This is a genomic window from Bacillus sp. 5B6, assembly GCF_000259405.1.
GTDB lineage: Bacteria > Bacillota > Bacilli > Bacillales > Bacillaceae > Bacillus > Bacillus velezensis.
On record NZ_AJST01000001.1, the window covers coordinates 3,543,420 to 3,601,090 of the forward strand.

The 57,671-nt window shown below is 45.6% G+C and carries 51 protein-coding genes and 2 pseudogenes (2 of these 53 cut by a window edge); 19 read left to right on the forward strand and 34 right to left on the reverse strand.

Annotated elements, in window-relative coordinates:
* The 8 genes and pseudogenes from MY7_RS17030 to MY7_RS17060 all read right to left on the reverse strand — a co-directional run.
* Positions 1-3,668 carry the 5' portion of a DNRLRE domain-containing protein gene (locus MY7_RS17030; protein WP_007614785.1) on the reverse strand. The gene continues 3,373 nt to the left of window position 1, outside the view, so the window shows 3,668 of its 7,041 coding nt (coding positions 1-3,668); the start codon lies at positions 3,666-3,668; the stop codon falls past the left edge of the window.
* A gap of 161 nt (positions 3,669-3,829) precedes the next feature.
* Positions 3,830-4,894: a polysaccharide lyase family 1 protein gene (locus MY7_RS17035; protein ID WP_007614786.1), complete on the reverse strand. Its 1,065-nt coding sequence runs from the start codon at positions 4,892-4,894 to the stop codon at positions 3,830-3,832.
* A gap of 141 nt (positions 4,895-5,035) precedes the next feature.
* Positions 5,036-5,947, reverse strand: coding sequence for a DMT family transporter (locus MY7_RS17040; protein ID WP_007614787.1), 912 nt, complete (start codon positions 5,945-5,947; stop codon positions 5,036-5,038).
* 147 nt (positions 5,948-6,094) lie between these two features.
* Positions 6,095-6,541 carry a universal stress protein gene (locus MY7_RS17045; protein ID WP_007614788.1) on the reverse strand — a complete coding sequence of 149 codons (447 nt, stop codon included), beginning with the start codon at positions 6,539-6,541 and terminating at the stop codon, positions 6,095-6,097.
* Positions 6,542-6,622: 81 nt separating this feature from the next.
* Positions 6,623-6,991, reverse strand: a pseudogene (locus MY7_RS17050) (family 1 glycosylhydrolase); the annotation flags it as partial.
* Positions 6,987-7,121, reverse strand: a pseudogene (locus tag MY7_RS19420) (PTS transporter subunit EIIB); the annotation flags it as partial. The pseudogenes MY7_RS17050 and MY7_RS19420, both read right to left, overlap by 5 nt.
* 401 nt (positions 7,122-7,522) lie before the next feature.
* A complete protein-coding gene (locus tag MY7_RS17055; RefSeq protein ID WP_007614792.1) occupies positions 7,523-7,840 on the reverse strand; it encodes a hypothetical protein in 318 nt (105 codons plus the stop codon).
* Between the two features lie 290 nt (positions 7,841-8,130).
* On the reverse strand, positions 8,131-9,537 hold the full coding sequence (locus tag MY7_RS17060) for a glycoside hydrolase family 43 protein (RefSeq protein ID WP_007614793.1): 1,407 nt from the start codon (positions 9,535-9,537) through the stop codon (positions 8,131-8,133).
* 241 nt (positions 9,538-9,778) lie between these two features.
* On the opposite strand from MY7_RS17060, the gene hutP reads away from it, so the two are divergent.
* The 6 genes from hutP to MY7_RS17090 all read left to right on the forward strand — a co-directional run bounded on the left by hutP (position 9,779) and on the right by MY7_RS17090 (position 17,236).
* Entirely contained in the window at positions 9,779-10,225 is a 447-nt protein-coding gene (gene hutP / locus MY7_RS17065; protein ID WP_004393292.1) for a hut operon transcriptional regulator HutP, read from the forward strand.
* 112 nt (positions 10,226-10,337) lie between these two features.
* Complete coding sequence (gene hutH, locus MY7_RS17070) at positions 10,338-11,876, forward strand: histidine ammonia-lyase (protein ID WP_029325764.1); 1,539 nt, start codon at positions 10,338-10,340, stop codon at positions 11,874-11,876.
* Complete coding sequence (gene hutU / locus MY7_RS17075; protein WP_007614803.1) at positions 11,873-13,537, forward strand: urocanate hydratase; 1,665 nt, start codon at positions 11,873-11,875, stop codon at positions 13,535-13,537. Before hutH ends, hutU begins: the two co-directional genes overlap by 4 nt.
* Position 13,538: 1 nt before the next feature.
* A complete protein-coding gene (gene hutI, locus MY7_RS17080; RefSeq protein ID WP_007614805.1) occupies positions 13,539-14,804 on the forward strand; it encodes an imidazolonepropionase in 1,266 nt (421 codons plus the stop codon).
* Positions 14,797-15,747 carry a formimidoylglutamase gene (hutG, locus tag MY7_RS17085; protein WP_007614807.1) on the forward strand — a complete coding sequence of 317 codons (951 nt, stop codon included), beginning with the start codon at positions 14,797-14,799 and terminating at the stop codon, positions 15,745-15,747. Before hutI ends, hutG begins: the two co-directional genes overlap by 8 nt.
* Positions 15,748-15,817: 70 nt before the next feature.
* Complete coding sequence (locus tag MY7_RS17090) at positions 15,818-17,236, forward strand: amino acid permease (protein ID WP_029325765.1); 1,419 nt, start codon at positions 15,818-15,820, stop codon at positions 17,234-17,236.
* Positions 17,237-17,275: 39 nt separating this feature from the next.
* Here the strand turns inward: MY7_RS17090 and MY7_RS17095 are convergent, their stop codons facing one another.
* The 7 genes from MY7_RS17095 to MY7_RS17125 all read right to left on the reverse strand — a co-directional run bounded on the left by MY7_RS17095 (position 17,276) and on the right by MY7_RS17125 (position 23,464).
* Positions 17,276-18,577, reverse strand: a complete 1,302-nt coding sequence (locus MY7_RS17095) for a pyrimidine-nucleoside phosphorylase (protein WP_007614811.1) — start codon at positions 18,575-18,577, stop codon at positions 17,276-17,278.
* Positions 18,578-18,604: 27 nt separating this feature from the next.
* Positions 18,605-19,786, reverse strand: coding sequence for a NupC/NupG family nucleoside CNT transporter (locus MY7_RS17100; protein WP_004393280.1), 1,182 nt, complete (start codon positions 19,784-19,786; stop codon positions 18,605-18,607).
* 92 nt (positions 19,787-19,878) lie between these two features.
* Positions 19,879-20,547, reverse strand: coding sequence for a deoxyribose-phosphate aldolase (gene deoC / locus MY7_RS17105; RefSeq protein WP_004393277.1), 669 nt, complete (start codon positions 20,545-20,547; stop codon positions 19,879-19,881).
* Between the two features lie 90 nt (positions 20,548-20,637).
* Positions 20,638-21,579, reverse strand: a complete 942-nt coding sequence (locus tag MY7_RS17110; RefSeq protein WP_007614813.1) for a sugar-binding transcriptional regulator — start codon at positions 21,577-21,579, stop codon at positions 20,638-20,640.
* Positions 21,580-21,649: 70 nt separating this feature from the next.
* On the reverse strand, positions 21,650-22,462 hold the full coding sequence (gene yidA / locus MY7_RS17115) for a sugar-phosphatase (protein ID WP_007614814.1): 813 nt from the start codon (positions 22,460-22,462) through the stop codon (positions 21,650-21,652).
* 68 nt (positions 22,463-22,530) lie between these two features.
* Positions 22,531-23,055, reverse strand: coding sequence for a hypothetical protein (locus MY7_RS17120; RefSeq protein WP_007614815.1), 525 nt, complete (start codon positions 23,053-23,055; stop codon positions 22,531-22,533).
* Entirely contained in the window at positions 23,045-23,464 is a 420-nt protein-coding gene (locus tag MY7_RS17125; RefSeq protein WP_007614816.1) for a DUF3255 family protein, read from the reverse strand. The genes MY7_RS17120 and MY7_RS17125 overlap by 11 nt, the downstream gene beginning before the upstream one ends.
* Before the next feature lie 111 nt (positions 23,465-23,575).
* Between MY7_RS17125 and MY7_RS17130 the strand changes: the two genes are divergently transcribed.
* Positions 23,576-23,962, forward strand: coding sequence for a hypothetical protein (locus MY7_RS17130; RefSeq protein ID WP_007614817.1), 387 nt, complete (start codon positions 23,576-23,578; stop codon positions 23,960-23,962).
* 160 nt (positions 23,963-24,122) lie between these two features.
* Entirely contained in the window at positions 24,123-24,485 is a 363-nt protein-coding gene (locus MY7_RS17135; RefSeq protein ID WP_029325766.1) for a hypothetical protein, read from the forward strand.
* A 50-nt stretch (positions 24,486-24,535) separates the two neighbouring features.
* Here MY7_RS17135 and MY7_RS17140 read toward each other — a convergent pair whose 3' ends face one another.
* Entirely contained in the window at positions 24,536-24,928 is a 393-nt protein-coding gene (locus tag MY7_RS17140) for a hypothetical protein (RefSeq protein ID WP_007614819.1), read from the reverse strand.
* A 126-nt stretch (positions 24,929-25,054) separates the two neighbouring features.
* Between MY7_RS17140 and MY7_RS17145 the strand changes: the two genes are divergently transcribed.
* Entirely contained in the window at positions 25,055-26,017 is a 963-nt protein-coding gene (locus MY7_RS17145) for an iron-hydroxamate ABC transporter substrate-binding protein (protein WP_007614820.1), read from the forward strand.
* Positions 26,018-26,057: 40 nt separating this feature from the next.
* Here the strand turns inward: MY7_RS17145 and MY7_RS17150 are convergent, their stop codons facing one another.
* The 7 genes from MY7_RS17150 to MY7_RS17180 all read right to left on the reverse strand — a co-directional run bounded on the left by MY7_RS17150 (position 26,058) and on the right by MY7_RS17180 (position 33,151).
* Entirely contained in the window at positions 26,058-26,405 is a 348-nt protein-coding gene (locus tag MY7_RS17150) for a YxeA family protein (RefSeq protein WP_007614821.1), read from the reverse strand.
* A 13-nt stretch (positions 26,406-26,418) separates the two neighbouring features.
* On the reverse strand, positions 26,419-28,287 hold the full coding sequence (yxdM, locus tag MY7_RS17155; RefSeq protein ID WP_007614822.1) for an ABC transporter permease YxdM: 1,869 nt from the start codon (positions 28,285-28,287) through the stop codon (positions 26,419-26,421).
* The gene (yxdL, locus tag MY7_RS17160) at positions 28,262-29,035 is read right to left on the reverse strand and encodes an ABC transporter ATP-binding protein YxdL (RefSeq protein ID WP_007614823.1); all 774 of its coding nucleotides are present in this window, start codon (positions 29,033-29,035) and stop codon (positions 28,262-28,264) included. The genes yxdM and yxdL overlap by 26 nt, the downstream gene beginning before the upstream one ends.
* Positions 29,036-29,179: 144 nt before the next feature.
* On the reverse strand, positions 29,180-30,157 hold the full coding sequence (yxdK, locus tag MY7_RS17165; protein ID WP_007614824.1) for a two-component system sensor histidine kinase YxdK: 978 nt from the start codon (positions 30,155-30,157) through the stop codon (positions 29,180-29,182).
* Positions 30,154-30,843 (reverse strand): two-component system response regulator YxdJ, encoded by a 690-nt coding sequence (yxdJ, locus tag MY7_RS17170; protein ID WP_004393241.1) that lies wholly within the window; start codon positions 30,841-30,843, stop codon positions 30,154-30,156. Before yxdJ ends, yxdK begins: the two co-directional genes overlap by 4 nt.
* 149 nt (positions 30,844-30,992) lie before the next feature.
* A complete protein-coding gene (locus MY7_RS17175; RefSeq protein WP_029325767.1) occupies positions 30,993-32,432 on the reverse strand; it encodes a sensor histidine kinase in 1,440 nt (479 codons plus the stop codon).
* Positions 32,429-33,151 (reverse strand): response regulator transcription factor, encoded by a 723-nt coding sequence (locus MY7_RS17180; RefSeq protein WP_007614840.1) that lies wholly within the window; start codon positions 33,149-33,151, stop codon positions 32,429-32,431. Before MY7_RS17180 ends, MY7_RS17175 begins: the two co-directional genes overlap by 4 nt.
* 242 nt (positions 33,152-33,393) lie before the next feature.
* Between MY7_RS17180 and MY7_RS17185 the strand changes: the two genes are divergently transcribed.
* The 5 genes from MY7_RS17185 to MY7_RS17205 all read left to right on the forward strand — a co-directional run bounded on the left by MY7_RS17185 (position 33,394) and on the right by MY7_RS17205 (position 37,039).
* Positions 33,394-34,305 carry an ABC transporter ATP-binding protein gene (locus MY7_RS17185; protein WP_007614842.1) on the forward strand — a complete coding sequence of 304 codons (912 nt, stop codon included), beginning with the start codon at positions 33,394-33,396 and terminating at the stop codon, positions 34,303-34,305.
* Complete coding sequence (locus MY7_RS17190; protein ID WP_007614844.1) at positions 34,302-35,060, forward strand: ABC transporter permease; 759 nt, start codon at positions 34,302-34,304, stop codon at positions 35,058-35,060. The genes MY7_RS17185 and MY7_RS17190 overlap by 4 nt, the downstream gene beginning before the upstream one ends.
* Positions 35,061-35,076: 16 nt before the next feature.
* Positions 35,077-35,811, forward strand: coding sequence for an ABC transporter permease (locus MY7_RS17195; RefSeq protein WP_029325768.1), 735 nt, complete (start codon positions 35,077-35,079; stop codon positions 35,809-35,811).
* Positions 35,812-36,095: 284 nt separating this feature from the next.
* A complete protein-coding gene (locus MY7_RS17200) occupies positions 36,096-36,302 on the forward strand; it encodes a plantaricin C family lantibiotic (protein WP_029325769.1) in 207 nt (68 codons plus the stop codon).
* 95 nt (positions 36,303-36,397) lie between these two features.
* Positions 36,398-37,039, forward strand: coding sequence for a response regulator transcription factor (locus tag MY7_RS17205; protein ID WP_007614849.1), 642 nt, complete (start codon positions 36,398-36,400; stop codon positions 37,037-37,039).
* A 48-nt stretch (positions 37,040-37,087) separates the two neighbouring features.
* Here the strand turns inward: MY7_RS17205 and MY7_RS17210 are convergent, their stop codons facing one another.
* On the reverse strand, positions 37,088-37,672 hold the full coding sequence (locus tag MY7_RS17210; protein ID WP_007614850.1) for a flavoprotein: 585 nt from the start codon (positions 37,670-37,672) through the stop codon (positions 37,088-37,090).
* A gap of 209 nt (positions 37,673-37,881) precedes the next feature.
* Between MY7_RS17210 and MY7_RS17215 the strand changes: the two genes are divergently transcribed.
* Together MY7_RS17215 and MY7_RS17220 are read left to right on the forward strand one after the other, a co-directional pair.
* Complete coding sequence (locus MY7_RS17215; protein ID WP_029325770.1) at positions 37,882-41,070, forward strand: type 2 lanthipeptide synthetase LanM family protein; 3,189 nt, start codon at positions 37,882-37,884, stop codon at positions 41,068-41,070.
* Positions 41,071-41,121: 51 nt separating this feature from the next.
* Positions 41,122-43,314 carry a peptidase domain-containing ABC transporter gene (locus MY7_RS17220; RefSeq protein WP_007614860.1) on the forward strand — a complete coding sequence of 731 codons (2,193 nt, stop codon included), beginning with the start codon at positions 41,122-41,124 and terminating at the stop codon, positions 43,312-43,314.
* Between the two features lie 291 nt (positions 43,315-43,605).
* Here MY7_RS17220 and fba read toward each other — a convergent pair whose 3' ends face one another.
* From fba to iolA, 10 genes are all read right to left on the reverse strand, one after another.
* Complete coding sequence (gene fba, locus MY7_RS17225) at positions 43,606-44,478, reverse strand: class II fructose-1,6-bisphosphate aldolase (protein ID WP_007614864.1); 873 nt, start codon at positions 44,476-44,478, stop codon at positions 43,606-43,608.
* A 2-nt stretch (positions 44,479-44,480) separates the two neighbouring features.
* Positions 44,481-45,323, reverse strand: coding sequence for a 2-keto-myo-inositol isomerase (gene iolI, locus MY7_RS17230; RefSeq protein WP_007614866.1), 843 nt, complete (start codon positions 45,321-45,323; stop codon positions 44,481-44,483).
* An 87-nt stretch (positions 45,324-45,410) separates the two neighbouring features.
* Positions 45,411-46,280 (reverse strand): sugar phosphate isomerase/epimerase family protein, encoded by an 870-nt coding sequence (locus tag MY7_RS17235; RefSeq protein WP_007407833.1) that lies wholly within the window; start codon positions 46,278-46,280, stop codon positions 45,411-45,413.
* A 19-nt stretch (positions 46,281-46,299) separates the two neighbouring features.
* Positions 46,300-47,334 carry a Gfo/Idh/MocA family protein gene (locus MY7_RS17240; RefSeq protein WP_007614868.1) on the reverse strand — a complete coding sequence of 345 codons (1,035 nt, stop codon included), beginning with the start codon at positions 47,332-47,334 and terminating at the stop codon, positions 46,300-46,302.
* A 22-nt stretch (positions 47,335-47,356) separates the two neighbouring features.
* Complete coding sequence (locus MY7_RS17245; protein ID WP_007614870.1) at positions 47,357-48,652, reverse strand: MFS transporter; 1,296 nt, start codon at positions 48,650-48,652, stop codon at positions 47,357-47,359.
* Positions 48,653-48,664: 12 nt separating this feature from the next.
* Positions 48,665-49,561, reverse strand: coding sequence for a myo-inosose-2 dehydratase (iolE, locus tag MY7_RS17250; protein WP_007614872.1), 897 nt, complete (start codon positions 49,559-49,561; stop codon positions 48,665-48,667).
* A gap of 15 nt (positions 49,562-49,576) precedes the next feature.
* The gene (gene iolD, locus MY7_RS17255; protein ID WP_007614874.1) at positions 49,577-51,490 is read right to left on the reverse strand and encodes a 3D-(3,5/4)-trihydroxycyclohexane-1,2-dione acylhydrolase (decyclizing); all 1,914 of its coding nucleotides are present in this window, start codon (positions 51,488-51,490) and stop codon (positions 49,577-49,579) included.
* 24 nt (positions 51,491-51,514) lie between these two features.
* The gene (gene iolC, locus MY7_RS17260; protein WP_007614875.1) at positions 51,515-52,507 is read right to left on the reverse strand and encodes a 5-dehydro-2-deoxygluconokinase; all 993 of its coding nucleotides are present in this window, start codon (positions 52,505-52,507) and stop codon (positions 51,515-51,517) included.
* A gap of 23 nt (positions 52,508-52,530) precedes the next feature.
* On the reverse strand, positions 52,531-53,346 hold the full coding sequence (iolB, locus tag MY7_RS17265) for a 5-deoxy-glucuronate isomerase (RefSeq protein ID WP_007614876.1): 816 nt from the start codon (positions 53,344-53,346) through the stop codon (positions 52,531-52,533).
* Between the two features lie 74 nt (positions 53,347-53,420).
* On the reverse strand, positions 53,421-54,884 hold the full coding sequence (gene iolA / locus MY7_RS17270) for a methylmalonate-semialdehyde dehydrogenase (protein WP_007614877.1): 1,464 nt from the start codon (positions 54,882-54,884) through the stop codon (positions 53,421-53,423).
* A 445-nt stretch (positions 54,885-55,329) separates the two neighbouring features.
* On the opposite strand from iolA, the gene MY7_RS17275 reads away from it, so the two are divergent.
* From MY7_RS17275 to MY7_RS17285, 3 genes are all read left to right on the forward strand, one after another.
* Positions 55,330-56,085 (forward strand): DeoR/GlpR family DNA-binding transcription regulator, encoded by a 756-nt coding sequence (locus MY7_RS17275; RefSeq protein WP_007614879.1) that lies wholly within the window; start codon positions 55,330-55,332, stop codon positions 56,083-56,085.
* Positions 56,086-56,162: 77 nt separating this feature from the next.
* Positions 56,163-57,095: an aldo/keto reductase gene (locus MY7_RS17280; RefSeq protein ID WP_007407843.1), complete on the forward strand. Its 933-nt coding sequence runs from the start codon at positions 56,163-56,165 to the stop codon at positions 57,093-57,095.
* A gap of 123 nt (positions 57,096-57,218) precedes the next feature.
* Positions 57,219-57,671: the beginning of a sugar porter family MFS transporter gene (locus MY7_RS17285; RefSeq protein ID WP_007614880.1), read on the forward strand. 936 nt of this gene lie beyond the right edge of the window; the window shows 453 of its 1,389 coding nt (coding positions 1-453); it begins with the start codon at positions 57,219-57,221; its stop codon lies off the right edge, out of view.

A 57,671-nucleotide genomic window follows, 5' to 3' on the forward strand; every position in this document is an offset into this window, starting at 1 on the left:
TTTACGGCTGTGACGTTTCCGTCTTTATCATATTGATAGCTTTCTGTCGCTTTGCCCGCATCCGCGTCGTTCGGATCGGTGTCCTGAATGACGTTGTTGCCTTCGTATACAGTGTTGGTGGTGATTTTCAGCCCTTCGGCATCATCGATCATCTGAATCGGGTTGCCCGCCTCATTATAGCCGTACTGCACTTTGCGGCCGTTCGGCTGCGTCATGAGCAGCGTTTTTTTGCCCGCGTCGTAGCTGTAGTCGTACGTTTCTTTTTTCGCATTGACGGCTTTGGTCAGACGGTGGCCGCTGTATTGGTATTCAGTGAACAGCGGTTTGTCATCCGTGCTGTTTGCGGAATACTGCTTGACGAGGCGCCCTTCGGCATCATAGCCGTAGCTTGTGACGCTGCCGTCAGTATCCGTCACCTTTTTGAGAAGGTCTTTGTCATATGAATATGAAATCTTTTTGTTTTTCGGCCCTGTAAGAGATGTGACATGGCCGTTTTCATCATAGGTAAATGTCAGCTTGCGCCCTGATGCGTCTGTTATGGCGGTCAGCTGATTGCTGTCGTTATATTCGTATACGGTTGTGTTGTTGTGTCCGTCAACGATTTTTTGGAGCTTTCCGCCTTTTTTGCTGAAATAAGCGTTCGTCTGATCTTTTGTTTTTAATACAAATTGATCGCTTGTTTCCGTCAGTTCGAGATAAACGCCCGTCGGCGGCTGATACGTGCCGTCAGATTTTTTCGTGAAGACATGTGTTGTCGCGTCCTCATCAATATAAACGGCTCTGCCGTCTTCAGAAAGAATCGACGTGTCCGCATCGGCATACCAGCCTTGGCCGAACATATGGTCAGAGCTGTCAAGGCTGTTGAAGGTCCGGGAGAGTCCGAGCCCCGGTCCGCGTCCGTCGATTGACATATCTTCTTCATTGACGATGACATTTCCCGTTGCGCCATTCAGCTGTCCGTCCGGAATGTCAATAATGGACCAGAATTCTTCCGTTCCGAGGAATTCCGCCCCTTCATGGAAAACAGGGTTAAAAGGTGCCGTCGGTATGCTGTCACCGTTTGCGTCATAGGCGGTCAGCGTGAAGGAATAGTTCTTCTTTCCTTTGTAATTGCCGTTTGCGTTTTCGTAAACAGGTGATGGGTCAAGCGCCAGTTCGCCGCCCTTTCCGTCCGTGTGAAGCTGGAATCTTCCCGCTTTCACTTCATCGACCGAAGGCCAGATGTGTTTGTTTTGAGTCGTCCAATGATCGGTATCACCGACATCGAATGATTGATAGTCTTTTCCGTTGTAGATGTTGATTTTGTAGCCTTTGGCGTTTTTGACTTTATCCCATATGAGATTGACATAACCCGTTTGGCTCGATTTCGTGTTCGTATAGACATAGCCTGTCAGGTTTTTCGGCTTTGCGATATCAGGCAGCGCCGGACTCGCTTCCGGTGAGGCGATCGCTTCTCCGTCTTTGTTATAGGCAATGACTTTAAATCCGTAGGTTTTCCGGTTCGCATCTCCGCTGGCGTTTTTATAAACGGGGCCCGGGTTGATCGGCAATTCCGCACCTTTTTTGTCTTTCAGGTGAAGCGCATATTTTCCGGCGCTGATTTCCGCCTTTGTCGGCCAGATGTTTTGATTTTTTGTGGACCAGGATGTTTTATTTCCGAGGTCAAGCGTTTCAAAGCTTTTGCCGTTAAAGACTTGCATTTTATACCCGGCTGCGCCTGATACGGCTTTCCAGGAAAGATCAAACCAGCCTGTGGCGTTGTTGTTATTAAAGCCTTTCATGCTTGGTTTCTGAACTCTTCCAATATTCGGAATGACGGGCTTGGCGGCCGCAGACATGGCGCCTTCTCCCTGGTCAAACACCGCGCTGACCGCGACCCAGTAATTTTTACTTGCCGGATAGCTGCCGCCGGAGTTTTTATAGACCGGCGAAGGATTAAGCGCTAATTCACTTCCGCCTTTTCCGTCTGTATGCAGCTTATATTTGCCGGAGTCGATTTCCGCTTTTGTCGGCCAAATCTTTTTCCCTCTTGTGCTCCAAGAGGTTGCATTGCCGACCGGAATGGCCTGATATTCTTTCCCGTTATAAAGCCAGACTTTATAGCTTTTGGCGCCTTCAGCTTTTTTCCAGCTGATATTGAAAAATCCTGTCGAATCTCCGTTATGATACGCTTTGACAGACGGCGTGTCCGCCTTCGGAATCGTGTATGTCACTTCAATGTATGGTTTTTTAGCAGAGTTTGCTGATGACATCAGCTTCTTCCAATATTCTTTTCCGTTGCCGTTTGCGTGAAGCTTAAAGCCGTAATTGGCGCCGCCGCTGTTCCACGACTTGACTGCGGAGGTGACATCGAAGCTTGCCCATTGGCCTTTATAGACCTCGGCTTTGCCGATGTTTTTGGAGCCCGGCTTGTTCTTCCACGTAATCTTGGCATTGTCGTAATTGCTGTTAACGGTGTCGAGCCAAAGCCCCGTCGCTTTTGATCCGTAATAGGAGTGGGCTGTGTACGCTTTGAGCGTCGCTTTCGTCACCGTCATGTTTTTGATCGGCTTTAGATTATCAAACTTCATAAAAGCGTAGTTCGTTCCGGTTGTGCCGTCATAATATCCAGTTTTCAGCACGTACGCTTTCAATCCGGCATCCCATTTCTGCGACGCGGCAGAGTAGTTTGTCGTCGGGTACGCGCTCATGACAAAGGTATCGGATGACACAGATACTGATGTTGACGGGTCAATAGATACCGGATAAACCCGCTTGGGATCTTTCAGCCATTTTTCATCGGCCGTTACATGGAGCAAGTAGCCTTCGCTGTTTTTTTCAAGCTTGAAGCTGACATCTTCTGACCTGCTGACTTCACCTGACTTTTCATCGAGATCTGAGTCGGTCATAAAAGGCTTCGGCACGGTGTAGACGACATTGTCTTTATCATCAGAAAACGCGATAGAGCCGTCTTCCTGTTCTTTAGCCTGAAGGTCGGTTTTGATTTGAAAGGTGAAGGAATTGTAGCCTTCATATTTGTGAAGCACAAGGTCTTCTTTTATGTTTTCGTTAAATGTGTAGGTTTGTAAATCAATAGCAGGAAACACTTGCTGATACGTAAGCTCGTTGCTGTCTTCCTTGACTTTTGCTGAGGCATCTGTCGGAGTGATTGCAGCCTGATCGGGGCCTTTTGCGCCGGTTAATGAGTATGTGAGCTTATGATCATCATGTTCAAATGTGGCGTATAATCCGTTTTTCATTTGCTTCAGAAAATCGGAATTCAGCACTGTATTTTCCGTTCCGACTTCCTTTGAGCCGGTTTTCAATTCAGGGGAAACGTCTTCCCAGTCCGCATTGGCGGTTTCTTTCGTATGAATGGGGTCTGTGTAGATTTCCTGTTTGTACACACCCTCGCCTTCATAGTAAAGCTTTGAATTCTCAGTTCTTTCAGACGTGATCTCACCGTCTTGATTGATATCTTTTTGATCAAACGGCATCTGCTCAGATGCTTTTTCCGCCGGAAGATCTTTTTCCGAGTCTGCGGCCGGAATGGCGGCGGTTTTCGCTTGATCTTGTTTTTCACCCGTTTCTGCCGCAAACACATCGGCAGGCGCAATGGAAATCATCAGCGTGGCCGCAAGAGTGCCGGCCAGCCACTTTTTCCACTTGTTCTTTTTTCCTATTTTCATAGGTTCTCCTCCTTCTTTTGTAATATAGGCTTAACAATAGTAATATTATTGAAATTGTTTATCAATATTTTCCTAGGTATTTAAGGTTATTTTAAGGATTATAGGTATTTTGAACCTTTTATTCATATAAAAAAACCGCCGGCAGCCGGCGGTTTTTCGTATTATGGATAGCGGAGATTTGTATTTTGCGCTCCCGCGTAGGATTGGGCGAAGTTTTTAGCATCCTGGGCTGAAAGCGTGCCGTAGCTGTAATTTGATCTCGGATTCCAGCCGGTGCGCGGTGATTTCGGGGCTTTGAGCGACGGGAATGAACCGATGTCGGTGAATTGGGCCGTCCCGTAGTCGTCTATCATTCCGCCTTTTTCATTTCCGTTACCGAAATAGTTGGCTTCTGAGAAGACAGTCGCGTTTGTATGAATGGTGAATCCTAAATTGAAATTGGTCACATAGTTGTTTTTCGCGTGAAAATAGCCGTATCTCATCAGGCCCGGTGAACGCACATAGACGTTATTAAAATAGTTGTTGGTGATCGTCATATGCGGATAGCCGATATAATTGCGTCCTTCGTTATCATCATTCGGATAACCGAGAATCAGGCCGTACAGATGGTCTGTGAATTTAGAGTTAGACAGCGTCACAAAATCCGCTTTAGCGCCGACATACAGAAGCTTTCCCAAATCGCTGTGGCTGTTCGGATTGTAGCTGTGTCCTTCAAACCACACGTGGTCAATCCAGTAATTCTGTCCGTTCGCTATGTACATCGGAATGTCGTTGTTGCCTGTAATGGCGGCACTATGGCTGATAATGAGATTTTTGAAAATCACATTGTTTGAGCCGGAGCCGGTGGTCAGATAGATGTTGGTCAGCCTGTGGCTGGTATAAGAGCCGACGATGGTTTTATTGGCGCCGACTGTCACAACGGCTTTACCCGGGGAAGAAATATCACTTGTGATGACGATGGTTTTGCGGTCCGTTCCGCCCGCATTGTTTTTCAGATCATTAAGATTGCTGACGTAGACGACGGGGCCGCCCTGGCCTCCCGTTACGGCGGATTTTGCTTTTCCGTTATGATCCTTCGCATTTCCCGCGAATCCGGTAAGTCCCTGCATCACATCCGGATAAGCCGCTGCCGCTTCTGCCTGTTTTGATACGGAACATACGATGGCCAGACAAAGCGCAAAGCCGAGTGCAGCCAAGAAAGCGAGATGACGCGTCTTCTTTATCATGCCCTTCACTCCTTTAATCTATTAAATTGTAAGCACAAGAAGTATTATACAATTACCATCCTCTTTTTCCATGATCTGTTTGTCTGCTTTTTCGTTATGGCTGAAAAGCCCCAAAACAAAAAAAGCAGCCGATACGGCCGCCTATATACGGGTGCTGTCTGCCTGAGTTTCCGCCGGCACGGCTTTTTGCTTTCGAATCAGGGACAGCGCCATTCCCGCAAAAATCAATACAATCCCCAAAGATTGATAAAGGTCGGGGCGAAATCCCGTAAATACGGTGTCAAGCACAATCGCCACCGCCGGATCAAGAAATACGATGATTGAAATAAACCGGGTGGATAAAAACCGCAAGCTGTCAAAAAAGAGCAAATACACAATTCCCGTATGAATGATACCGGTTGACACAATCATGATCCAGTTCACATGCGACAAATCAGAAAAAGCGCCGAAACGGACGAACGGAAGAAGAATGATAACGCCCAATCCGGTCTGCAAACAGGTGACCGCATATGGACTGAGACTGTTGATGCCTTTCCCGGCCAGTGTCGTAAAGGCGTAAAAAAGGGCGGCCAGCACGGCCCAAATAATACCCGATCCCATCAGCTGAGAAAAAGATGTATTTCCGTTGATGCCGGAAATCAGGGCGGTGCCCAGAAAACAAATCACGATGGAAGTGACGGACACAATATGCAGTTTCTCCCGGTATATTAGGCTCCCTAGAAGAAGGACGAGAACGGGAGCCAGATGATAAACGGAAATCGCTATCGTCACTGATGTCTCCTCAAATGATTTAAATAAAAACACCCAGTTCAGCACGAGAAAAAATCCGCAGGCCAGTGTCTGCAGCACCTCACGCCGGTTCCATTGTTCGGTGCGGTACCGTCCGGAACCAAACCAGCAAACGCCCAGAAACAATGAGGCGCACAGACATCTCACAAAGACCAGTTCAATTGAAGGCACATTCGTATGTTCCGAGAAAAAGCCGATTGATCCGAAAATGACCATGGAAATGACCATTTTGATGACGGCATTTGATGTTTGTTCAGCTTGCATTGATTTGCTTCCTCCATATCATTGACTGTTTATTCAGACAAATACTAACAGCCATTTTACTTGATTCAGAGGAAGATTTCACCCTATTTTTCGAAAGCCGGCGGTCTTTTCTCATTAAAAAAACCCCGCATCAGCAGGGTCTTCCGTTTAATGAACGATCAGTACAGGACAAGGAGACAATTGCGAGACCTTATGGCTCACGCTTCCGAGCATCATTTCTTTAAATCCGCTGATTCCGCGGCTTCCGACGACAATCAGATTGAAATGCTGTTCTTTCGCTATGTTTAAAATTTGATGCGCAGGTTCGCCTTGGACGTACAGGCTTTCCGCGTTTACCCCGCTTTCAGCCGCTTTCTGCTTGGCCTCTTCCAGAATGGCCGCTCCTTTTTGCTCGACTTCATGTTTAATGTCTTCAATGAAGTTTTCCGGAACATAGACAATCCCTGTTAAGGCTGATGTGGAGACAACGGCTTCACGTCCCGCATAGAGAATGGTGAGTTCAGCCTCCTGTTCTTTCGCCAAATGGATCGCTGCGTCCAAAGCTTTGCCGCTCATGTCTGAACCGTCTACTGCTGCAAGAATTTTTTTAAACATATGAATCCCGCCTTTCTGCTTTTATTGTCCTCCTCTCTTTGCTGAATGTCAATTTTGCCGGCTTGCTCCGGAACATTGCGCTTACAGACTTTCTCCGTTTGTGGCGATGACGTCTTTATACCAATAAAAACTTTTCTTTTTCTTTCTTTCAAACGTGCCTTTTCCGTCATTGCCGCGATCGACATAGATATAGCCGTAGCGTTTTTTCATTTCTGCCGTTGAGGCGCTGACGAGGTCAATCGGCCCCCACGATGTGCAGCCGATCAGGTCGACGCCGTCTTCAATCGCCTCTCTTGCCTCTATTAAATGATCACGCAGATAATTGATGCGGCAGTCATCCTGAATGGTTCCGGCCTCCTCCGGCTGATCAACCGCGCCGAGCCCGTTTTCGACGATGAAGAGCGGTTTCTGATAACGGTCGTACAGCGTGTTTAAGGTGATGCGCAAGCCCGTCCCGATCTGCTTTCGCATTGTCATATAGATTAAAACGAAGCCACGTCATGCAATGGATGACACTCTGCACATTCTCCTCCCCGCCGACAAGTTGTAAAATCTCTTTTGATATTTTATGATCGTCCATGAGTCTGCCACCTTAAAAATGGGGGAACTGCCGGACGAAAGGCGGCCGCCTTTCTCCGGCTTTTTTTGTTATGAAATCAGCATCACCTCCGAAAAAAGGGTATAAAAAAAACCCAAACTGCACAGCACACGGGGGTCTTCCCCTGTCTGACGCAATTTAGGTTTTGCCTGCAGTTTGCAGTAACAATCCTGGGTGAATGATATTGGGTTGATATGTATACTTAGCACTGGATTTATGGGGTGTTAACGCTTACATTGGGATTATTACTTAGTTTAAGCAATTCATATTGTGTTCTGTATGGTGATAATTGCATAACTTAAAACAGAAACTTGATCGATCAGTGTTTTCACTAATCAAGCATCTAACGGTAATCTGCTTATATACTTTTAAAAATTTCTTGTTCACAGCAAAAATATACCGAATTGCTCTTCGAAAGCTATCTTTATCTTTTCTTCATCCTTAATACAAATGATCATATTATTATTTACTTTCTTCAATTGTGTAACATTGTTCAGCTTCGAATGAAAAACGATGAATTCATCATAAGTCAGACTTACATCGCATTCCATCTTATACACATCTACAAATAGCACCAGTTTAAACCCTTTAGTATCTTTTACAGAATATATTAATTCTCCGGCATCTGGATTATCCGCTATACTTACCGGTTCATTCAAAAAAAGCTCTAATAACTCAAGTTCATCATATTTTATAAACAAATCAAGTCACCTTCTAAATATATTTTTCACTTCAATATTACATAGGTGTTCCGGCAAAAATAGATTCCAATTCCTTTGCTCCGTTGTCTCCTGGAATTTATCTAGAGTAATTTTATTCCAAAAGTAATTTAATATATCTTTTTCACTATGATTTTGTAAGTTTACTTATTTTATGAAGGAAGAAAAAACCTCATAACAATATGATACTCTATAGAGCATTAATTACTTTCAAGTAGTTTTTATATTTCAAAAAAGAACCTTCTTTAATAAAAGAAGGTTCTGAGTCCGCCTCACTTCACTCCCCAAACAGCCTCCCCATCACCGCTCAGCACACTAAACGTCACAACTTCTTTCTCTCTCGCTGAGTCCCATTCTTTCAGGAAGACGCCGTCATAATTTGTGCCGTTCAGGTTGAGTCGGGCTTTGCTGTTGTCCGTTATTGTCCAGGTTCCGGTCATTTCCCCGGAAATGGTGCCGTCGTTGTTAAGCCGGATGTTTTTTGGGGTTTTAATCGTAGCTGTGATGTCTTTTCCATGCTGGATGAGTTTGTAGGTTCCGGATGCGGCGGCCGCCGGAATGTGTGTATCCGGTTCTCCCGCATAGCGGTATGGCGCTGCCACGGGCCATCCGTCTTTGTTCATGTACAGCCGATGTACTCTGACTTCGTGCTCTTCTCCTCTGTTCGGGAAACGGGTGTGGAAAATGAGGTATGATCGTTTCGTTTTCCCGTCGTAAAACACGGAGTTGTGTCCCGGTGATATGTAGCCTGTGCCTTTTTCAGATTGTGAGGCGAAGCTGTAGCCGCCCATGAGTTTGACCCCGTACGGTTCAATTGCTTTGTCGTCGAAGAAGCTGCCGTCTTTTCCTTTGGCATCAAGCATGTTATGGCCTGCGGCGTCATAGTACGGACCGTCCGGATTTTTGGAGCGCGCCACACGCATATTGTAACCGCCGGCTGTGTCAAGTCCGCCGAATGACAGATACAGATAGTAATATTTCGTTTCCGGATTGTAGCTGATGTACGGGCCTTCGATTCTGCTGTGATTTCCGCCGAGCAGTTTTTTTCCGTAGCCTTGGTTCGGGAGCGGGAAACCGGTTTTCGGATTCATTTCCAGTATAAAAATCCCCCCGGAGTAAGAGCCGTACACCATCCTGAGCTTGCCTTTATGGTCAAAAAACGTTTGCGGATCTACGACGTTCGGGTGAACGTTTGCATGATACGTCGTGCCGTCTTCGCTTTTTCCTTCCATGCCCGATTTCAAAAAGATGCCTTTGTTTTTGTAGGGCCCTTCGATTTTGTCACTCACGGCGACACCGAGAGCGGATCGCGGCGAGTCTCCTTTACAGGCGTTATAGTACATGTAATATTTTCCGTCAGCCAGCTGGGCGACATCCGGCGCCCACAGCGTATCAGACTGGGCCCAGTCGAATGTCTCTTTTAATTCGGTGTAGACGTTCGGGATCAGGGGATTATTGGGATTGACGCTTGAAGACATCTGCTGCCACTGCATCAGGTTTTTCGACTTGGCGGAAGCCAAATGCGAGCCGAATACATAATATGTATCGCCTGTTTTGATGACGGACGGATCATGCACGCTGACCTCTGAAAAAACCGGATGCTGGGCTTTTGCCTGCGGCAGAGTGAACCCGATGACCGCTGCTGAGACCAGGCACACACGAAAGAAACTGGTTTTCATTTTCTGAAATCTCCTCGCTCTCTTCTTTTCTTAAAACGCTTTCAAGACAACGCTCCATTTTATGACGCGGATGGCGGAAATATGTGATCAACAGCGCCGGCTTCACGATGTACCGCTTTACTTCGATAGCAATCTGATTTGTGAAAGACTGGAAAAAAAGTTTTGACTTCTGATTCGCAAACACTTAATATAAAAAACAGTTACTAGTTATCAGAATATTTAAGAATTGAGTGAAGCATATATGACCTTACACAAAGACCGCCGCATCGGGCGATTGTCCGTCCTTCTTCTGCTTCATGAGACTGAAGAAAACCAGCAGATCAGCCGGCTGGAACGGGACGGCTGGAAAGTCTGTCTCGGCAGGGTGGGTTCAATGGATGCGCATAAGGTGGTAGCCGCAATTGAAACCGCTTCCAAAAAGAGCGGTGTCATTCAATCTGAGGGTTATCGCGAATCACATGCGCTGTATCACGCTACAATGGAAGCTTTGCACGGAGTGACGCGGGGCGAAATGCTGCTTGGCTCACTGCTTCGTACCGTGGGCCTGAAGTTTGCCGTCTTGCGGGGAAATCCGTATGAAAGCGAGGCGGAAGGCGATTGGATCGCCGTTTCACTTTACGGCACGATCGGAGCTCCGATTAAGGGGCTTGAGCACGAAACATTCGGAGTCGGAATTAATCACATATGAATCAGCCCATAGATTTCAGATGATAGGGGGCTATGCGTGAAATATCATTTTCATGGCATAGCTCCTTTTTGTATGGGCGCTTTACCAAAGTAAAGGAAAAGGGGTTGAAATGATGGTGACGTTAGACGGTTCCTCACTGACAACCGCAGATGCCCAGCGTGTGCTGTTTGATTTTGAAGAGGTTCAAGCATCTGCCGAAAGCATGGAACGTGTGAAAAAAAGCAGGGCGGCGGTTGAACGGATCGTTCAGGAAGAGAAGACCATTTACGGGATTACGACGGGATTCGGCAAGTTCAGCGATGTGCTGATTCAAAAAGAAGACGCCGCGGATCTGCAGCTGAATCTGATTCTTTCTCACGCGTGCGGCGTCGGTGATCCGTTTCCGGAATCTGTATCGCGGGCCATGCTGCTTTTGCGAGCCAATGCCCTGCTGAAAGGCTTTTCCGGCGTGCGGACTGAGCTGATTGATCAACTGCTCGCGTACCTCAATCATCGCATTCACCCGGTCATCCCGCAGCAAGGGTCACTGGGGGCGAGCGGAGATTTGGCGCCGCTTTCTCATCTCGCACTAGCGCTTATCGGGCAAGGCGAAGTCTTTTACGAAGGGGCCCGGATGCCGACAGCTCATGCTTTAGAAAAGACAAACCTTCAGCCGGCCGTCCTGACCTCTAAGGAAGGGCTCGCGCTGATCAACGGAACGCAGGCCATGACCGCGATGGGTCTGATCGCTTACCTCGAGGCCGAAAAGCTGGCCTATCAGTCGGAACGGATCGCGAGCTTAACGATCGAAGGCCTTCAGGGCATTATCGATGCGTTCGACGAGGACATTCATGCCGCCCGCGGATATCAGGAACAGATGGATGTCGCAGAGCGAATCCGCTATTACTTGTCAGACAGCAAGCTGACGACCGTCCAAGGGGAGCTGCGTGTCCAGGACGCCTATTCGATCCGCTGTATTCCTCAAGTCCATGGCGCATCATGGCAGACATTAGCGTATGTAAAAGAAAAACTAGAAATTGAGATGAATGCCGCGACAGATAACCCGCTCATTTTCGAAGACGGCGCCAAAATCATCTCAGGCGGAAACTTTCACGGACAGCCGATCGCCTTTGCCATGGATTTTCTTAAAGTGGCGGCGGCCGAGCTTGCGAATATTTCTGAACGCCGGATCGAACGGCTTGTGAATCCGCAGCTGAATGACCTGCCGCCCTTTCTGAGCCCTCAGCCCGGCTTACAATCCGGAGCGATGATCATGCAATATGCGGCGGCCTCCCTCGTGTCAGAAAATAAAACCCTGGCCCATCCCGCCAGTGTCGATTCCATTCCTTCATCGGCAAACCAGGAGGATCACGTCAGCATGGGAACCATCGCCTCAAGACACGCCTACCAGATCATTGCGAATACGAGACGGGTGCTTGCCGTTGAAGCCATTTGCGCGCTGCAGGCCGTGGAATACCGGGGTGCGGAACATTGCGCCTCGTACACAAAACAGCTCTATCACGAAATGAGAAACATCGTGCCGTCCATACAAGAAGACCGCGTGTTTTCTTATGACATCGAGCATCTGAGTGACTGGCTGAAGAAGGAGTCTTTTCTGCCGAATGAACATCACCAAAAACTGATGACCAATGAAGGGGGAATGACAAGATGACTGATGTAAAGAAATCAATCCGCGCCGGCCGCGGCACCGAACTTGAATGCTTAGGATGGGAGCAGGAAGCCGTGCTCCGCATGCTCCGAAACAACCTTGACCCGGAGGTTGCCGAAAAGCCGGAGGATCTGATCGTATACGGCGGCATAGGCAAGGCCGCGCGAAACTGGGATGCTTTTCACGCGATTGAGCGTTCCCTCAAAACGTTAAAAGATGATGAAACACTGCTGATCCAATCCGGAAAACCGGTCGGATTGTTCCGCACGCACAGCCGCGCGCCCCGCGTCCTGCTGGCTAATTCGGTTCTCGTGCCGAAATGGGCGGATTGGGAGCATTTCCATGACCTTGAGAAAAAAGGGCTGATGATGTACGGGCAGATGACGGCCGGCAGCTGGATTTATATCGGCTCACAAGGTATTTTGCAAGGCACCTATGAAACCTTTGCGGAGCTTGCGAGACAGCATTTCGGCGGCAGTCTGAAAGGAACCCTTACGCTGACGGCCGGACTCGGCGGAATGGGAGGCGCCCAGCCGCTGTCCGTCACGATGAATGATGGCGTCGTCATCGCCGTTGAAGCGGATGAAACACGGATTGATAAACGGATGGAAACAAACTATTGCGACCGTAAAACCGCATCAATTGACGAAGCGCTGCGCTGGGCCGAAGCAGCCAGACAAGCCGGAGAACCTTTATCAATCGGCCTTCTCGGCAATGCGGCTGAGGTGCATCATGAGCTTTTGAACCGCGGCGTCCATATTGACATCGTAACCGATCAGACTTCCGCTCACGACCCGCTGATCGGCTATATTCCGGCAGGATACTCACTTGAAGAGGCCGACTGCCTGCGCCGGGATCAGCCTGAATTATACGTAAGGCTTTCCAAGCAAAGTATGAAAAAGCATGTGGAAGCCATGCTCGCCTTCAAGAAAAAAGGGGCTATCGTCTTCGATTACGGCAACAACATCCGCCAAGCTGCCAAAGATGAGGGTCTCGCCGATGCTTTTGATTTTCCGGGATTCGTTCCCGCCTACATCCGGCCTTTATTTTGTGAAGGAAAAGGGCCGTTCCGCTGGGCTGCGCTGTCGGGAGACCCTGAAGATATATACCGCACGGACGCTTTATTAAAAGAGCTGTTTCCAGAAAATCAAGCCCTTCACCGCTGGATTGACATGGCACAGAAAAAAGTCACATTCCAAGGCCTGCCGTCCCGTATTTGCTGGCTCGGCTACGGTGAACGGGAAAAGATGGGGCTCGCCATCAATGAATTGGTCAGAAACGGAGAGCTGAAAGCCCCGATCGTCATCGGAAGAGACCATTTAGACTGCGGATCTGTCGCCTCTCCGAATCGGGAAACAGAAGCGATGAAAGACGGAAGCGACGCGGTCGGCGATTGGGCGGTGCTGAACGCGCTGATCAACACGGCCTCAGGCGCAAGCTGGGTTTCTTTTCACCACGGCGGGGGCGTCGGCATGGGGTATTCCCTTCACGCGGGAATGGTCGCGGTCGCTGACGGCAGCATCCTTGCGGAACAGCGGCTTTCCCGCGTTCTGACAAGCGATCCGGGAATGGGCATCATCCGCCATGCGGACGCAGGTTATGAAAAAGCGGTTCAAGTCGCCGAGGAACAAGACATTATGATACCGATGAAAAAGGAGCGGTAACATGCCGAAACAAATAGATACCATACTCACCAACATCGGCCAGCTGCTGACGATGGAATCCGGCGGCCCCCGATCAGGCGGAAGCATGCAGGACCTTCATGTCACGGAAGATGCCGTCATCGGCATTCACGACGGGCGCATTGTTTTTGCCGGACATCAAGGAGCGGAGGAAGGATACGAGGCAAGAGACATCATCGACTGCGGGGGACGGCTCGTCACCCCCGGCCTCGTCGATCCCCATACCCATCTTGTATTCGGAGGGTCCCGGGAAAAAGAACTGAATTTAAAAATTCAGGGCATGTCCTATTTGGATATTCTGGCGCAAGGCGGCGGTATTTTGTCAACGGTCAAAGACACGAAAGCCGCTTCCGAAGAAGAACTGATTGAAAAAGGGCTTTTTCACCTCGGACGCATGCTCTCATACGGCATCACGACCGCGGAAGTAAAAAGCGGGTACGGACTCGACAAAGACACGGAGCTGAAACAGCTGACCGCGGCGAAAAAACTGGGCGGGCGCCAGCCAGTCGACCTTGTCACAACTTTTATGGGGGCACACGCCATTCCGCCTGAGTACCGGAACAGCCCTGACGAATTTCTGAATCGCATGCTGCAGCTTTTGCCTGACATAAAAGAAAAAGGCCTTGCGCAATTTGCCGATATTTTCACAGAAACAGGCGTCTTTACCGTCAGCCAGTCACGGGACTACCTGAAAAAGGCGGCTGAAGCTGGTTTCGGCCTGAAAATCCATGCTGATGAGATTGACCCGCTCGGCGGCGCGGAATTGGCGGCAGAGCTGCATGCTGTTTCTGCCGATCATTTGGTGGGGGCATCTGATGCAGGCATCGAAAAGCTGGCGGAGTCCGGAACGATCGCCGTCCTGCTGCCGGGCACGACTTTCTATCTCGGAAAACACACTTATGCGAGAGCCCGGGAGATGATTGATGCGGGCGTACGGGTCAGTTTGGCGACTGACTTCAACCCGGGCAGCTCACCGACGGAAAATCTCCAGCTCATTATGTCGATTGCCGCGCTTCATTTAAAAATGACCGCAGAAGAAATCTGGCACGCTGTCACCGTTAACGCTGCGTATGCGATCGGAAAAGGCGAAGAGGCCGGACAAATCAAAGCCGGACGGGCGGCTGACATTGTCATTTGGGAAGCGCCGAATTACATGTATATCCCGTATCATTACGGCGTCAATCATGTCCGCCGTGTCATCAAGAACGGGAAGACGGTCGTTTCAAGGGAGGGAGCCGCTCTTGGATAAGTATCCGTTTCTGCAAAAAGCCGGCTCCCTCTTCAACGACCGCCATGTGACAAGGATCGGCGATGTGACGGAAGCGTGGGTGGGACAAACGATCAAAGGGCCGGCTTTGATCGGCGTTCCGCTTTCTAAGTCGTCAATCAGCCATTCCGGCGCCTGCTTTGCACCCGGTGCGATCCGCCGGGCGCTCGGCGGCATTTCTGCATATTCCGCGGAGCTGCGGGAGCATGTCATTGACCATCTGTACGATATCGGTGATATTCAGATTCACGTCACGGATGTCGTTAAATCTCACGAACACATTTATCGGACCTTTTATGATATTCTGACGGACCAGCCTGACTGGGTGCCCGTCATTCTCGGCGGCGACAACTCCATCAGTTATTCCACCATTAAAGCCATTGCGGAAACGAAAGGAACAACGGCCGTCTTTCAATTCGACGCCCACCACGACGTTCGCAACACAGAAGACGGAGGGCCGACAAACGGCACGCCATTCCGCCGTCTGTTAGATGAAAATATCATAAGCGGACAAAACCTGATTCAGCTTGGAATCAGGGAGTTCAGCAACAGCTTGGCATATGAACAATATGTAAAAGAGCGTCAGGCAGACGTGCATACAATGGAGATGATCCGGGAGAAAGGGCTTCTCCGAACGATACAAGACACTTTGCCGGCCGTTCAAAAAAGAGCCGACGCCATTTTTATTTCGGTTGATATGGATGTGCTGGATCAAGCTCATGCGCCCGGCTGTCCTGCGATCGGCCCCGGAGGCCTGTATACCGAGGAACTGCTTCAGGCGGTCCGGTTTTTAGCCCAGGAGGCTGACATCTCGGGTATTGAGATCGTTGAGGTTGATCCGACACTTGATTTTCGCGATATGACAAGCCGGGCAGCCGCACACGTCATTTTACATGCATTGAAGGGATTTAAATTGTCACGTTAAAGTCAAATCCGGCACGCGTGATCTCGGCTGCCGGAAGATTCTCATGCCACGCAAAAAGGGGGAGATCACGATGGATGTTGATCAAGGCGGCAATCAACTAAAGCGCACGATGAAAAGCAGGCACTTATTTATGATTTCATTGGGAGGGGTCATCGGCACGGGGCTGTTTTTGAGCACAGGGTATACATTGAGCCAGGCCGGGCCGGGCGGGACGATCGCCGCTTACCTGATCGGCGGCTTGATGATGTATCTTGTCATGCAGTGTCTCGGAGAATTGTCAGTAGCCATGCCTGTGACCGGTTCATTTCAAACGTATGCGACAACGTTTATCGGGCCGTCCACGGGTTTTATGGTCGGTATCATGTATTGGGTGAATTGGGTGGTGACGGTAGGATCGGAGTTTACAGCTTCCGGTATCCTCATGCAGCGCTGGTTTCCCCACAGCAGCGTCTGGATGTGGAGCGCGATTTTCGCGGCTCTCCTTTTTGCCGCCAATGCATTCTCCGTTAAATTGTTTGCAGAAACAGAGTTTTGGTTTTCCAGCGTCAAAATCGTCACCATCCTTTTATTTATCATCTTAGGCGGCGCCGCGATGTTCGGTTTGATTTCATTGCACGGTTCGGGTGAAGCTCCGATGCTGTCGAATTTCACCTCACACGGCGGACTGTTTCCGAACGGCTTTCTTGCGGTTTTCATCGCAATGATTTCCGTAAGCTTCGCCTTTTCAGGGACGGAGCTGATCGGAATTACAGCGGGTGAAACCGCCAATCCGGCAAAAGATATTCCGCGTTCGATCCGAAATGTCGCCTGGAGAACGGTCATCTTTTTTATCGGCGCCATTTTTGTGCTGTCCGGACTGATCTCCTGGAAGGAAGCCGGTGTGATTGAAAGTCCGTTTGTCGCGGTCTTTTCCCAGATCGGTATCCCATACGCCGCAGATATCATGAACTTCGTGATTTTAACGGCTTTGCTTTCGGTCGCCAACTCCGGACTGTATGCTTCCACCCGGATGCTGTGGTCTCTTGCGAATGAAAACATGATCAGCGCCCGGTTCAAAAAAGTCACGCCGAAAGGCATTCCGCTGAATGCTCTGCTCGCCAGCATGGCCGTTTCCTGCATATCCTTGATCTCAAGCATCGCCGCCCCGGGCACGGTCTACGTGGTGCTCGTGGCAATAGCCGGATTTGCCGGCGTCGTGGTATGGATGAGCATCGCCCTGTCTCAGCTGTTATTTCGAAAACATTATGTGAAAAACGGCGGACGCGTCTCGGATCTGACCTTCCGCACGCCGTTATACCCTCTCGTTCCGATCGCCGCTGTGATCTTATGTTTCGCTTCATGCGTAGGCCTTGCATTTGATCCCAATCAAAGAATCGCCCTCTTCTGCGGAATTCCTTGTATGATCCTGTGCTATGTCATTCGTTTTTTGAGAAAGAAACAGCCGAAACAATCCGTCCGCGACATTCATTTGGATAAAACCATGCCATAAAAAAAGGCACATACTGATGAGGTATGTGCCTTTCTTCTCTTATTCCGTAATCAGCGTATGAATCAGTTTCGGCGCTTCCGCTTTTTCTGAGATGCGGATGTTGTCATAGACTTTGGCAGTCACGTCGTCAACGTTTTCGCGGTTGGCGTAAAGGGTGACGAGCGGCTCGCCTTTTTCGACGTTGTCACCGACTTTTTTGCGGAGCATAATGCCGACGGCAAGGTCGATTTCGTCCTCTTTTGTCGCACGTCCCGCGCCTAACAGCATCGCTGCGACGCCGATTTCGTCAGCGACGATTTCTGAAACGACACCCGCTTCTTTCGCCGGAACGTCAATTTTGTACGCCGCCTGCGGAAGTTTGGACGGATCGTCAACGACAGAAGCGTCTCCTCCCTGATTGCTCAGGAACTCTTTGAACTTTTCAAGCGCTTTGCCGTTTTTCATGACTTCCTGAAGCTTCGTTCTCGCTTCTTCCAATGTCTCGGCTTTTTTCGCCAATACGACCATTTGGCTGCCGAGTGTGAGGACGAGTTCGTTTAAGTCTTCAGGCCCTTCCCCTCTTAATGTATCAATGGCTTCTTGTACTTCCAGGGCATTCCCGATCGCAAAACCGAGCGGCTGCGACATGTCAGAAATCACGGCCATCGTCTGGCGGCCGACGTTGTTTCCGATGCGGACCATTGCTTTGGCGAGGTTCACGGCGTCTTCATCCGTTTTCATAAACGCGCCGGCTCCCGTTTTGACGTCAAGCACGATGGCATCTGCTCCGGCGGCGATTTTTTTACTCATAATTGAGCTTGCGATCAGCGGGATGGAGTTCACCGTACCCGTTACATCACGCAGCGCATACAGCTTTTTATCGGCAGGCGTCAAATTGCCGCTTTGTCCGATGACGGCTACCTTGTCGCGGTTCACAAGCTTGATGAATTCATCTTTTGACAATTCCACGTGGAAGCCTTCGATCGCTTCCAGCTTATCAATGGTTCCCCCCGTATGCCCAAGGCCGCGGCCGGACATTTTAGCAACGGGAACGCCGAGCGCCGCGACGAGCGGTGCGAGTACGAGAGTTGTCGTGTCGCCGACCCCGCCCGTAGAGTGCTTGTCGACCTTAATGCCTTCAATGGCGGAAAGATCAATCGTTTCCCCTGAATTCACCATCGCCATTGTCAGATCAGCGCGCTCCTGATCCGTCATATCCTGAAAGTAAATCGCCATAGCCAGCGCGCTTGCCTGATAATCAGGGATGCTTCCGTCCGTGTATCCTTTTACGAAAAATTGAATTTCTTCTGTTGTCAGTTCTTTTCCATTTTGTTTTTTTACAATAAGATCTACCATTCTCATGATCTATCACCTGTCCTTCATTTATGTTCAGTGAATCAATCCGACGATCGCCGCTGTCAGGAAGCTGACGAGCGTTGCGCCGTACAGCAGCTTCAGCCCGAACCGCGCGACGACGTTTCCTTGTTTTTCATGCAGCCCTTTCACCGCACCGGTAATGATCCCGATAGAGGAGAAATTTGCGAATGAGACAAGGAATACAGATACCACTGCCTGAGTATGTGCGCTGAAATGGAAATCGCCGGATGAGAGCGTCTGCATCGCCACAAATTCATTCGATACCATTTTCGTCGCCATAATACTTCCGGCGCTCACCGCTTCATTCCACGGAATACCGGTTAAAAACGCAAACGGCGCGAATACATATCCGAGCAGCGCCTGGAATGTAATGCCGAAGACCGCGTTAAAAACGCCGTTGACCAGGGCAATGAGTGCAACAAATCCGATCAGCATCGCCGCTACGACGACAGCGACTCTGAATCCATCCATTATATACTCACCGAGCACTTCAAAAAAGGATTGCTTTTCTTCTTCAGGAACGACGATCAAATCCTCTTCTTTGCTGACAGTGTACGGGTTGATGATAGAAGCGATGATAAATCCGCCGAATAAGTTCAGCACAAGCGCCGTCACGACGTATTCAGGCTTCAGCATCATCATGTAAGAACCGACGATCGACATTGAGACCGTCGACATTGCGGACGCGCAAAGCGTATATAAGCGCTGTTCAGTAAGATAACCGAGCTGTTTTTTCAAACTGATAAAGACTTCTGATTGCCCTAAAATCGCGGATGCGACAGCGTTGTAAGATTCGATTTTCCCCATTCCGTTCACCTTGCTTAACGCAAGACCGATATACTTCGTGATGAAGGGGAGGACCTTCCAATGCTGCAGAATTCCGATTAAAGCGGATATAAAAACGATCGGCAGAAGCACGCTCATGAAGAACGTCGTCTGTTTCGCATTCACAAGCCCGCCGAATACAAAGTTAATCCCTTCTGATGCATATTCCAGCAAGTAGTTAAATCCTTTTGCAAAACCGCCGACAAGAAAATTCCCGATACCGGTGTTGAGGAGAATATAACCGAGAATCAGCTGCAGCACGAGCATGACGGCGATCGGCCGGATTCTGATTCTTTTTTTGCCGTTGCTGGCAAGCCAGGCAAGACCTAAAAACACAATGATTCCGATAATTCCGATGAGATACTTCATATGTGTTCTCCTTTTATTTGTATTCGCTTACAATTTTTTATGCATCAACAAAGAAAGAGGATGGCGGAAGCTTTCGGCTTCCGCACTGCTGATTAATAGTCGCTGCTGCCGCTGTCTCCGCCGCTCACGATAGAGACGCCCGCACTTGCGCCGATCCGGCTCGCGCCCGCAGCGATCATGCTGTCAACATCAGCTTTTGTTCTGATGCCGCCTGATGCTTTGACCCCGATGTCCGGTCCGACTGTTTTTCTCATAAGAGCGATATCTTCAGCCGTTGCCCCGCCTGTAGAAAAACCAGTAGACGTTTTGACGAAATCGGCGCCTGCTGATACCGCTAAGCGGCACGCGCGCTCTTTTTCTTCATCTGTCAAAAGGCATGTTTCGATGATCACTTTGACGAGCGCTTTTTTATCAGCTGCTTCAACTACCGCGCGGATATCAGCTTCAACCGCTTCATCATCGCCGTCTTTTAATGCGCCGATATTGATGACCATATCAACCTCAGTGGCTCCTTTTGAGATGGCATCCTTTGTTTCAAATGCTTTTGTTTCCGATGTCGTTGCGCCGAGAGGAAATCCGATAACGGTGCAAACGTCAACTCCCGTACCCTTCAGTTCCTCCGCTGCGAGTTTGACCCACGTCGGGTTCACACAAACGGAAGCGAATTTATATTCTTTTGCTTCTTTTATCAGTTGTAAAATATCCGCTTTTTGTGTATGCGGTTTCAAAGCAGTATGGTCTATTTGACTTGCAATTGACATTGTATGCACTTCCTTTTTCCTAGGATACGTTTAGAATAACCGAATTTTGAACATATGTAAATTGGTAATTGAAATTATGTTCATGAATTGTCACAATTCTTGAATGAGTTTTTTGGCCGTATGCTGATCGGTAATCAAAACGTTGGCGTACTTTCCTTTCAGGGCACCGTGAATGGCCTTGCATTTTCTGCTGCCGCCCGCCACCAGAATCGAACGCTCTTTCATTTTCAAGTCGCTGAGCTCGACTCCGATCGTCCGGCCGTTAATGCTGCTGCTGCAAATCCTGCCTTCCTCGTCAAAAAAGCGCGAACAAATATCCCCGACCCCGTGCGCTTTCAGCAATTGTTTCTCTTCTTCCCGGAAATAACCGAGTCTGAAAAGCAGCGCCTCATCCCGGACGGTTCCGACCGTAAACAGGGCGATATTGGCTTGTCTGCCCATTTCAATGATCCGCTTAATATGTCTGTCCCGCTCGACCATCTGTTTCACATCGGCGCTGTCAAATATAACCGGCAGCGGCAAATACCTCGGCATGGTCTGAAATGCTTCGGCGAACAGCTGAATCGTTTCTGACGAATACGTATTGACATTGGAATGACTGATGCCGCCTTTCAGCTGCACGACTTCAACGCTCTTTACCTGCTTCGGCTCCATGCGGCTTGCGATCTGGTACATCGTCGTCCCCCAGCTTACGCCGAGTATATCGCCGTCCTTTACGGTTTTATGCATATAGTCTGCGCCATAGCGGCTTAAGTAATGTGTAATGGCCTGGTAATCGTCGCTTGGAGAAAAGACGACGTGCGCCTCAAGCAGCCCGTATTTTTCTTCCAGCTTCGCGCCGAGTTCGTCCAGATCCTCAAACGGGTCCATGACGCGAATTTGAACATACCCTTTTTCCTTTGCGTACTGAAGCAGCCTTGAAACGGTGGGGCGTGACAGATCAAGCCGTTCGGCGATCTGCTGCTGGCTGTAATCTGATTGATAATATAGTTTTGCCGCTTCTATACTGAGCTGCTGTTTTTCACGATCCATGTCGCGCCTCCCCTCTCCGCTTATCATATCACCAAAACACGCGGTAAAAAAGCACCCTCTGATGGGGTGCCTATTTTTTCAGCACAAGCTCCTGAATCGCATGCGCCACGCCGTGTTCGTTATTTGATTTCGTTTCAAAATTAGCAATCTCCCTTACTTCCGGGATGGCATTGGCCATTGCCACACCGCAGCCGGCCCACTGAATCATGGACATGTCGTTGCCGTTATCGCCGATTGCCATGACGTCTTTCTGTTCAATGCCGAGTTTTTCGGCCAGCAGCTTGACCGCGTTTCCTTTACTGACTTTCGGATGAAGAATCTCATGGAAGAATGGCGCGCTTTTGACCATTGTGTATGTTTCCTTGAATGATTCCGGAATGGAAGCGATCGCTTTCTCCAGCTTGTCCGGATCGTCAATGAACATGACTTTCGGAATCAGAATATCCTTCGGCACTTCATCGATCGTGCGGAAATGAAGCGGCACTTTCGTAATGTATGATTCGTATACCGTGTATTCACTGATATCCCGGTTCGGCGTGTACAGATTGGCTGTGTCAAAGTAATGCATCGGAGTATCCAGCTGTAAGCTCAGCTCGTAAAGCGACTTCAAATCCTCATAACCTAATGACTGCTCGGCCACGACACCGTTTGTATACGTATTTTGGACGAGTGCGCCGTTATAGGCAATCACAAAGTCGCCTTCTTCCTGTAAGTTCAGCTCTTCCAAATACCGCCGCACGCCGCCGATCGGCCGGCCCGTGCACAGGACGATATTGACCCCTTCCGCTTTGGCGGCATCAAGCGCCCCGCGGACTTCAGCCGTCACTTCATGATGATCGTTTAGTAGTGTTCCGTCCATATCGATTGCGATTAACTTGTACATCCTGCATCTCCTTTGTATCCTTTTCTTCTTATGCTTTCATCATATCGTTTTTTCGTTTCAATGAAAAATCAAACGGACGAGTTTCTCCGCCTTCTCTTCGTATAACGGGCCTGCCTCCGGATACGGGGCCGTCTTTTCCTCTTGTCAGCTTGTTCGCCGCCGTCATCTGTTTTCTGCTTCAAGAGCATCAGCCCCGCCGCAAAGAAAGGGACGGCCGCTATGTCCAGAAGGGCAAGCTTTATTCCCATCGCTGCCGGAAAGTATGCCCATAATGAACGGCTGTTCCGCCTGATCATGATATAAGAAACGATTTCCAGCAGGATAAACAGAGCGTTCACCCACAAGTAAATGAGCATCGCCGCAAACAAAAACAGCAGGAGCGTATTCCGCAGCGTGCCGGAAAACAGAAGAGCGCGCATCATATCAAAGAATGAAAAAGACTGCATGCTGCCGTTGACGACATTGGGATTGTAAATGGTAAAACGCCCGAACTGATCAAAAAGCATAAAAAATAACCATAACAGTGAAAACCATTGAATGATATGTACGATGACACCCGTCAAAACGAGTCTGTCGGCAGCCTTATTTCTCATGTGCATCCTCCCCGCCGGTTTTTATTCTTGTCATTGTTTTTGTTTCTCCGTATATCTTCCAAATGAGCGTACCGTTTTTTCCTCTTTTCAACGTGCTTTTGACGGGTTGCGGATGGCCGAGGTATTCAATCTCGATCGTTCCGTCCGTGTTTTGTGAGATCACCTTGTACACATCCGAGGGCATGGCAACCTCGCCGCGGCCTTTAATGACCTGCTTGGTCAGCACGCTGTCTTTCGTAAACGTGACGGTTTCAGATCTGACCCCGTCCATCGGGCCCGGTTTCAGCCCCGCATCCCATGTCCCGTAATAAAAAGGAGGTTCGTCTGCTTTCTTTTGCGAGCAGCCTGTTATCATGACGCATCCGAAAACAAGAACCGTCATGATGAAAATCCGTATGTTCCGCAACATGATCACCTTCCTTTGAAGCTTTTTTTACGTCTGTAAGTTAGGCGGATGCCGTGGCACTGTGCGATTGACTACATAGTGTATAAAGACTTCACTAGATAAGGAGAATGATGAATGAACCCATATCAGTACTATACCCCGACTGCCTATTTCCCTCAGCAGCAGGAATACGAAGTGAGCCGCGTTGAGTATGAGCCGTATCAGCAGCAGGAAAGCTATTATTATGCGCCCCCTCAGTCCGAAGAGCGGCAGCCGACAGGTTTAGAACGGAGAGTTGCCCAGCTTGAAAGACAAAACGCCGAGCAAACGAGAGAGCTCACCCGCCTCTCACAAGAAGACCAGCGCCAAAACCGGGAAATCACGCGTATGAATGAGCAGATCAGACGGCTGAGCCAGTCCATTGAAATCCATACCCGCCGCTTAAACCGTTTGAATCAGCGCCTGCGCGCAGTCGAAAACAGACTCAATATTCCTTTTCACGCTACAGAAGGCGGCTTCTGAGAAAAAGGGCCGGAATACAAAGCTCGACAGGCCATCCCGAGCCTTGTATTCCGCTCTGTACATAACAGGTAAATATTTGAATCCTTTTCTTGCATGAATGCCTCTCCTATTCTTTCACATGATAAATGTGTAAAATCAATCACTTCAGGAGGTCTTCATGATGTATCAAAACCAATACAGCGGAAATCAGCTGCAGCAATGCCGCCAAACAGCACAGCAGCTCATTCAGCAGACACAGCAAAGCAGTCAGCAGTACAAGCAAATGCTCCAGCAGGAACAGCAAAACATTCAAATGCTTCAGCAGATGCTTAACCATGAACAGCATGCCGTTCATACCATTCAGCAAGCGCTGCAGGGGCATGAACTGGCCATTCAGAAATGCCAGCAAATCGTGAATGTGTGCAGTCAGCTTCAGCAGGAAGTAAGCGGACACATGCCTGCACCGATGGCGAACACTAATGTTTCTTCATTCCCGCAAACACAGCATCACACACCGTTTCAGCAGCATTCATACGAGCAATAGGCCGGTCATGCAAATGACAAAGCGCAAGATACCGGCTTTGTCATTTGTTTTTATCTCTGTTTTGTCAGATCAATGCGATGAGCGGGTTTTCCGCCGAATTTTGCTTCAGCCTCATGTCTTACCGCTTCATACGCTCTTGCTTCGACGTTTTGTTTAAACACATCAAGCTGTATCAAATAAGCCGCCCGCACTTTCAGCCCGTGGATGATGGAGATGACCCATAAAGGCAGCACGATATACACGCCCGGCGTGCTCGGCAGCACAAAAGCAATTGCTAAAATAATAAAATAGATAAGTCCGTATTTCAGCCATTTTTTGTTCTTGGCCCGGTAGCCGATATAGAAAAAGGACAGGAAAGCGGTCAGCGCAAACGGCGCAAAAGTCAGCAGCAGCCACCAGCTGTGCAGCACTTCCCACCAAGTCCCTCTTTTCGTAATCAACATTCATTCCTCCTTTACTACTATAACATGGATAATCAAGGAAGGTTTTCTATAAAAAACATAGACGGAATGACGTCTTCCTGCTATATTAATAATGATAATCATTATCACTGAAATAGGGGGATCATTATGAAGAAACAATCATGGCTGATCGGCCTGGCGCTTCTGCTTGTTTTCGCATTAAGCGCTTGCAGCGGCGCGAAGGAGAACAACGGATCGGCATCAGGCAAAGGAAAGACAGACATGCGTACATATGAATCAACAAAAGGAAATATTGACATACCCGCACATCCGAAACGGATCGTCACTGACTTTTATGCGGGTGAGCTGCTGTCCGTTGACGCAAATGTCGTCGGGGCGGGCTCATGGGCTTTCAAAAATCCGTTTATCAAAAAACAGCTGAAAAACATTACTGACATCGGCAATCCCGTCAATGTGGAGAAAGTGATGCAGCTGAAGCCTGATTTAATCGTGCTGATGAAGGAAGACCAATACGAGAAACTATCAAAAATCGCGCCGACGATTGTCATTCCTTTTAACACCGCAAAGAATACGAAAGATACGGTCAGCCTATTCGGCGACATTGCCGGGGCGAAGGATAAAGCCAAAAGCTTTATGGCAGACTTCAACAAAAAAGCCGAAGCGAATCAAAAGCGCCTCAAAAACGTGATCGGCAAAGACGAGACAGTCGGCCTTTATGAAACGACGGATAAAGGCGAGATTTGGGTTTTCAATGACAATTCCGGCCGCGGCGGCCAAGCCGTTTATAACGCGCTCGGATTGAAAGCGCCGGTCAAAATTGAAAAAAACATCATGAAAACGGGCGCCATGAAACAGGTTTCCCAAGAGGTCATCCCTCAATATGCGGCTGATTATATGTTCATTACCGATTACAATCCGAATGGAGAAAGCAAAACATTTGAGCGTCTGAAAGATTCATCCGTTTGGAAAAATCTCGATGCCGTAAAACACAATCGTGTCTTTATCAACGATTTCAACACCTTCTATCCGTATGACCCGATTGCCGTCAGCAAACAGATGGATATCATCACCGACATGCTGATCAAACGGGCTGAAGAAAATAAAAAATAAAAAAAGCGGCACAGTCATGACACTGTGCCGCTTTTCATGTTCACTTTAACTTTGACTGTATGGAGCCCGGCATATCTTCAAATCTGACTTCTTCCCAGGTCTCGACATATTTTCCTTTCGCCTTCACCTTCAAATACGCGTTCTTTCGAAGTTCTTTCCCGGCGAAAAAGGTCACTTCTTCTTTTTTCCCGGATGCGTTGTATCCGTCTAATGTATACTCAGTACCGCCCGGGCTAAGATGTTTGCCATCTCGATCAATCTGTACATAAACATCTTGCTGGTGAATAAACGGATTAAATCTGTCTGTAACATCGTTATGAAAAAAGAGAAGTCCGTATATGACGGCAGCGGCCGCCAAGACGGCCAGGATTGCCAATGCTTTTTTCATCTGTGCACTCCCCTTACTTGTTCATTTTTTTCAAATAGCTTGTCCGCACCGCGAGGAAGAACAGAAGCTGAAAGATGAAAAACCCTCCGATGGTCAGACTGAGCGGCCCCGCTACATCGGAATAGCCTTCCACGGCCAATGTTCTCAAAGCAAACAGCGTATGCATGACGGCAATGACAAATGGGAAGAAGAACAAAATCGCCAATTGTATCGTTACGCTTTGTGCCATTTCACGCTCACTCAGACCGATTTTGGCCAATGAACGGTAGCGCTCCCGGTCCTCATCTAAATCGGTGAACAGCCTGAAATATAAGAAACTTGCTGCCGCGACAAAGAAGACGATTGCGATAAACAGGCCGATGAATAAACTCAGGCTCGGCAGCTGCACCGTATCATAGTACGTGCCGGCTTTTGCCATAAAATCAGAATGGACGTCGATATAGTTGCCGTAAATCTCATTTTTCAAGGATTGGCTGATCCCAAGACTGTCTTTCCAATGATCGTAGCTGTAGCCGTATAATGACGCTTTATCACCGAGTGATTTGAGCTGATCAAAGGTTTGATCGTTCACCGCGATGATGGCATTCAATGAGATCAGCGGTTTTTTGACTTCTTTTACCAACAGTTTTTGGCCGGACGGCTTACCTTTTTGATTCAGCAGCTTCAGCTGATCCGGCGCTTCGTTTTTGAAATTGCGGTCATACGTGCCCGGGAAATAGACAGCCTCATCATGTTTCAGGCCGTTCAGCTTAACATGGAAGTATGTTGACACATCCGATTCGCTGATCATGTAAACAGGGGGAACAGTATCTCCTTCCTGATAGCGGACATAGGAAACATCTATTTTGTCTTTCTTATAAGTAAAGCCGTGTGTTTTCAGTTCATGGTCAATATCTTTCAAATGAGTCTGTTCTTTTGGATTATTGCTGTAAGATAAATACTCCATCTCATAGGCGGACTCTTCCGCCCCGACGGTCGATTTGTACATCGCGAGCACGCCTGTCGCCGTAAACGCGACCGCGGAAATAATGCTGACGATAAAGAACAGGCGGGCGTTGTCTTTTAAACGATAAACAAGATCAGAAACCCAAATGACATTTTTCCCGCGCAGATAAAAGGTTTTCCACTTCTTCAGCGCGCGCAGAATCCAGATGCTGCTTTGGCTGAAAAAGAAATACGTACCGATGACGGTAAGCAGTAAAATGATGAACGGTTGAGTCCCGTGGACATTGCCTTTCAGAACCATGCCGTACCCGCCGCAAAGACAGGCGATGCCGAATAAGGACAGAAGCACGGACGGCTTCGGCTCCGGCTTGATCTTGTCAGTGCCCTTTATTAATTTGATCACCGTATTTGATCTGACAAAAAGGATCGTAAACTGCGATAAAAGGAAAAATAAAAGCAGAAATCCGCCGGCCGTAATGCCGAGCGCTTTCCAAGGCATGTACAGAGGCAGCGCGTCCATTTCTAAAATATAAGCGCCGACCGTAAAGAACGTTTTCGAAAAAATGAAGCCTCCGATAATCCCGGCTGCGATCGACATGACGCCGATGATCATGTTTTCCGCCGTAATGAGCTTTCTCAGCTGCCCCGGCGTGATGCCCTGCATGAGCAGGATGCCGAATTCTTTATTTCTCGATTTCAAAAATGCGTTAACCGAATACAGAACAAATAAGAAAGAAAAAACAAAGATCATCCATTCCGCGGCGGTTAAGCCTTTTTTGGCGATGTTATTCAGGTAGCCTTCCTTTAATGCCGGATGAAACAGGAACATCGCAAAGGTAAAGAAAATCAAAACGGAAAAAGCACTGCTTAAAAAGAAAGCAAGATAGGCCCTTTTGTTTCTCGTGACGTTTTTATAAGCGAACTGAAGAAAGGTCATTTGCGTTTCCCCCCAGCATAGACAGCACATCAAGAATCTGTTCATAAAAGACTTGGCGGTTTTCCCCGCGGTAAATCTCATTAAACAGTTCGCCGTCTTTTATAAAGATGACGCGGCGGCAGTAGCTTGCCGCAACCGGATCGTGGGTCACCATCAAAGCCGTGATATGATCATCCTGGTTCAGGCTCTGCATCGTTTCCATGACGTCTTTTGACGCTTTGGAATCAAGGTTTCCCGTCGGTTCATCGGCCAGAATGAGTGACGGCTTATGAATGACCGCCCTTGCGATGGCGGCCCGCTGGCGCTGTCCGCCGGATACTTCAAACGTCCGTTTGTTGAGCAGGTCTTCAATTCCGAGCTTTGCCGCGATGCCGTGCAGTTTTTCTTCCATGACAGACGGCGCTTCTTTTTCAAGCGTTAACGGCAGCATGATATTTTCACCAATCGTCAGCGTGTCCAGAAGGTTGAAATCCTGAAACACAAATCCGAGCTGCTTGCGGCGGAAATGAGCGAGCTTTGTCCGCTTCAGCCGGTGCGGGTTTTCTCCGTGAATCAGGATATCGCCTGAATCCGGACGGTCAATCGTTGAAATGATATTCAAAAGCGTTGTTTTTCCGGACCCCGACGGTCCCATCACCGCCGTAAACCCGCCTTCTTCTATTGAAAATGAAATTTGCTTTAAGGCTTGATAAGATACTTGTCCTTTATAGGTTTTATTTATATGTTTGACTTCAAGCATATTCGCCATGAAAATCCTCCTTATGGTTTTATTCTTGTTGGATTGGGTTTCTTTCATGTAGTGCCGGGGCATTTAACATAAAAAATCCCCTTGACGTAAATCCATGTTATCAAGGGGAAACAAAACGAGCTATGTTGTTTTCTTAACGCAGTCTTACATTTTTGTAAGAAATGAAAATCGGACCGATGTCCCTTCACTGGGGGACGAGCTGATGTCCACCATATGATTGAGCTTGCCCGTAATTTCTTTGACGAGATGGAGGCCGATTCCCGTAGATTCTTGGAAACGCCGCCCGTTTTCACCGGTGTAATAAGGGTCAAACACCCGCTTGATGTCCTGCGAGGGAATCCCGACACCGTAATCTTTGACTTCAAGCACCGTCCTGTCTTCATCGCGGAAGACATTCAGCTCAAGTCTGTCACTCTTGCCTGCCGAATACTTGACCGCATTTGTGACCACTTGGCCGATCGCAAATTTGAGCCATTTGGCATCGGTGTAAATCTGATGATCATCGCGAATGTCCATTTTCGGATAAACGCGGAATTGAATAAAAAATCGTTTATAGCTTTGAATGACCGATTGGAGAAGCTCTGATAAGGAAACCGCTTCGACTTTAAAATCCCGCTCAAACAGGTCGAGTCTTGATGAATAAAGAAGCGTCTCCAGCCCGAATTCAATCTGCCGGACTTCTTTTTTGATTTGTTCAAAGACGGGCTCATCCTCTTCCTGAATGATTAAATTAATGACTGACAGCGGCGTCTTTACTTGGTGCACCCATTGGTTCATATACGTCACCCGCGCGTCAAGCTTGGCTTCGGTCTCATGGAGCTTCTGGTGCTGCAGCCGGATCAGCTCCATCTGCTTTTCATACAGCTCTGAACAGAATACTGAAGAACCGAGATACGGAATGTCCGTCCCTTCCTGCTCCGAGCTGAGCCAATGATACACACCGCGGTCTTTGTACCAGCGATAGGCAAGATACCCCGCTAAAATAAGAAACTGCACGCCTAATATGTAAAACAGGTGGGAAAAAGAATGAAGACCCGCAAACCAGTAATAAAAGAAGACAAACAGCCCTTGAAGGAGAAAAAGCAGGATCAGCACGGCATGAGACCGGAGAAACAGCTTCATGACAGCGCCCTCAGCTGGTAGCCTTCGCCCCGCACCGATTCAATGGAAACAGGCGCATTCAGCTCCCGCAGTTTTTTTCTGAGCCGCGTGATATACACGTTAAGCGTATTATCATCGACGAAAATGTCGGTGTCCCACGTTTTTTCCATGAGCCGGTCTCTTCCCGTCACCTTTTCTCCCCGCTCCAGCAGCACTTCCAAAAGCTTGCTTTCTTTTTTAGAAAGCTCGCTTTTTTCGTCCTGAAAACGCAGTTCAAACCGTTCCACAAAGAGCTGCACACCGGCATATTCAACCACTTTCTCTCCCTGCTTGGCGGCGTACTCTCCGTATGCCCTGCGGATCTGGCTTTTGATTTTCGCCAGCACAATATCATAAGAAAACGGTTTTTCGATATAATCATCTCCGCCGTTTTCAATCGCCATCACCTGATCCATTTCCCCGCTTCTGGCTGAGATGAAAATGATCGGGCTTGTAGAATGCTGGCGGATCTGGCGGCACCAATAATAGCCGTCATAAGACGGCAGATTGATATCAAGCAGCACCACATCAGGCTTTTCCCGCAAAAAAACATCAAGAACAGCCGTGAAATCCGCGGCGGCCACGGTTTGATATCCGTATTTTTCAAGGTAATTCTGCAATAGTCCGCGAATGTCTTCACTATCTTCCACAATCATGATTTTATTCATGCAACCATCCTCCAAAAGGATACGGCTTTTCGGAGCCCTCATTATTTGATGCCCCCATCATAATGCTTTCATCGGTTCTCTGCAACATGAGAAAGCGGGCCTTTATAAAAGACCCGCTTCTCCCTTTCTCAATGTAAGATCGATTATTTCTAATTGACATTGTTATACTTAGATGGCGGACTCGGAAAGGTAATTTTAAATCTTGTGCCAATTCCCGGCTGACTATATATATCAATATTTCCCCCATGTGCCTTGATAATTTGTTGAGCAATAGCCATTCCTAATCCAGTCCCTGAGTTATTTGACGAAGCGCTTGTCCCTCTGAAATACCGATCAAATAAACATTCAACCGTCTCTTCGTCCATTCCTATCCCATCGTCTTTTATTATAATTTGTATTTCATTGTCATGTAACACGTCCTGATATAATATGACCTTTATTTTAGTGCCCGGAGGATTATGTTTAATACAATTAGCAATCAAGTTTTCAACTGCGCGCTTTAGGTACCTTTCATCCATATTAAAAAGTATCTTATTGTGACTGGATTCTATAGCGAATCTCTTATTTTCTGACTCCGGTAGCAACTTCATTTTTTCTAAAGTGTCATGAATTACTTTCACTACGTTTTTTTCTTCAAGATCGATTGGAAGCGACTCATTTTTCAATTGAAAAGTTAAGTTGAAATCTTCAATCAGCTTTTCCATATATTCGACACGTTCTTCCATTATTAAGGAAAAATCACGCACTTGCTGATTTTCCCACTCATATTCATTTGAAGATAAAAGAACCGTATATCCCTTAATAACCGAAAGAGGGGTTTTCAAATCATGTGAGACACCGGCCATCCACTCTTCTCGTGTCTTTTCCAATAATTCTCGCTCAGCCTTATTCCTTTGAAGCGTTGAGGTAAGTTCAGACAGAGCCTGCATTAATTCTTGATAGGTCTTATATCCAGATTTATTATGTCTATATTTGCTTGAATGAAACTTCCAATCATAAGGTTCTTCATATTTTTCTTTAGACAAATTCTCAATCCAAGATACAATAAACAGCAGGGGAGCCCCTAGTTTTTTTCCGTAAAATATTGCAATTACAATCCCTGCCATAATAATAGAAACTATCCACAAGTTATTCACCCAATAGAAAAAAGGGTTATTTTTTTCCATCGGTTTTCCCAATACCCATGTTAAATCCTGATTGTTTTTCGTTTCATACCACGTAGATAATTGATAACCTTTTTTGGCAGGATACATGTAATCTGATATTAACTCTCCAAGAATATAATGCTTAGGTATATTTTTAGGTTTATTAAAAGAAAAAACCTCATCTCCTTGTTCATCTAAAATTTGAATCCACATTCGGTTCTCTAATAAATCTTCTTTTGCTTTCGTATTTATTGAAAATTGTTTATCTGCAACAACTGTTTGGTCAACAATTTTTTTTAAGGATAAGTGCGGCGTTTCCATTTTATTCTGACCCAAGACGAGGCTGAAAAATATGATACTGCCCACAATGAGCAGCCCCCAAATAAACATGAGTAAAAAAAGTCTGGATACGAAGTAAAATGCTATCCTATTTCTCAGCTTCAAAATAAATCCTCATCTATAGGCTCTGCTTCAAATATATAGCCCTGTCCTCGAACCGTTTTAATCCATCTTGGTCTGCTCGGGTCTTCTTCTAATTTTTCACGTAATCGTCTTACATGTACCATTACAGTACTATCTCCGCCATAAAACTCCCCCCATACATCTTTATAAATTTGGTGTTTACTTAAAATTTGATTGGGATGTTCACAGAAATAAATCAGAAGTTTCATTTCCTGAGCAGGGCAATCGATTCTTGTCCCGTTAACAACAAGTCTTCCGGTATTGGGATCTATTTTAAAATGTTCATAATCGTATACCTGTTTTAGATGGTAAGAAGAAGAGATCTGAGTCGTTCTCTTTAATTGGGCTTTTACACGAGCTACAATTTCCAGTGGATTAAATGGTTTAGTAATATAGTCATCTCCCCCAAAACTAAACCCTTGCAATTTATCTAAATCTGTTGTTTTTGCTGTTAAGAAGAGTATCGGCACATTTGTATGGGAGCGTATTTTGCTGCATAAGGTGAAGCCATCAGTGTCCGGAAGCATGACATCTAACAAAATAATATTTGGAAGTTCCTGATCGATTTTCAGAAGGGTTTCACTCCCTGTCATAGCTGTGGAAATATTGCTGAAACCTTCCTTTTCAAAGCAAGTTATTAATAAGTTTAAGATATGTTCGTCATCATCCACCATGAGGATTTTGTTCTCTTCTAACGTCATAAGTTATCCTCCTTTTTATTTCTTATTTTATATGAGATCAATGACATAAAGGTCGGAAAAGGAAAGAATTTAACTTTCGTTAAGGGTTCAGAATATTCTTTTAATGTTTTAACCTTGATATTCAGGGATCAATATAACTACATACAGAAAATAAACAAGGGATGTCGTTAAGTGAATGTTTAGGAAGAGTTTCGTTTGTGTTTAAAGAACATCGCTTATGATAAAAGTGAGGTGAGAGACAAATGAATGATCAAATAGTGGTAACACACGATCTAACTAAAAAGTATAAAAAGCATACTTCAGTTGATGGATTAAACTTAAGGATGAGGCGCGGCGAAATTTATGGTTTTCTTGGACCGAATGGTGCTGGTAAAACAACAACCATCCGAATGTTATTAGGTTTAATTAAACCAACAAAAGGAAACATTGAAATCTTTGGCCAAAACCTAAACAAGAATCGTTTGCAGATATTGCAAAGAATCGGGTCACTGGTAGAATCTCCAACTTATTATGGTAATTTAACAGGTTACGAAAACTTAGAAGCTGTTAGGAGGTTACGAGGACTTCCGGAACAACGGGTCAATGAAGTATTGGAAACTGTAAGGTTATCTAAAGTAGCAAATCGACTGACTAAGGAGTATTCCCTTGGAATGAAACAACGTTTGGGAATTGCAGTTGCTCTGTTAAGCAGTCCTGATTTATTAATTCTGGATGAACCGACAAACGGTTTAGATCCATCCGGTATCCAAGAAATAAGAGAGCTTATTAAAGAATTGCCTAAATCGGGAATGAGTGTTATTGTATCCAGCCACTTATTGAGTGAAATAGATCAAATGGCTACTCAGGTGGGAATTATCAACAATGGAAGGATGATTTTCCAGGACTCGATTGCAAGTTTACATCAAAAACGAAAACCACTATTAAAAGTCGGTGTTAGTGACGTAATCGAAGCAAAAACAATACTAAACAGGAAAGGATTAAAGGTTGATTTACAAAAAAATTATTTGTGGCTGTCTCAAACAGAACCGGAATTTGTTTCAGAAATCAATTCCATACTTCTTCATTCAGGGCTGTCTGTATTTCGACTTGAAGAAAAGACACGATCGCTTGAGGATATTTTTTTAGAATTAACTGGTACAGAGGGCAGTCTATGAAAAAGTTATTATGGGCAGATCAATTAAAACTGAAACGCTCGTCGTTATTGATTGTAGTCTTATTGGTTCCCTTACTCATTATAGCATATGAGTTGGTAAATCTTACTTATCGATCTGAATACGTGGAAAAACAAGCTGAAATGTTCCATGCTGGATCAATGTGGATGTATTTACTGTATGATAACAGTTTGTTATTTGGTCTGGGTTTTCCATTAGCCGCCACACTTTCTGCGTCAATAATAGCAAATATAGAACATCAAGCAAACGGATGGAAGCAAACCCTTTCTTTTCCCGTATCTAGAATGCGAATTTATGTAAGTAAATTTATTTGCTTAGTAGTCAGTTTATTTATTTCGTCAACAATCTTCTTGCTCGGCATGGTACTGCTGGGCAAACTGGTAGGATTCGAAGGTAGTGTACCTTGGGGACTTTTGTTTGGAGATAGTTACAGCATGTTAGTTACAGTACTGCCTATAATGGCATTCCAGATATGGTTATCTATGGTGTTTAGCAACCAGGCATTCTCAATTCTTGTAGGATCAGTATCATCTATAATGGGTTTGTTTTTGGCAGCTGCTCAATCAACGAGATGGTTTCCACTGGCTTATCCTAGTCAATCTTCGACAGTCATTCTGCAGTATGAAGGGATAGGATATAACCCAGATCTTTCATCCTACCTTTGCATTAGCCTTTTCTTAGGGATAATTATATTATTTCTAGGCTCTATTCATTTTGCTAAACGGGATGCTTTGTAAAAAGGAGGCGAAATACTTGAAAAACATTTTATTTGTAGAACGTTTAAAGCTTAAGCGATCAAAGTTATGGATCATCTATTTATTAGGGCCTTTGTTAGGTGTATCCCTGGCATACACTAACTTTATTAAAAACTATAACCTTTTTATGAATCCTGGAGACAATCCCTGGGTAGAGGCTTGGACACAAGTTGCCTTATTTATGGGCCCTTTTGTATTGCCTATCGTAGTGGGAATTTTCGCCGCCCTTGTTTGCAGGGGGGAACATGTAGGAGGCGGTTGGAAACAGCTTCTAGCCTTACCAGTCAAACACTCAGATATCTTTCTGGGAAAGTTTCTAACAGTGGTCCGCATGATATTCATTAGTATGTTCATTTTAATCCTCTTATTTATTGGATTCGGTTATATGTTAGGCATAAGCGGGACTCTTCCTTTACTTACAATTCTAGGTTATGGAATTAGAGGGATCTTAGCTTGTTTACCATTAATTTTATTGCAGCTTATTGTTTCAATCAGGTCTAAAACATTTGGCATACCACTCGCTGTTAGCATTGTTTTTACATTACCGGCCATTATTATTGCCAGTACACCATTAGGTCAAGTATATCCATGGACACAGCCTATGTTAGCAATGTCACCCGAAGATGAATCACCGATTCAATCAAACTTCCTATTTTACTCAATTATGGTAATAACATGTCTCGGTCTCCTGGTTTACGGAATAAGAACTTTTACTAAACGAGACCTTACGTAGGGTATATGCGGTATAAACTTATGAGAATTCGAGACAAGGTAAACTAATTTGACTAGCGCTATGTAAAACAGAAATCTATATGAAGGTAAGACTAAATCTTTTTGGTTGTATTCTTTGAAACTAAACGACTAATGGAAAAGGTGATGTTTCAAAGCATAAGACATAAGAAATATAAAGATATCTTAAGACTCTTTATTTAAACATTTTTTACATTTAATAATATCACTTCCATTTTTTTGATTATGAGTTAATATAATACTATACTTAATAAGGGGGTGAATACAATGAGTCAAGAAGCTATCATTCGTTCATGGAAAGATCCTTTTTCCCGTGAAAATTCTACACAAAATCCAGCTGGTAACCCATTCAGTGAGCTGAAAGAAGCACAAATGGATAAGTTAGTAGGTGCGGGAGACATGGAAGCAGCATGTACTTTTACATTGCCTGGTGGCGGCGGTGTTTGTACTCTAACTTCTGAATGTATTTGCTAATTTGATTTATATAGGCTGTTTCCCTTCAGAAGGAACAGCCTATATTTTATTATATAAACTATTAGAAAATTCTCAAAAAACAGGAGGGTAAATCATTGGGGAAAACTCTCGTTTGTTCAGAAAATAGCTATTTCCAAGCATATATGAATCATTTATTAACGCCAGACAGTAATGAAATAATAAATGTTAACACATTGGATGAATTAAAACAAATAATATCCAAAGAAAATTTTTCCTCTGTAATCATCGATACTTGCCACCCTAATGACTTAGTGTTGCAACTGATAAAATCGATATCTTGCCCAGTCATAATACTTAACTCCTTAGAAACTAACGTTTCAGATTATAACCCTGGTCCAATATTAAATCAAATAAATAATGTTTCAACCCTAAAACATAATGTTTTTCAATTGTCTTTCACAACTTTTTTCGACGTTGGAAAGCATTGCATTTGGAAAAAGAATGAATATATCCCTCTAGCAATACAAGAATTTAAAATTTTATATTTGCTTTATTTAAATTCAAATAAAATAGTCTGTTCTGAAGAACTTATTGAATATGCTGACCTTACTGGTAGGTCAAGTCTTTATGTACACATTAGTTCTCTTAGAGAAAAAGTAGAGGATAACCCTGGAGATCCAAAGATTCTTCAAACAAAGTTTGGAAAAGGGTACCTCTTATCTGACAGTACATATATTTGTCTTGAAAAAAAAGCAGACTCAAAAAATGTTGTGTAAAAAGGATGACCCAAAAATCATTTTAAAATGACTTTTGAGTCATCCCATTTATGTTAGTGAGGGGTGTTTTGTTCTTTCTTTAAACCCTTTTTCTATTGCTAATAAAGCTTTGTCGGGTGTAATTAGACCACGATTAGGTTTTCTTGTACCCGTCGCAATCTCAAACGCCATAATTTCAACTGGGTCAATAACAATATGCCCATCTTTTCTTAATTGTTCAATATTCCTGGAAACAACTGTTTTATTCCACATTAAATCGTTCATATTAGGAAAGAAAATAGTGTTATGTGGATGAGCTAATACAGTAGTTGCAACTAAATTCATTGCTACACCATTAGCAGTTTGTCCTAAGATGTTCGCTGTAGCTGGAATAATGCAATATATGTCCGCCCAGCGGCCAATTTCTACGTGGCTATGTCTTTTTCCGTTTTCCCCATGTTCTGAGTATACATGGTCACAAAAATAAGAAACAGTATGAGCTGGAATAAGGTCTTCCGCTGTTTTTGTCATAACAACCCTTATTTCCTTAAAGAAACTTTTAAAATATAAGAGATACGAGGAGATGCCGACAGATGAGATTGATCCGCAAATCCCGATCAATAGTTTTTTATCTTTTAATATTGAAATACTCATTTTACCCCTCCTGTAAATTTTAAACAATCATACTACACAATTATTCTTTTTGTGGTGTTTATTCCAAATATTAAATATTCTTAATAAACACATTTAAAATAAACCTAAACTTCTTTTGAAATTCTTTTAACTTTTAAATGGCCCTGTTATATTTATGGATAATTAAGGAATTTTAATTGTTCAAATTTATTAAAAATGAGGTGTTCAATATGCATACAAAATTCAAACGGAATTCGGTATGGAATAAATCTTCTTCGATAAGTGAAAGAAAAGTAAGGCGTTCACTTAATACTAATTGGGATGAACTAACAAACAGACGCTTCGAAAGATGGAAAAGCCTTGTTGAAAGTGATGAGGGGATTCAAATTGAGGATGTATTAGCCACCCAAAATATTGACGAAGAAACCCTAAAGCATACTATCAATGCAAAAGAAGTGGAATTTATTAATGAAGGTGATCATCAAGGATGGCTTGAAATTATTCAACTAGTTGATGAACAATCCTATAAAGATGTAAATATAGAAGTTAGAAAAGATATTCTCTTTTCTAGTTTTATAAAACCATTTTTGAAAATAGCAAGAGGCAAATTGGAGGAGGTATTATATTCTTACTCTAATAAATCTCTGATAAAGGAAGAACTTAGTCCGTCGGTAATTGATGATTTACTTAATAATCTTGGTGAAACTTTATCAGCTATAAGTAGTCGGATATTAATATTGGAGTTAAATGTAGCAAGGGTATCAGGAAAGCTGCGGGGTGAAACTTCTGAAGAACGAGCCTCTTATTTCAATCAAGTCCTTTTAAATGACCCGGCATATGTTCGATCAATTCGAGAAGAATACATAGTTTTAACAAGACTGTTAGCAACAAAAACAATGTATTGGATTCAAAATACTTCTGATCTCCTTGTAAGATTTCATCAAGATAAAGGGATATTAGAATATGAGTTTAGTAATGGTCAAAAATTAGGGAAAATTATTTCCATCGATACAGGAAGTAGCGTCTCAGATACTCATAATAAAGGAAAAACAGTCGCCATTTTAAACTTTGAAACTGGAATTAAAATTGTGTATAAGCCTCGTTCATTAGAAATAGACGTAAAATTCAATAAGTTTGTAAATTATCTAAATGGTAAAAATTTAAGTTTCGACTTAAAAACTGTACACACACTTAACAAAAAATCTTATGGATGGACGCAATTTATCTCTTATAAAGAATGTCAGGAAGAGCTGCATATTGAAAAGTTTTATTGGCGTATTGGAAGTTATTTGGCTATCTTATATGCAATGAATGCGGTAGATTTTCATATGCAAAATTTAATTGCTGAGGGAGAATATCCTATTTTAGTTGATTTAGAATCTTTATTTCATAATAATTCTACGTATACAGATACCAGTGCTTTTAGTCGCGCACAAGAACATATTGAACGTTCAGTTTTGCGGATTGGGTTATTACCGAGAAAAATAAATAGTAAAGCTGGATTTGAAGGAATTGACCTTAGTGCATTAGGTGCACAAGAAGGACAAGTATCTCCGCATAAAACCAGTACAATAGTTGATCGAGATAAAGATACAGTCAGGATAGAAGAAAAAAACTTTCCAATTCCAGTTAGTCAGCATAGACCTATGCTGCATGGACAAATCATTAATAGTGTTGCTTACGAAGGAGACATTATAAAAGGATTTGAAGAAACCTACTTCCTTTTCATGAAATATAAACAAGACATGCTCGAACAAATAGATTCTTTTAAAGGGGTTACTGTAAGACAAATATTGCGTGGTACATCTCGCTATGCAAACCTTCTGAAAATAAGTTTACATCCAGATTTCATGAGAGACGGCTTAGATCGTGAAATGATTTTAGATAAATTGTGGTTAGATACAAAATTGAATCCACGATTGAACCAAGTTGTAAATAGTGAAAAGGAAGGCTTATTCCTTGGGGATATCCCATACTTCACAAGCAAGCCTGAATCTACAAATATGTGGGATTCCAACGGTCGAAAAATCAACAATTTTTTTAAAACAAGTGCCTTAAATGAGACAAAGGAAAAAATAAATGAAATGAATGAAAGTGACTGTCATGAACAAGTAAGCTTTATAAAAACAGCTATTTTAGTAATTAAGGATTCTTATCGTAAACATAAAGTATTTGATATAAATCCTCGACTACACGTTTTTAACCCAAAAGATTTTTTTCAAGAAGCTATTAAAATTGGAGACTTTCTTGCTAGTAGGGCGATTGAAGGTGAACAGTTAGATGGACAAGAGGATGTATCTTGGATTGGATCGTTTGTTGACAATCAACGAGAGGATCAATTCAAGATTTCAGCAGCAAATAGTTCATTATACGAGGGTGTAGGAGGTATTTCTCTCTTCCTTGCTTATTTAGGTCGCCTCTCTAACGATGAAAAATACACCAAACTATCTAAAAAAGCTTTAGTGGCAGTACACAAAAATATGTCTGCATCTAGTGATTTAGGTGCATTTGGGGGGATTGCTTCTTACCTTTATTTGTTGGATCATCTATCAAAATTATGGAATGATGAACAACTATTGAAAAACGAACTTCATTCTGCCCTCAACAAATTAGATTCTTTGATCGAAAGGGATGAAAACAACGATATTTTAACAGGGGTGGCTGGAACAGCAGTTATTTTAATAAATTTGTTTAAACGGTATAAAGAAGAACAAATCTTAGACTTAATTACAAAGTGCGGAAATCGTCTTATTCAAAATATTAACGTTATGGAACAGGGAGTTGGATGGAAAGTCCCGGCAAACCCAACGCCAGCCTCCGGGTTTGCTCATGGTGCCTCAGGAATTATATGGGCTCTGTATGAGATTTACGCAATTACTGAGCAAACTGTATTTAAAGAGGTAGCTGAAAAAGCATTAGAATTTGAAAGAACTTTGTTTATTCCGGAAAAAAACAATTGGGCAGATATTAAACTTGAAAACGGACAGTTTCGAAATGATAATTTTGTTGCTTGGTGTAATGGCGCAGCAGGCATAGGATTAAGCAGGATATTGATCCTGCCACACAATCAAAATGAATTGATAAAGGATGAAGCACATGTCGCCATTAATACAACCCTAAAATATGGTTTTGAACATGATCATTCTTTATGCCATGGTGATTTAGGTAATCTGGACATCCTTATGTACGCAGCGGAAAACTTTAATAAAAAGTTAAGCGTAAATGTAACAGAACTAAGCCATAAAATTTTAAATGATATAAAGCTCAGAGGATGGTTAACTGGATTTGAAAAAAATAACGAATCCCCATCCTTAATGATGGGATATGCAGGTATAGGACTTGGATTGCTTAAGATTTTTGCACCGACTGAAGTGCCATCAGTTTTGAGACTCCAATCACCTTTAGAACTAAAATTGTAAAATTAAAATGAGCCTTACTTTGTTAAGGCTCTATTTCTTAGGAGTGATCCAATGAGAAGAAGAGTTCCTCTAGTAAGGCAAATGGGACAATATGAGTGCGGGCCCGCCTGCCTCACCATGATTTTAAGTTACTATGGGAGTACTATATCTCTAAATAAAATAAGTGAACAATGTGATGCCCAAAGAAATGGCGTATCTGTATCCATTTTAAAATCAGTATCAGAATACTATGGGCTTAACTGCAAAGTATACCAAGTTTCATTTAAAGATTTGAAAAAATATATCCATTCATATCTTCCCTGCATCATATTTTGGGATGAACGGCACTTTGTGGTTTTAGAACAGATTAAAAAAGGTCTTTTTCATATAATTGACCCCAACAGAGGGAAGTTGAGATTATCCGAAAAAGAATTTAAAAGACATTACAGCAAGGTAATCTTGACTTTTACGAAGTCAGATAAATTTAAAGAGATGATGCCATCACCCGCAGCAAAGTATTATTTACGTTATATAGTTAAAAGCCGTACTATTGTTTCACTTATCATTCTCTTTTCACTGATCACACAAGTAGTCTTCTTAGCCGTTCCTTTTTTAATTAAATATTTAGTGGATCATTCTTTAATAAGAAAATCAACAAATTCTTTTCTATTTTTAGGAATTGTAGTCATCATAGCAGTTTTTATATTGGGACTTGTTATGTTTATCCGCAATTATTTCACAATTAAACTTCAAGCTATTATAAGTAAAAGCATCTCAAACGATTTTGTGGAACATTTATTAAAATTACCTCTCAATTTTTATGAAAATCGAACAACCGGTGATATTGCAATGAGAGTAAGTAACATTTCCATGATAAGGGAGATTATAGCTAAGAATGGAGCAACAATAGTACTAGATATTATTACTTTGATTTCATTTTTTATTGCTATGTTAACTCAATCATTTAAACTTGCATTTTTTGCTATTGGATTGGCAATTATTCAATTCTTACTAATGATGATTTTGATTCCAAGAATAAAAAATTTAATCCATAATGACTTATCAATTCAAACAACTACACAAAGTTTTTTGGTGGAAGCTCTAAGAGCTATCACTTTTATTAAATCAAATGGTTTAGATCATTCTATCCTAACAAAGTGGTCAAATTACTATGATAAACAAATCGAAGCGTTTTCACAACGATATCACTTAGACGCTATAATGGATAGCATAAGTGTAAGCATCCGATATTGTGCACCCCTTCTCTTATTATGGTTTGGATCAAAAGAAGTTATCACCGGAAATTTAACACTCGGAGGCTTATTAGGGTTTAGCAGCTTAGGAACATCTTTCTTGTTGCCGATTGCTTCTTTAATAACAAGCATGCAACAATTTCAATTGGTCGGTGACACTTTTGAACGAATGCAAGATGTTATGGAAACTGAGCCCGAACAAATCAACCAAACTTCTATAATTGAAACTGAACTATCAAAACAAGATATAAAACTTGAAAATGTCACATTTACACATCATAGCTTACATATTCTTGAAGAAGTTTCATTAAACATTAAGTCAGGTACTAAATTAGCTCTCGTAGGCCGTACAGGTAGTGGAAAGACAACTTTATCAAGAATTATACTGGGGTTATACAAACCCACTAAGGGAAAAGTATTTTATGGTGAACAGGACTTGAAGAATTTAAACCTTTACGAACTCCGAAAACAAATGGGTGTCGTATTACAAGAAAGCTTTCTTTTCAATGATACTATTGCAAACAATATAGCTGGATTTAAAAGCTTATCTCAAGATAAAATTGAACAAGCAGCAAAGAGAGTGCAGTTACATGAAGATATAATAAGAATGCCAATGGGATATAACACAATTATCGGGGAAAATGGCAGTATGTTATCAGGAGGGCAGCGTCAGCGCATAGCAATAGCAAGAGCTATCGTCGATAACCCTTCTGTAGTCATTTTAGATGAAATAACAAGTAACTTGGATACATTAACAGAGCATAAAATTGACGAATACTTTGCAAAATCAAATATTACCCGTATTGTAATAACTCATCGTCTTTTAAGCAGCCAAGACTCTGATTTAATAGTGGTATTAGATCAAGGAAAAATAGTCGAAAAAGGAAAACATCAAGAGTTATTAGAGAAAAAGGGATATTATTATGACTTATGGATAAAACAAGTAGGGGATAGACAGAAAGCTACGCTGGAAAAGCCCTTTTTCCTCAATGAGCCAACTGGAAAAACTTGAGGCTTCTGACTTTATTTTATTTCAATAACACTTGCTATACCCTTTATCTCCATGTCCGCAGACTACAATTTGAAAGACTGAAACAAAACAAGCCAGAGCAATCCCCCATTTAGAAAAAATCTTGCCGCTGTCGAACATAACCATGTGTTTATCAATGACTTTGACACCATCTATCTTTACAAATCCGCTCTCAGTCAGCAACAGGTTGATTTGATTGTGATACTTTGGTGAAACGCGAGAAGGAAATAAACGGAAAGACGAAAGCACTCACGATGTTGTGAGTGCTTTTCATCAGCCGACCTGCTCCTTTACGGCTTTTCCGGCTGATCCGAACTCTCTCATTTTGCTTCGCACCGTCTCTTCCACGGCTTCAATACCGGGTGTCATGTAGCCGCGCGGTTCGTACAGATCGCCGTTTTCCTGAAACATGCGGCGTGTTTCGTCTGTCCAGGCTACCATACATTCCGTATTGATATTGATCTTCGCGTGGCCGAGCGTGATGGCTTTTTTGATCTGATCCCGAGGAATCCCGGATGCTCCGTGAAGAACGAGAGGAATATCAGTCATGCGGGAGATAGCCTCCATTTCTTTAAATCCGAGATTCGGTTCACCTTGATATTTGCCGTGGACGGAGCCGAGGGCGGCGGCCAGCGCGTCGATATTGGTTTCTTTGACGATCCGCTCACATTCGGCGACATCGGCATAGCGGACACCGCCGACCAGCCCGTCTTCCATGCCGCCGACCGTGCCGACTTCTGCTTCTACTGAGACGCCGTGCTTAGCCGCATAATCGGTAACTTCTTTTGTCATCGCGATGTTCTCATCAATCGGATGATGGGAGCCATCAATCATCACTGAGCTGAATCCCGCGTCAATGGCCTGTCTGCAGCGTTCCGCACTGCTTCCGTGATCAAGATGGAGCACGACGGGAACGGTAATCGTCATTTCTTCCATTAACGTGCCGACCATGGCGGAAATCGTTTTAAATCCGCCTAAATAGTCGACCAGACGATCGGAAGCCGCGGCGATGACCGGCGATTGCTCCTTTTGCGCCGCCTGCAGAATCGCCTTCGTCCATTGGAGGCCGTTGATATTAAACTGGCCGACTGCATAATGCTCCCGTTTCGCTTCTGCAAGAAGATGTTTCATGGTGACAAAAGCCATGTTCACGCCTCCTTCATGAAGTATTTTGATACGACGGCTTCCGTTGTTTCCTTTGCCGTTTTGATCGTTTCCTCCGCAGTCAGCTTATAATATTCAGGTCTGAACAGCTCTACGGAGACAACATCATTGAATCCGATTTCTTTTAACGCTGACAGATGGGCGTCTAAGTCAATCGCACCCTGTCCAGGCCAGACGCGGTCTTCATCCGTTAAAAAGCCGATCGGGAAGTCTTCTGTATCGTCGATATGATAGATGAAAATTTTCTTTCCGTCCGCCTGCTTCAAGCTCTCAATATTGGAGCCCATCGCGTGGAAATGGAAGCTGTCAAACACCAGTCCGACATTATCGCGGCCGACAGCGTTCACGATGTCATACGCCTGTTCAAATGTATTGACCGTACATTGCGGGTGGCCGACAAATTCAAGGGCAATGTTTACGCCGTACGGCTCCGCGATGTCCGAAAGCTCAGTCAGCACCTCTGCACTGCTCTTTTTGATCTCTTCTTTCAAGATTTTCCGCTCTGTCACTAGCGGCACGGCCACCACATATTTCACGCCGAGCGTCCTGCAGGTTTCCATCATGCTTTTGAATTCCGAAATGATCTCCCTATAGCCCTTCTCATCACGGTTGTTGAAGAAAACCAGTGCGTTCAGGGCAAGCGGTTTAATGTGGTGTGTTTGAAAATATTCCGCCAGATCGGCCAGTGAATGGTCTTTTAAGTATTCCGGCAGCTTATCCATTGTGCGGATTTCAATATAATCATAGCCATGCTTTTCGCACAGCTCTAAATCCTGTTTCAGGTTTGAATTCTCCAGCGTAGTCGCTTCATTAAAGCAAAGTTTCATGTCAGCCTCTCCCATCCGCGTTTTCGATATGAAGGGAGTCCGGCTGGAGGGCTTGTTTGCCCCGTTCCGCCGAACTCCATACTCAGCTTATGCCATACCCAGTTCTTCCTTTAATTTCTTAAGCGTGGTCCGGCTTGATTCATCCGCTCTTTCGCCGACCCAAGCAAAAACGGCGTTCGTCGCAATTCCGTCGAATTTCATCTCTCTCATCTTTCTGAAAATCGTCTCAAAATCGACCTCGCCTTGCCCGATGTCCAAATGCTGGTGAACCGTTACTTTCGCGTCAGGCGGGTTGACGATGTAGCGCAGACCGTGCGCCGCTTTATGATTAAAAGTATCTGCAAATAAAACATGTGTGAGGCGGTCGCCGGCTTCATCAAACATGGTCGCAATATCGCCTTTGCCGTCATCATAGAAGAACGTATGCGCAGTCGAGTAGACAAGATTGATCCAATCCTTGTCAAGCGCGCGGATCATATCCATCGCGCCTTTGTGCGTTTCGATAAAATCGTATGGATGAGCCTGCAGATTGAGTTTAACGCCTTCTTTTTCAAAAACGGGCAGCAGTTCATCCATGGATTTGATAAATTTTTCTTCACTTGTCAACGGATCATATTTTGAACCGCTGAATTCACTGTTCATCAAATCCACTTCAAGTTCAACCGCAATTTCGATCGCCCGTTTCCAGTTGCGCACGGCGGCCTGTCGGCGGTCTTCATCAGGACCCGCCCAGTGGTAAAGCGGAAGAAGAGAGGACAGCTTCACACCTGTATCCTTTAAAAGGCGCTTCAATTGTTTGATTTTTGCTGAATCGACTTTCGGATATTTATAGAAAGGACAAAAATCCTCGCGCGGAGACAGTTCGATATATTCGTATCCGAGTTCCGCCGTTTTATAGACCATTTCTTCTAACGTTAAATCATCGCGGTACATGGATGGATCTAAGGCCAGTTTCATTTCTTTCACTCCCGATCTATTATTTGTTCACAGTCGTAAATGATTGGTAGAATGCCGGTTTCTCTTGCAGCGCCACAGGCTCTTTCTGCCCGGATTCCTGAGCTTTTACGCACGCGTCAGTTGTCACCGCGGCAATATAACCGTCCCATGCCGTCGGGCCGCTGACTTCGCCTTTATTCCGGATCGAATCAATGAAGTCTTGAATTTCCACATCATACGCAGCCACAAATCGGCGCTGCCAGTCCATCAGGATATCGGTGCTGAATGTCCCTTCTTTTCTCAAGCTGATGCTTGACGGTTCCGGAAGCTTGATAACGCCGTCTTCCCCGACGATCTCACATTGAATGTCGTAGCCGTATTTACAGTTCACGTAGATTTCGGCATTGATGACGATGCCGCCTTTTGTTTCGATGATGACCATCTGCGGATCTTTCAGATGCGGCAGCGCATTTTTTGATTTCTTCGGATAGATCACCTGTACGGATTCATAGTCGTCATTCACGAGCCAGTGGAGGACATCAATTTCATGAACGAGCGTATCGACGACGGCCATGTCTGTTGAATAATTCGATGCGACTGTCGGGTTGCGGTGCGCACAGTGAATCATCAGCGGCTCGCCGACCACGCGGTTGTCAATCGCTTCTTTCAGCTGAACGTAACCGCTGTCATATCTGCGCATGAAACCTACCTGCACCAATCGTTTTCCCGTCTTCATTTCTTCCTCGACAATGCGCATACAGCCTTCTGCCGTTGTCGCAAGCGGCTTTTCACAAAACACGTGCTTGCCGCGCTGAATCGCTTTCAAAACGCTGGACTCATGAGCCGGGCCCCAGCTTGTCACTAAGACGGCATCCACATTTTCAGCAGCGAGGAGGCTGTCGTCATCAGGGTAAACGGAGGCGTTCAAATTGAAATCCTGAACGGTCTGCTGCGCGGCCTCCTGATTCACATCTGTGACAGCGGTAATTTCCGCTCCGGACAGCTTATTTGTGATGCGGTTGATGTGCTCTTTTCCGATAGCACCGGTTCCGATAACACCTATACGTAAATTCATTGATCGCCACTCCTTCTGATAATCAAATAATGGTTCTCGTCTTTCTTTTCTCGCTGCCGTCCTGAGGAGCGCCGTACAGTTCCTCCTGTATCTGTTCAAGCGACTTGCCGGACGTATTCGGTGCGAAGACAAGCCCGATGATCATACTGGCCGTCACACATATGAGCAGAATACCGGCCATAAAACCGATGCCGAATTGTGACATGATGACCGGCACAAATAAACTCCAAATGCCGATTGAAATACGGACCAGAAAGAACATGAGCCCTTGTGCTGACGCTCTGTGTTCTGTCGGGAACAGCTCGCTTGCCCACAGCTGGTAGTTCGCCTGCTGGCCGGCTCCGTTATTGATGCCGATCGCGAAGACAAACAAAAGCAGCATCGGGAGTCCCTGAAACGGCAGTAAAAACAGCGACCAGCCGACAACGGCCATACATGCGCAGATTCCGAACACCGTTTTCCGATATTTATCTGCAAAAGGCATGAAGATACAGACGACGCCGAGCCCGGTGAAGATAAACAGGGCCATCTGCAGAATGTTGGCCGTATTTGCGGATACGCCGCCGACCTGCTGGTAGATGTACGGCATGAAGAATCCCATGACGCCCGCTGCGAGATTCCATACGAGAAACACACCCATTAAAAACAAAATGTTCTTGAAAAATTTCGGCTGAAGCAGGTCAAAATAAGATGTTTTTTTCACGGCGGCAGGCCGCTCTTCACTGTTTTTCCAGGCAGCCGACTCAGGTAAACGCTTTCTTATCACATATGTGATCAGGGCGATCACCAATAGATGCGCAAAGACAATTTTATTTCCTAAAAGCCCGAGGTCACCGACCAAAACGGATAACAGCAGAACCACAACGGCTCCGGCGGCCCACGCCACCTGCGCCACTCCGCAATGCCTCGCCCGGTTTTTCTCAGGGGCGTTTTCCGCGATAATGGTCCATGAAGCCGTAATATCCGCGCCTACAGAAATCCCGATAATCATGTATCCGCATAACAGCATGGGAAAGTTGAATCCAAACAAAACCAAACAAATTCCTAAGGCGTAGACGAGCATACTGTTTGTGTATACAGCTTTTCGGCCGACCTTATCAGCCAAATACCCGCCGAGCAGCGCTCCGACGGCCGCTGATATCGCATTTGCGCTGAAGGCGCCGAGCAATCCGATCTGACTGTCGGACAGCTTTAAATAGCTGACCCACATAGATAAACCCGCTGATCCTGCCACAATGGAACCTGCATCGATGTAATTTGCTAATGCTGCGGCGATGGTCCTTTTGATGAAAGCTGATTCCGCCTTGGCACTATTCATATAAGTCCCCCTCTAATTTGCAGGATCAAGCAGTTCACTGTCGATGTACTTTCTCGCAATCAGCGCGTACTCAAGCGGATTGGCGACTGCCGGGTCTTGTTCGGCTTCGATGACGATCCAGCCTGAATAATCATGACGGACGAGCGCTCGGTACACTTCGGTAAAATCGATGCATCCGTCTCCGGGAACCGTAAAAATGCCTTGTAAAAACGACTGCCTGAATGACTTGCCTTCCTGTCTGCACCGCTCCATAATGTCAAACCGCGCGTCCTTGAAATGAACGTGTCTGATCCGATCCATATGCTTGTTGAGAATTGTCATATAGTCTCCGTCCGAGATATAGGCATGCCCGGTATCATAAAGTAAATGGACATAACGCGGGTCCGTTCCATCCATCAGCCGGTCAACTTCTTCCGCCGTCTGGACGCCTGTGCCGAGATGATGATGAAAAACCATGTCCAGCCCGTATTCGTCAGCGATTTTCCCGAGACGGTTCAAGCCTTGGCACAGCGTATCCCATTCTTCATCTGAGAAGTGCGGTTTTCTCTTAAATACATCAATGTCCAAGCCTTGAACACTGTACGTCTGTTCAGAAACGGTGGCGACATCCGCTCCGACTTTCTGCAAATAATCACAGTGTTCTGTAAATTGTTCAGCCGTTTTTTCAATACCGTCTTGAATGATAAAGCTGCTGAACCATTTCCCCGCAATCCGCAAGTTCCGGAGAGCCAGCTCCTTATTCAGGACGGCGGGTTCAGGGAAAAACCCTCCCACTTCCGTACCTTGAAAGCCGGCGACAACAATATCGCTTAACAAATGCTGCAGCGTATTCCCGGCTCCGATTTCCGGCATATCGTCATTGCGCCACCCAATGGGAGCGATGCCCCACAGAATATCTTGTTTGCCCATCGTGATGCCTCCCCTCTAGTACTGCTTCGCAGACTTCAGCTTCGTCTCTTTCGCTTCGTATGCCCGCTGAACGCTTTCCTGCTCCGACACTTCCGCCACGCCGACATGCCACCAGCTGTCATAGCCGTCCGTCATCGTTTTCGGCAGAACCTTCATTTCAATTAAAGTGGATACGTCTTGCGTTTTCGCATCTTCAAGCGCCGCTTTCAGTTCTTCAACCGTATTGGCTCTGTATGTTTTAGCGCCGTAGCCCTCTGCCACCTTCGCGTAATCAACGTTTAAAATCTGATTATCCTCGGTGCGGAACTCGCAGAAATAACTGCCGCTCCCGTGATCCATCTGCAGGTTGTTGATACAGCCGAATCCCGAGTTGTCAAAGAGCAGGACATTGATTTTTTTGTTATATTGAAGCGCGGTAATCAGCTCTGAGTGCAGCATCAGAAAGCTTCCGTCGCCGACGAGAGAATAGACTTCTTTGTCGGGATGAGCCAGCTTGAGGCCGAGCGTGCCTGATACTTCATACCCCATGCAGGAATAGCCGTACTCGAGGTGGTACGTATTCGGGACGTTGGAATGCCACAGCCGCTGCAAATCTCCCGGAAGAGACCCCGCCGAGCTTATGACGACGCTGTCTTCAGGAATCGTGTCATTGATGGTCAACAGCGCCGTTGTCTGCGGCAGCTCAGTCTCGAGCGCGTCGGCATACTCGTTTAACACGTCCTGTGAGAAATGGTTTTTAATTTCCGGTTTGAACGCGTCACGTGTAAAAGTGACCTTGCCGAGCCGGTCCCGTTCAGCCAGCCATTCATCTTTCCAATCTTTAATCGCCGTGCCGAATGCACTTTTATATCCGTCTAATAAGCCGTGCAGCCTGCCGAGCGTCACTTTCGCATCGGCTACGACCTGAAACGCGTCAAGCTTGTAAGCCTGCATGCGGCTGACATTGATATTCAAAAATTTTGCTTTGTCAAAATCAAACGCCGTTTTCGAGGATGTCGCAAAGTCCGTGTACCGTGTGCCGACACCGATGATCAGATCAGCCTGGCGGGCGGCTTTGTTTGCGGCGAGTGTGCCCGTGATGCCCATGCCGCCCAGATTGTTGGCGAAATCAGCTTCAACCGTTGACTTGCCGGCCTGCGTTTCGACAAGGGGAATGCCGTATGTTTCAGAAAGCGCGATTAATTCCTCACGCGCGCCGGAGTACTTCGCGCCTCCGCCCACTAAAATGACGGGACAGCTGCTCTCCTTAATTCTTTCCGCGGCGCCTTTCAGCTCACGCTCGCTCGGCTGCATCCGGTCAATGTAATGAACGCGTTTTTCAAAGAAGCTTTCATCAAAATCAAATGCTTCTCCCTCTACATCCTGAGATATGCAGATGGTCGCCGGACCCGCTTTTGCCGGATCTGTCATCACTTCAAATGCCCGGATTAAGCTGCTCATCAGCTGCTCGGGGCGGGTGATGCGGTCCCAATAACGGGACACGGGCTTTAACGCATCGTTTGTCGTGACGGCGGCACTGTATTCCTGCTCCACCTGCTGAAGCACCGGGTCAGGCTGCCTCGTCGCAAAGGTATCGGCCGGAAGCAGCAGCACCGGGATATGATTGGCCAGCGCCGTACCCGCGGCAGCCGTCAAGTTAGCGGCACCCGGACCGACCGATGTCGATACCGCGTAAATTTTTCTTCTCAGCATCTGTTTGCTGTATGCCATTGCGGCATGCGCCATGCCTTGTTCGTTTTTGCCTTGATAGACTTTCAGGTGCCCGGCATCCTGCTCAAGCGCCTGCCCGATCCCCAACACATTTCCATGGCCGAAAATCGTGAAGATGCCCTCAACGAACGGCTCTTCTTTTCCGTCAACATGAATGTACTGCCGGTTCAAGAATTTAATCAGCGCTTGTGCTGTCGTTAAGCGAATTGTCTTACCCACAAACGATCCCACCTTTTATACGTTCTATTTACCGTTAAGACTGTGCTGCGCTTCAATCAGTTCGATGATTTCACCGGCAGCCGGCATTGCTTCTGAGGAGCTGTGTCTGCTGACGACGATGGAAGCGGAAGCGCTTCCGTATTTTAAAGCCGTTTCAATGTCCCGGCCGCTGACAAGTCCGTAGATGAAGGCTGACGCATAGGAATCACCCGCTCCGAAGGTCTTCAGCACCTTTGTTTTATAGGCATGCGCCCGGAAAACTTCTCCCGATCTGCTGTATGCGTATGATCCGTCAACGCCGTGCTTAATGACGACAAGGTCAGCGGAGTGCGCAAACAAATGGCGGACGGTTTCATCGTTATCTCCGCCGCTGCGGTTTTCCATTACGTCAAATTCGTCACGCGTACCGATGACGATATCGGATTGTTCCGCCACCAGCGTGTAGTACACGGCTGTTTCTTCTGCCGATTGCCATGTATACGGACGGTAGTCGAGCTCAAACACGACTTTTACGTCATGTTTTTTTGCGATATGCACCGCTTTTAAGACGGCTTCGCGCGACGGGCTTTTCGCAAGCGCCGTACCTGATACAAGCAGCATTTTCGCGTTTGCGATGTAGCCTTCATTGACTTCGGACGGCTCAAGATACAAATCCGCCACATCATCCCGGTACATCAGAATGCTGCACTCTTCGGGACTGAGAATTTCCGTAAAAGCGAGCCCGGCTTTGCGCCCTTCTCTGTCAACGGTCATTTGTGACGTATCAACGCCCTTTTCCTGCATATAGGAAACGATGAATCTGCCGTGCTGGTCATCCGGAATTTTGCCGATAAAACCGGCTTTTAATCCGAGCTTGGCGCTGCCGATCGCAATATTTGCCGGGGAACCGCCGACATATTTAGAAAACGTCATCGTTTCTTCCATCGGCCGGTTGTATTCCGCCGCGTTCAAATCAATACACGCGCGTCCGATCGCGACAATATCAAACTCTTTTTCTTCATTAAACGTATATTTCATCGTTATCTGCCACTCCTCACTTGTTAGCGTTCCAGGATCCATTCATGGGCCGGGTCATTATGAAACTTCCATTTTCGTGTCGGTCCCGCCATTACATTCAGGTAGTAAGAGGTATACCCGTCCGGAACACCAACCGGGTGATAGCCCGCCGGGACAATGACAACGTTTTCATTTTCTGCGGTCATCGTCTCGTCAATCGAGCGGTCGTCCGTGTACACACGCTGGAAGACAAACCCCTGCGGCGGGTCCGTTTCATGGTAGTAGGTTTCTTCTAAAAAGGATTCAGCCGGCAGATTGTCTTGGTCATGTTTATGAGGCGGGTAGCTCGACCAGTTGCCGCTGTCCGTGTAAACTTCAACAACGAGAAGGCTGTTTGCCGATGGATCTGAATCGGGGAGAATATTATGAACGGTTCGTTTGTTTGCCAGCTTGCCGCGATGTTCCACACCGTTGTCTTCCGCTTTAATCAGCTTTGTCGGAAGCTGGCGTTCGGACGGAGAATAGCACAGCGCGACCCTCGCCCCGCTGACCGCTGTGATTCCAAAAGAGCGGTCATTGGACACATAAACGCTGTCCGTCGGTTTTCTTTCAAATACATTTTCACGGGTGCCGATGCTTTCAAATGTCTGATCATAATCAGTGACGGTGATTTTTCCCGTTACCGCAACGATGCAGCACTCCGTCTTTTTCAAATCTTCTGTATATGCGGAACCGGGAGTGAGGTCAACGACTTTAAATCCGACGTATTTGAGGTCTGAATTGGCTGCAGTGACGTCATGTATGATGTTCACGCCTTGAGAAATCTCATCGGCCTGCGGTTTGCGCAGCAAATGACTCATGTTTATTCCTCCTTAATTGATGGTAAAAGAAAACCCGGACGAAAATCACAAAGCCGTCCGGGCCGGCTGTCAGATCAATTGAAGTCAGGAGACGGGTATCGTGCCGTCACGACTTTTTTACGTGTATAGAAGTCGACACTGTCTTTTCCGTTTGCGTGCAATGTGCCGAAGAAAGAAGACTTCCAGCCAGAGAACGGGAAGAAAGCCATCGGCGCCGGCACGCCAAGGTTGATTCCGAGCATTCCCGCGTCAATATTCTCACGGAAGTAGCGGATCGCGTTCGCATTTGAAGTGAACAGACACGCGCCGTTCGCAAATTCAGACTGGTTGGCGATGTCCACCGCTTCTTTTAAGTTTTTCACGCGGATGACCGACAGAACGGGCGCAAAGATTTCATCTTTCCAGATCGTCATATCCGTCGTCACGTTGTCAAAAATCGTCGGTCCGACGAAATAGCCGTCTTCCGTTGCGTTTTCACGCCCGTCACAAAGAAGTCTCGCTCCTTCTTCGATGCCTTTTTCAATATAGCTGTGCGTGCGTTTTTTGTTGTCCTCGCGGATGACCGGGCCTAAGAACACGCCGTCATCCAGTCCGTTTCCGATCTTGATGTCCGCTGCTTTTTCCTGTAATTTCGCCATAAATTCATCGGCGATTCCCTCTTCAACCGTCACAACCGCGCATGCCATGCAGCGCTCTCCTGCCGAACCGAATGCCGCACCGATAATGTTTGTCACCGTATCTTCAAGGTGGGCGTCATTTAACACGATCGTATGGTTTTTCGCGCCCGTTAACGCCTGCACGCGTTTCAAATGTTCGCTGCCTTTTTTGAAAACATACTCGCCGACAGGTTTTGAACCGACGAATGAGATGGCTTTAATATCCGGATGTTCAAGAACGCCGTTTACGACGTCATGCGCGCCGTGCACGACATTGAAGACGCCCTTCGGCAGACCGGCCTGTTCAAACAGCTCTGCCAGTTTTTCTGTTAACAGCGGCGTGCGCTCAGACGGCTTCAAAATGAAAGTGTTTCCTAATGAAATCGCCATCGGGAACATCCAGCACGGAACCATCATCGGGAAGTTGAACGGTGCGATACCGCCGACCACCCCGATCGGATAGCGGTAGTTTGCCGCCTCTACATCCGTCGCGATAGAGGCAAGTGAATCGCCCATCATGAGTGACGGCGCTCCCGCTGCGAATTCGACGTTTTCAATTCCGCGTCCCACTTCACCGAGTGCTTCCGTCGTGTTTTTACCGTTTTCCAAAGTGATCAGACGGGCAAGCTCTTCTTTGTTCTGCTGGAGAAGCTGCTGATAGTTAAATAGAATTCTCGCACGGCGCGCCACTGCCGTCTTTGACCATGTTTGAAACGCCTCTGACGCTGAGCGGACGGCGTATTCGACATCCTCCCGCGTAGAAATCGGAACCTGGCACATCACTTCTTTTGTAGCCGGATTGACAACGTCTTCATATTGATCTGTCTTACTTTCAACCCATTCACCATTGATGTAGTTTTTCAGTTTTCTGATCTCTGCCATTCTCATTGCCTCCTTAAATAGTAAACATCCTGTTCAACTGGGTAATAACGGATGAATATATTCATCTTTTACATATAAAAGACATGAATTAAACGCTTACAAATGCTAAAATGATGGTGACTCCCAAGCTTCCCATGTAAAAGTTGGTCATGTACCGGAAAAAAGCAAACGGTTACATCTTTCACTTTTGATTTTACAGGTTATGTTTTGGTCATTTCTTGGTTACATTGTAAGCCCAACACATCTTCAAGTCAATCTAAAAAATCAAAATTTTTTCATTATTTTTATCATACTTTTTTTGATCAGGAAAACAGGAACTTGGAGAACCGTGTCGAATCGGAGGGGATGATCTCTCTTTTTTATCATTTGTTAAGTAACTATTGATTAACTCTTGGTGTTTATTATATATTTTAATTACTTTAAGAATTCTAGAAGGAGTTTTTTTATGAAACTGATGCGGATTCAGGAGATGGAAGAATACATTCTCAAACACGGAGCCACTTCGCTGGATGAGCTGTGCGAGGTATTCAACGTCTCTAAAAACACGGTCAGACGCGATATTAATAAGCTTGCGGAAAAAGGGGTTATCAAAAAGGTGTACGGCGGCGTGACGTCAGCCGAAAAATCTGTGCTCGTCCCTTTTGAGAACCGCACCATTCAACATCAGGACGAAAAAATCAAAATCGCCCGCTATGCGTCACGGTTTATCGAGGATCACGATCTTGTATTTATTGATTCCGGCACGACGACCAAATCGATGCTGGAGACGCTTGATCCCGATAAGAATGTAACGGTTTTGACGAACAGCCTTGATATTATTAACGCCGCTTCATCCATGAAAAATATCGACCTGATCATCATCGGCAATAACTACAAACGGAAGACAAGGTCGTTTGTCGGCATTGATGATCCGAGCACACTCAATAAATACAACATTAACAAGGCGTTCATGTCCGCTACCGGGACAACGATCACCCACGGTCTGACGAATTCCGACTTACTGGAATACGAGGTGAAAAAGAGAATTTCCGAAAAGGCGAACGAAGTGTATCTGCTCGCGGACCATTCCAAATTCGGCAAATCCACGCTTTTGACATACGCGCCTTTCGATCGGCTTCACAGCATCGTCACTTCTCAGCAGCTCGATGAGGAATATACGAAGTATTGCCAAGAGCATCAAATCGACATTCACTTGGCATAGCGTTATAGTTAATAGAGAACGCTGCCGTATTTTTCCGGCAGCCGCTATGATATCCATTTTTTTCAGGGGGCGAAAACATGAGCAAAGTAACAATCGGCAAAACTGACCTAAAGGTATTTCCGATCGGTTTGGGAACAAATGCGGTCGGCGGACACAATCTCTATCCGAATCTGAATGAAGAAACGGGAAAAGAATTGGTCCGGGAAGCGATTAAAAGCGGCGTTACCATGTTAGATACCGCCTATATTTACGGTGTGGGCCGTTCTGAAGAATTAATCGGCGAGGTGCTGAAAGAATGTAACCGCGAGGATGTCTTCATCGCCACAAAAGCCGCTCACAGAAAAGAAGGCGATGACTTTGTTTTCGACAACTCACCGGCCTTTTTGAAACAATCGGTCGAAGACAGCCTGAAACGCCTGCAGACTGATTACATCGATTTATTCTACATCCATTTCCCGGATGAGCACACGCCGAAGGACGAAGCCGTTCAAGCATTGAATGAGCTGAAAAAAGAAGGAAAAATCCGTTCAATCGGCGTATCCAATTTCTCTTTGGAGCAGCTGAAAGAAGCCAATAAAGACGGCTTAGTCGACGTGATTCAAGGAGAATACAACCTGCTGAACCGTGAGGCGGAAAAGACTTTCTTCCCTTATACGACAGAACACGGCATCTCATTCATTCCGTACTTCCCGCTCGTATCCGGACTGCTGGCCGGCAAATACGACGAGAACACAACCTTCCCTGAAGGCGACCTGCGCAATGACCAGGCGCATTTCCAAGGGGAGCAGTTTAAAGAGAACATCAAAAAAGTCAACCAGCTCAAACCGATTGCCGAAAAGCACAATGCCGATACGGCGCATATCGTGCTTGCCTGGTACTTGGCGAGACCTGAAATCGATATCCTGATTCCGGGCGCCAAACGCGCGGATCAATTAAAAGACAACATGAAAGCAGCCTCCATTACGCTATCTGCTGAAGAAATCGCGTTTATCGACAAGCTGTTTTCCTAAGAAAAAAAACACGCGCCTTTTAAAAGGGGCGTGTTTTTTTTATGTTTATATTTTTCTCTTCGGGGAATGAAATAGTTATCTAAATAAACTATTATGCGTTCCAAAAGATGAGGAGGATCATCTGTGAAGAAAAACACCAAAAAATACCTGATTTACTTTTTCGGAGCATTAGGCGGGCTGCTTTACGGCTATGACACCGGTGTGATTTCAGGGGCTTTGTTATTTATTAACAATGATATTCCTTTAAACACGCTGACCGAAGGATTGGTCGTCAGCATGCTGCTGCTCGGTGCGATTTTCGGGTCCGCCTTAAGCGGGACATGCTCTGACCGATGGGGCCGGAGAAAAGTGGTTTTCGTCCTTTCACTCATTTTTATTATCGGCGCGCTTGCCTGTGCGGCTTCGCAAACCGTCACCATGCTGATTATCTCCCGTGTCATTCTCGGGTTAGCCGTCGGCGGCTCAACGGCGCTGGTTCCCGTTTATCTATCTGAGATGGCGCCGACAAAAATACGCGGAACGCTCGGCACATTGAATAACTTAATGATTGTAACCGGAATTTTACTCGCATATATT

Coding starts and splice junctions, on each gene's coding strand:
- iolE (WP_007614872.1), bottom strand. CDS start 49,561: ATGGGCAAACAAGATATTCTGTGGGGCATCGCTCCCATTGGGTGGCGC.
- yidA (WP_007614814.1), bottom strand. CDS start 22,462: ATGTACAAGTTAATCGCAATCGATATGGACGGAACACTACTAAACGAT.
- MY7_RS17045 (WP_007614788.1), bottom strand. CDS start 6,541: ATGTTTAAAAAAATTCTTGCAGCAGTAGACGGTTCAGACATGAGCGGC.
- iolC (WP_007614875.1), bottom strand. CDS start 52,507: ATGAAATATACGTTTAATGAAGAAAAAGAGTTTGATATTGTCGCGATC.
- MY7_RS17110 (WP_007614813.1), bottom strand. CDS start 21,579: ATGGATCGTGAAAAACAGCAGCTCAGTATAGAAGCGGCAAAACTATAT.
- yxdL (WP_007614823.1), bottom strand. CDS start 29,035: ATGGCGAATATGCTTGAAGTCAAACATATAAATAAAACCTATAAAGGA.
- MY7_RS17215 (WP_029325770.1), top strand. CDS start 37,882: ATGCATACAAAATTCAAACGGAATTCGGTATGGAATAAATCTTCTTCG.
- MY7_RS17130 (WP_007614817.1), top strand. CDS start 23,576: ATGAACCCATATCAGTACTATACCCCGACTGCCTATTTCCCTCAGCAG.
- yxdK (WP_007614824.1), bottom strand. CDS start 30,157: ATGAAGCTGTTTCTCCGGTCTCATGCCGTGCTGATCCTGCTTTTTCTC.
- yxdM (WP_007614822.1), bottom strand. CDS start 28,287: ATGACCTTTCTTCAGTTCGCTTATAAAAACGTCACGAGAAACAAAAGG.
- hutU (WP_007614803.1), top strand. CDS start 11,873: ATGACTGATGTAAAGAAATCAATCCGCGCCGGCCGCGGCACCGAACTT.
- MY7_RS17035 (WP_007614786.1), bottom strand. CDS start 4,894: ATGATAAAGAAGACGCGTCATCTCGCTTTCTTGGCTGCACTCGGCTTT.
- MY7_RS17200 (WP_029325769.1), top strand. CDS start 36,096: ATGAGTCAAGAAGCTATCATTCGTTCATGGAAAGATCCTTTTTCCCGT.
- MY7_RS17190 (WP_007614844.1), top strand. CDS start 34,302: ATGAAAAAGTTATTATGGGCAGATCAATTAAAACTGAAACGCTCGTCG.
- MY7_RS17220 (WP_007614860.1), top strand. CDS start 41,122: ATGAGAAGAAGAGTTCCTCTAGTAAGGCAAATGGGACAATATGAGTGC.
- MY7_RS17060 (WP_007614793.1), bottom strand. CDS start 9,537: ATGAAAACCAGTTTCTTTCGTGTGTGCCTGGTCTCAGCAGCGGTCATC.
- MY7_RS17040 (WP_007614787.1), bottom strand. CDS start 5,947: ATGCAAGCTGAACAAACATCAAATGCCGTCATCAAAATGGTCATTTCC.
- deoC (WP_004393277.1), bottom strand. CDS start 20,547: ATGTCAATTGCAAGTCAAATAGACCATACTGCTTTGAAACCGCATACA.
- MY7_RS17185 (WP_007614842.1), top strand. CDS start 33,394: ATGAATGATCAAATAGTGGTAACACACGATCTAACTAAAAAGTATAAA.
- MY7_RS17150 (WP_007614821.1), bottom strand. CDS start 26,405: ATGAAAAAAGCATTGGCAATCCTGGCCGTCTTGGCGGCCGCTGCCGTC.
- MY7_RS17120 (WP_007614815.1), bottom strand. CDS start 23,055: ATGAGAAATAAGGCTGCCGACAGACTCGTTTTGACGGGTGTCATCGTA.
- MY7_RS17275 (WP_007614879.1), top strand. CDS start 55,330: ATGAAACTGATGCGGATTCAGGAGATGGAAGAATACATTCTCAAACAC.
- MY7_RS17180 (WP_007614840.1), bottom strand. CDS start 33,151: ATGACGTTAGAAGAGAACAAAATCCTCATGGTGGATGATGACGAACAT.
- iolA (WP_007614877.1), bottom strand. CDS start 54,884: ATGGCAGAGATCAGAAAACTGAAAAACTACATCAATGGTGAATGGGTT.
- fba (WP_007614864.1), bottom strand. CDS start 44,478: ATGGCTTTTGTCACCATGAAACATCTTCTTGCAGAAGCGAAACGGGAG.
- MY7_RS17240 (WP_007614868.1), bottom strand. CDS start 47,334: ATGAATTTACGTATAGGTGTTATCGGAACCGGTGCTATCGGAAAAGAG.
- MY7_RS17100 (WP_004393280.1), bottom strand. CDS start 19,786: ATGAAGTATCTCATCGGAATTATCGGAATCATTGTGTTTTTAGGTCTT.
- MY7_RS17210 (WP_007614850.1), bottom strand. CDS start 37,672: ATGAGTATTTCAATATTAAAAGATAAAAAACTATTGATCGGGATTTGC.
- yxdJ (WP_004393241.1), bottom strand. CDS start 30,843: ATGAATAAAATCATGATTGTGGAAGATAGTGAAGACATTCGCGGACTA.
- MY7_RS17140 (WP_007614819.1), bottom strand. CDS start 24,928: ATGTTGATTACGAAAAGAGGGACTTGGTGGGAAGTGCTGCACAGCTGG.
- MY7_RS17090 (WP_029325765.1), top strand. CDS start 15,818: ATGGATGTTGATCAAGGCGGCAATCAACTAAAGCGCACGATGAAAAGC.
- MY7_RS17245 (WP_007614870.1), bottom strand. CDS start 48,652: ATGAATAGTGCCAAGGCGGAATCAGCTTTCATCAAAAGGACCATCGCC.
- hutI (WP_007614805.1), top strand. CDS start 13,539: ATGCCGAAACAAATAGATACCATACTCACCAACATCGGCCAGCTGCTG.
- MY7_RS17095 (WP_007614811.1), bottom strand. CDS start 18,577: ATGAGAATGGTAGATCTTATTGTAAAAAAACAAAATGGAAAAGAACTG.
- MY7_RS17235 (WP_007407833.1), bottom strand. CDS start 46,280: ATGAAACTGGCCTTAGATCCATCCATGTACCGCGATGATTTAACGTTA.
- iolI (WP_007614866.1), bottom strand. CDS start 45,323: ATGAAACTTTGCTTTAATGAAGCGACTACGCTGGAGAATTCAAACCTG.
- hutP (WP_004393292.1), top strand. CDS start 9,779: ATGACCTTACACAAAGACCGCCGCATCGGGCGATTGTCCGTCCTTCTT.
- iolB (WP_007614876.1), bottom strand. CDS start 53,346: ATGAGTCATTTGCTGCGCAAACCGCAGGCCGATGAGATTTCTCAAGGC.
- MY7_RS17125 (WP_007614816.1), bottom strand. CDS start 23,464: ATGTTGCGGAACATACGGATTTTCATCATGACGGTTCTTGTTTTCGGA.
- hutH (WP_029325764.1), top strand. CDS start 10,338: ATGGTGACGTTAGACGGTTCCTCACTGACAACCGCAGATGCCCAGCGT.
- MY7_RS17135 (WP_029325766.1), top strand. CDS start 24,123: ATGTATCAAAACCAATACAGCGGAAATCAGCTGCAGCAATGCCGCCAA.
- MY7_RS17280 (WP_007407843.1), top strand. CDS start 56,163: ATGAGCAAAGTAACAATCGGCAAAACTGACCTAAAGGTATTTCCGATC.
- MY7_RS17145 (WP_007614820.1), top strand. CDS start 25,055: ATGAAGAAACAATCATGGCTGATCGGCCTGGCGCTTCTGCTTGTTTTC.